The organism is Bacillus sp. N447-1, assembly GCF_022701035.1.
GTDB classification, from domain to species: domain Bacteria; phylum Bacillota; class Bacilli; order Bacillales; family Bacillaceae_G; genus Bacillus_A; species Bacillus_A cereus.
Genome location: NZ_CP065509.1, coordinates 2,935,001 through 2,991,796 on the forward strand (window position 1 = coordinate 2,935,001; position 56,796 = coordinate 2,991,796).

Below are 56,796 nucleotides of genomic sequence, written 5' to 3' on the forward strand. Positions count from 1 at the left end.
GATATTGTAGAGCGAATCATGAAAGATGGACACGAAATCGGTAGTATGGGGTACAATTACACATCCTATACTTCTCTAGAGACAAATGAAATAAGACGAGACCTTTTACGAGCACAAGATGTTTTTACGAAACTTGGTGTAAAACAAGTCAAGCTGTTACGTCCACCTAGTGGCGAATTTAACAAAGCAACCCTTAAAATCGCAGAATCACTTGGATACACCGTCGTACATTGGAGTAATAATTCAAACGATTGGAAAAACCCAGGTGTAAATAACATCGTTTCCACTGTCTCTAATAATTTGAAAGGTGGAGATATCGTGTTATTACACGCATCCGATTCTGCCCTTCAAACAAATAGAGCTTTACCGCTGCTCCTGCAAAAAATAAAAAGTGATGGATATGAGCAAATATCCGTTTCACAACTTATTTCCAACACAAGTACGAAAAGTGAAGATGTGAAGTAGCTTCTTCCCTACTACTCTTCACGCATAAAAAGCTCTACTACCTTTCAAGAAGGTGGTAGAGCTTTTTTAATCATACCATTTACAACATTATAACTGATGTTGTATAAAACCTCTCTATTAAGCTGATTTACTTGTTTTTCCGATTAAACGATGTAATACAAGTAATTGATATGCATTACATAACAATAGCGGTATAACCATTAAATATAACCAATCTGTATCATTAATCCGAAGCGCCGGTACCCATTCAAGGATCGTTACAACAACCATAAAGAACAGAGCTGGCACAAATGCTTTTTTATTTGTTTCTTTACTTTTTACATAAGCAACAATTGCTCCAAACACAAATAACATTCCAGCAACAAGTATATTATTCCCTAACGAGACTTCCCCATTTGCAATAAGTACAGATCTTAAATACACAAAATCAAATAATACGAATGCAATAAAGAAGAGCTGGACTGCATTCCATAAAGAAGATGAGCGAAACATCCCTAGTCCAAAACGGTGAATTGTTAAATATGCAAAGAATCCCATTTGACTTATAACACTAAAAATAAATCCTACACCCATCAGCCAGAAAGATACTGCTAAAATCTCCTTACCGTCGAAATTTTGAAAAAATTCATTGTACTTGTCCCACTCCAAAACAAAACCAATAATAACTGTGCTAATCCCACCAAGAAACAACGTCGTTAAAAATAGTCGTACCCACTTGCGGCTATTCACAACACATCCCCCATTATCCTTATATTTCTAATTAAATTGTATCAATGACAATTTCAAAAAGCTAGCCATGTTCATGTATAAATTCCTTAAAGATATTTATATTAAAAAGAGAGAACTGTGCTGAAAGGAGTTCCAACTTATGAAACGGATGCTATTCATTTTCGTTTCTTCTTTTCTACTTATCGCACTTGCAGCATGCGCACAAGGAAAAGAAACGAAATCCGAACTAGATTACGATCAAACAAAGAAAATGATTGTTGATATTTTAAAAACAGATCAAGGTAAGAAAGCTATTCAAGATGTATTAACTGATGAAAAAATGAAACAAGCACTCATACTAGATGAAACAGTAGTAAAGAAAACGATTGAAGATGCCATGGTATCCGATAAAGGGCAACAATTCTGGGAAAAGCTCTTTAAAGATCCTGAGTTCTCATCAAAATTTGCTAAAAGTATGGGGAAAGAACAAACTCAATTAATGAAAACCTTATTAAAAGACCCTGAATACCAAGCAGGCGTTATAGAAATTATGAAAAATCCTGAAGTAGAAAAAATGATGTTACAAACAATGAAGAGTAAAGAATACCGTCAATATCTACAACAAGTACTAACAGAAACTGCTGAAAGTCCACTCTTCCAAGCCAAGATGATTGATATCATTAGTAAAGGTGTGCAAAAAGCTGAAAAAGGCGGATCTGGTAAGAAAGAAGCAGGCGGTGACGGTGGTTCTCAAGGCGAGAAGAAGGAAGAACAGTAAAAAATAATAACTATAATAACGAGTGGACAATTTATATATTGTCCACTCGTTATTACTTTATCTTGCTATTAACAGACAAAATGGCCCCCTCTAATTAAGCGAAAGGTTTACTAGCAACAAAAGCCTTATTGTTGTCAGTAACAGGTGAACCCCACTGATTAAAGTTTCACTTTATTTTTGTGTAACAGCTGTTTTATCAATTACTGTTTCAGCTATTTTACTATAAATAATGCCCGTTGTATGTGTATCTTCATATACTGAAGGAGCAAAGTCTTCTTTATTCCAATCGGGTTGTTGCAGTGGAATACGACCAAGAACATTCGTTTGTAATTCGGTAGCTAACTTATCTCCCCCGCCTTTTCCAAATACATATTCTTTCTCACCAGTTACCTTACTTTCAAAATATGCCATATTCTCAACAACACCAAGAATACTATGTTCAGTGCGCAATGCCATCGCTCCAGCACGCGCTGCTACAAACGCAGCTGTTGGATGAGGCGTCGTTACAATAATCTCTTTGCAAGATGGCAACATTGAGTGCACATCTAACGCAACATCACCTGTGCCTGGTGGCAAATCTAGTACTAAATAATCTAAATCGCCCCATTCTACTTCTGTGAAGAAGTGGTTTAACATTTTCCCAAGCATAGGTCCTCTCCAAATAACTGGTGCATTATCCTCTACAAAGAAGCCCATTGAGATTACCTTTACACCTAAACGTTCCACCGGAATTATCTTGTCACCTCTTACGATAGGACGTTTTTCTATCCCCATCATGTCTGGCACACTAAAACCGTAAATGTCCGCATCAATAATACCAACTTTTTTTCCTAAACGAGCTAAAGCAACTGCAAGGTTAACGGAAACAGTTGATTTTCCCACGCCACCTTTTCCACTCGCTACTGCTAAGAATGTTGTTTTTGAATTAGGTGACAATAAAGATTCACTTTGCTCTTCTTCTTGTTCCGGTGCAAACTGAGCTAATTCCTCTTCTGTAAATTCTGCAAAACGAAGTCCAACTGTTGCTGCCCCAAGTTCTTTTACTAACTTTACAATTCCAGACTGCAACTGCATTTGTTCCGCTGTACCGGTTTTTACGATTGCAATTTTAACACTCACATGTTCCTTCTCTGGCTTGACTGTTACCTCTTTAATTGCACTTGTTTCTTTTAATGTTTTATGTAAAAACGGATCTACAATCCCTTCTAACGCTTCAACCACTTGCTCTTTCGTTACCATAATTAGCCCAGCCCCCTGTATGAAAAATAACGTAATGTTAATTGAATTTATCTCTGCGTATTCTTGAAATAAATGCGTTTACATTTCCAGTATAACATATTTTCCGAAAACTTCGTTAACGAGAGAAGCTCAAAAAAATCCTCCTTATTCTGGAGGATTTCCTTTTTCCGTGAAATAACGTAATATACCACGGTATATTGCAGCTGCTACCTTTTGCTGATATTTCTCCGAATTTAACATATACCTTTCGTTCACATTCGATAAAAAGCCGGCTTCAATTAAAGCACCTGGTGTTTTAGAATACTTTAATAAATACACATGCGAAATTGTCTTAGCAGAACGATTCGTGTTCTCTAAACTTGTTCTCAATTCAGCCTGTATAAATTTTGCAGCACGTTCATTTTCAATCGAAGAGCGGTAATAGAACGTTTGTGCGCCTTTCGATCCACTACTAGTTAAAGCATTTAAATGAATACTTGCAAAAAAGTCTACATCAGGTTTATTGATGATTTCTACACGTTTTTTTAAATCCTCTGCTTTACGTCTACTATATGACTTTGTATCTTTGTTAGCTAAATCATAATCTCCCTCACGCGTTAAAATAACTAGTGCACCTTGTTCTTGTAAATAGTCTTGTACCTTTTTTGTAATTTCAAGCGTAATATCCTTTTCTATAATATCCTTTCCACCAACAGCCCCTCCATCTGGTCCACCATGCCCAGCATCTAATACAATTACTTTCCCTGATAAGGGTAAATTCCAAGCTCGCCACGATTTTGTAATTTGAAATTCTTGCTTGACTAAAAAAAACAATACAACCGCAGCGAGTGCAAAAGAGATAATTCGAATTCTCTTCATACCTTTCCTCCTCCAGCTAGTCCCTCTAATTACTTATATGGGACAAGAGGAAAGTTTATGCTTGTCTTAATGAAGCTTTAATCGATATCTTCTTTCACCTTTTTCATACCCTTCTTGCCACCACAATCCTATAAACTGCTGACAAGATTCAAAAAGTAATTCCTCATCTTTCAACTTTATTTCTCGCATAGTCATACTCGTTAAAAATTGAAATAGCGTTTCAGTTAATTGTTGTTCTTCTTCTAAAGCTCTATATTTCACATCAAAAAACGATTCACCATAATAACCAAATTTACTGTATCTCGCTCCTAATAAATAAGATTCTATCCCTAATTCAATACAGTAATCTTCATACTGACGATGAAGCTCTTGCATTTGAAAGGCATCACGAATATTTGAACGCAATGTTTTTAATGATAATTCCCGCAACATCTTCCGCTCGTATTTTAACTGCTTTTCTTTTTGTTTTTCTTGTAAGCTGACAATGACATTCATAGTACTTATAAACCTCCCTAATACGTATTAGTCTAAACTTCTAAAGAAGAAGCATACGCGCGGCGGTAGCACTAAAATATTCCAAGCTATAAAAATTGCAAAAGAGGAATGAAACATAAAAAACCCCAACCAAAATGGTTGGGGTTTGTAGTTCGCAAAAATTAACGTTTTGAGAACTGAGGTGCACGACGTGCGCCTTTAAGACCGTATTTTTTACGCTCTTTCATACGTGCGTCACGAGTTAATAGACCTGCACGTTTTAGTGTTAGACGGTATTCTGGATCAGCTTTTAATAAAGCGCGAGAAATACCGTGACGAATAGCACCAGCTTGACCAGTGTATCCACCACCATTTACGTTTACAAGTACATCGTAGTTACCTAAAGTTTCTGTTGCAACTAGAGGTTGTTTCACTACTTCACGTAATGCAGCAAATGGGATATAGTTTTCAAAATCACGACCGTTAATGATAACGCGTCCTTCGCCTGGAACTAGGCGTACGCGCGCTACTGAACTCTTACGACGTCCAGTGCCATAGTATTGAACCTGTGCCAAAGTAAGCCCTCCTTTAATTAATTATCCGCGAAGTTCGTAAACTTCTGGTTTTTGTGCTTGGTGTGGATGCTCTGCTCCAGCATACACGTTAAGTTTCTTAGAAACTTGACGGCCTAAGCGTCCTTTTGGAAGCATGCCTTTAATTGCAAGCTCTAACATTTGTACAGGGTAGTTTGTACGCATTTCAAGAGCTGTTCTTTGCTTAAGTCCACCTGGGTGGTTAGTGTGACGGTAGTAAATTTTATCGTTTAATTTATTACCTGTTAAATGAATTTTCTCAGCGTTAATAATAATTACATGATCACCCGTGTCAACGTGTGGTGTAAATGTAGGTTTGTTTTTACCACGTAAAATGGATGCTACTTCACTAGCAAGGCGACCTAAAGTTTGACCTTCAGCATCAACCACATACCATTTACGCTCAACTTCGTTAGCTTTTGCCATAAAAGTCGTACGCATGTGTTTCCCTCCTCGTTATCTTTTCCATAGAAAAAATCTATTGTTTATCTTAAACACGATTTCCTTCCGGGGCTAATCGTGGTTTTAGAAACAATACCATATGTTATGATATACTTTTGAGTTTCTAATGTCAAGCAAATGTTACACCAGGATTAGTTGTTATAGTTTACCTCCCACAAGTAAAGCCCATGACCTGGAGCCATCTTTCCAGCAAACTGACGATTTTGTTTCGCTAAAATCTCTGGAATGCTATCAGGATCAAGCTTTCCTTGCCCTACGCTAAGTAACGTACCAACAATAATTCTGACCATATTATATAAAAATCCATTACCTACAAAACGAAAAATTATTTCATCATCTTGTTCAATTAACTCGATTTCATAAATTGTTCGCACTTTATCTTTTTTGTCAGTTTTTGCCGAACAAAAAGAAGTAAAATCATGCGTTCCAATAAAATAAGGAATTGCTTTTCTTATAGAGTTGATTTCGAGCGGGTATGGATATTGATATACGTAATTTCTACGGAATACATCCGCAGTCTTTGATAATAATACACGATAACGATATTCTTTTTTCTCAACACCGTAACGTGCATGAAATTCTTCTGTTTTTTTCTCTACTTGCCTAATAACAATATCATCTGGCAACATTGTGTTTAAAGCATTACTCCATTGCCACTCTTCAAGAGACAAAGGAGTATCAAAGTGTATTACTTGTCCTTTTGCATGAACTGTAGAATCTGTTCTACCAGATGCCTGAACACGAACAAGTTCTCCCTTATGCAATTTCTGCAATGCTTTTTCTATCTCCTGTTGAACAGTACGATGGTTCGGCTGAATTTGATAACCACAAAAATGCATGCCATCATATGCAACCGTACATTTTATTCTATCCATTTCTCTATTCTCCATTACGATCGCACCCATGCCAAAATACAAGCTAAACAAAATAAGCTGACAATCGTTACTGTATCGCTTGTTTTCCAGCGTAGTTGCCTAAATTTAGTACGTCCTTCACCACTTTGATATCCACGAGCTTCCATCGCAATGGCTAAGTCCTCTGCACGCTTAAAAGCGCTGATAAACAGAGGAACGAGCAGTGAAATAATAGCTTTCATTCTATCTTTTATCGGTCCCCCGGCAAAATCAATACCACGTGACGCTTGTGCTTTCATTATTTTACTCGTTTCATCCATTAATGTCGGGATAAAACGAAGAGAAATTGACATCATTAATGCGATTTCATGAACAGGAACCTTTATACGCTTCAACGGCTTTAATAACGTCTCCAAACCATCTGTAATTTCAATAGGTGTCGTCGTTAACGTTAATAATGTCGTCATTAAAATAATAACGAAGAATCGTACAGAAATGTATATCCCTTGCTCTAATCCTTTTTCATATATCGAAAACCAACCAAGCTGGAATAGTACATCCCCCTCTTTATTTGTAAAAATATGCAGGAAAAATGTAAAAAGAAAAATCCATAAAATTGGTTTTAAGCCCGAAAGTACATAACGAATCGGCACTTTTGCAAAAAATAAAGCAATGAGTGCATATAAAAATAAAAATCCATATGAAATCGCATTATTTGCTAAGAAAACAACAAATACATATAAAAAGACAATCAGCAGCTTCGTACGTGGATCAAGTTGATGAATAAGTGAATTCCCCGGGATATATCTCCCAATAATCAACTGCTGCATGATTCATGACCACCTTTTCGTAACACCTGCACAACTTCATGAGTAAGATCCTCTAAAGATAAGGTAGCCTTTGGAATTGAAATACCAAACTTCTCTTCAATTGCACGTTTATACTTTAATGACATAGGAAGATCCACACCAATTTTCTCTAGTTCATCAGCATGTGAAAATACTTCCTCTGCACTTCCTTGCAAAAAGACCGTTCCTTTATGCATAACTACAATCTGCTCCGCATACTGAGCAGCATCCTCCATATTATGCGTTACAAGGATGACTGTAAGACCCTTCTCCTTGTGCAGCTTATAAAACATCTCCATAAGTTCGTTCTGCCCTTTTGGATCTAGTCCTGCTGTAGGTTCATCTAATACAAGCACTTCAGGTTCCATTGCCAGTACACCCGCTATAGCAACACGTCTCATTTGTCCACCACTTAATTCGAACGGAGAACGTGTTAACAGTTCTGGTTCTAGCCCTACAAGTTCAATTGCCTTTCTAGCCTTTTGCCTTGCTTCGTCTACAGATACTCCAAAATTAGTAGGGCCGAAACAAATATCTTTCTCCACAGTCTCTTCAAACAACTGATGTTCTGGAAATTGAAAGACAACCCCTACTTTTTTACGTAGTGGCTTTAGCTTTTTTTCTTTCTTTCCTGCCGAAATCAAATGTTCACCAATTTGAACTGTACCATTTGTCGGCTGCAATAAACCATTTAAATGTTGAATCATCGTCGACTTTCCTGAACCAGTATGACCGATAATGGCATAATAGCCCCCACTTGGAAACGACACGTCTACATCATAAAGTGCGCGTCTTTCAAATGGAGTTTTATATTGATAACGATGTTCTACTTTTTGGAATGTAATCTCCAAAGTTCGTTCACCAAGCTTTCCATTGTAAGATGCGTATTTTGCAAGAGAATTTCATTTCTTTTTAATAATTCTGCTATTTTCACCGAAAACGGTACATCTAAGCCAATTTCTTGGAGCATATGAGAGGATTTGAAAATTTTTTCTGGAGTCCCTTCCTCTAATATTTCTCCCTTATTTAAAATAATGACACGATCTGACTGTGCCGCTTCTTCTAAATCGTGCGTAATTGATAACACGGTAATACCTTTTTGAGTAACAAGTTGTCTAACCGTTTCTACTACTTCACGTCTCCCTTGAGGGTCTAACATTGACGTTGCTTCATCTAATATTAAAATAGATGGTTGAAGTGCTAAAACGCCTGCTATTGCCACTCGCTGCTTTTGCCCACCAGATAAGGAATGAGGCTCATCATTAAGAAAATCTTCCATACGGACAAGTTGCAAGGCCTGTTCTAATCTTTCAATCATTTGTTCTCTCGGCATTCCGATATTCTCCAAGCCAAATACAACATCATCTTGCACTGTCGTTCCAACAAATTGATTATCTGGATTTTGAAATACCATTCCAATTTGTTTTCGAACATCCCATACCGTTTCCTCTGATAAAACCATTGTATCATTTACTGTAATAGTCCCTGCTTCTGGCAAAAACAAACCATTCAATAATTTTGCAAGTGTAGACTTTCCTGAACCGTTTTGTCCAATAATAGATACCCATTCTCCCTCATATAAGGAAAATGAAACATCTTTTAATGCATAAGTGGCTGCCCCAGGATATTGAAATGATATATTTTCTATCCGAAGTTTCTCTTTTTTCAATAGAAGGCACCCTTTCCTTCGCCAAGTTAGCCTATTTTTATATTTAAAAAAAAGGGCCATGACCAGTTTCTTGAAAAGAACTGTCCTGCCCTTTTAATTATCATTATACTAACTCGATAATTACCATTGGTGCTGCGTCTCCGCGACGTGGACCAATTTTTGCAATACGAGTGTATCCGCCTTGGCGCTCAGCATAGCGTGGAGCTACATCAGCGAATAGTTTTTGAAGTGCATCTTGACCAGTCTCAGCGTTAGCTACTTCATTGCGAATGAAAGCTGCTGCTTGACGACGAGCATGAAGATCTCCGCGTTTACCTAAAGTGATCATTTTTTCCACTACAGAACGAAGTTCTTTTGCACGAGTTTCTGTCGTTTGGATGCGCTCGTTGATAATTAAATCAGTAGCTAAATCACGTAACATAGCTTTACGTTGCGCACTTGTACGGCCTAATTTTCTGTATGCCATTCGTAGTTCCCTCCTTTGTTGATGGGTTTAAATCCTCAGTCGTCTTTACGTAAACCTAAACCTAATTCCTCAAGTTTATGTTTAACTTCTTCTAAGGATTTACGTCCTAAGTTACGAACTTTCATCATATCTTCTTCTGTTTTGTTCGCAAGCTCTTGTACAGTATTAATTCCTGCACGTTTTAGGCAATTATAAGAACGAACAGAAAGGTCTAGTTCTTCGATAGTCATCTCAAGAACTTTCTCTTTTTGATCTTCTTCCTTCTCGACCATAATCTCAGCATTTTGTGCTTCATCAGTTAAACCAACAAAGATATTTAAATGCTCAGTTAAGATTTTGGCACCTAAAGAGATAGCTTCTTTTGGCCCGATGCTTCCATCCGTCCATACATCAAGCGTAAGCTTATCATAATTAGCCACTTGTCCGACACGTGTCTTTTCCACTTGGTAAGTCACACGTGATACTGGAGTATAAATAGAATCAATAGGAATTACTCCTATTGGTTGATCTTCGCTTTTATTTGCATCAGCTGGCGTATACCCACGGCCACGCTTTGCAGTTAAACGCACGCGGAAATGCGCATCTTTTGCTAACGTTGCAATGTGTAAATCTGGATTTAAGATTTCTACATCACTATCGTGAGTAATATCAGCAGCTGTGACAATACCTTCGCCCTGTACATCAATTTCCAACGTCTTCTCTTCTTCAGAGTAGATTTTAAGAGCTAACTTTTTCAAGTTTAAGATGATCGTCGTAACGTCTTCTACTACGCCCTCAACTGTTGAAAATTCATGTAATACGCCATCGATTTGGATAGCAGTAACAGCGGCACCAGGGAGTGAGGATAAAAGAATACGACGTAAGGAGTTACCCAAAGTAGTACCATATCCACGCTCAAGCGGTTCAATTACGAATTTACCATATTTAGCATCTTCGTTAAGTTCAACCGTTTCGATTTTCGGCTTTTCGATTTCAATCATTAACTAAACCCTCCTTCAAAACGTCGAAACCCCGGTTAAACAAAGGTATAACCCCTGTCTAACCGAAAGTCCCCCTTAGGCAGTTCCCGATTGTGCACAACAAGCGATGTTTCTGTACGAAATTTCTCGATAATGCATCATATCCATTATAGACAAAAGGGAAAATTCTATACAGAAAAATTACACACGACGACGTTTTGGTGGACGACATCCATTATGAGGAACTGGAGTAACATCTCTAATTGCTGTTACTTCTAGACCTGCAGCTTGAAGAGCACGAATTGCAGCTTCACGACCAGCACCAGGACCTTTAACAGTAACCTCTAAAGTTTTTAAACCGTGTTCCATTGCAGCTTTAGCAGCAGTTTCAGCAGCCATTTGCGCAGCGAATGGAGTAGATTTACGAGATCCACGGAAACCAAGTGCACCAGCACTAGACCAAGAAAGTGCGTTACCGTGAGTATCTGTAAGTGTTACGATTGTGTTGTTGAAAGTAGAACGAATATGAGCTATACCAGCTTCAATATTCTTTTTCACACGTTTTTTACGAGTGTTTGTTTTACGTGCCATTGTTAGTTCAACCTCCTTTACTTATTATTTCTTTTTATTTGCTACTGTACGACGTGGACCTTTACGTGTACGAGCATTGTTTTTAGAGTTTTGACCACGAACTGGTAAACCACGACGGTGACGAAGACCACGGTAAGAACCGATCTCCATTAGACGTTTGATGTTAAGAGATACTTCACGACGAAGGTCTCCCTCAACTTTAATACGATCGATGATATCACGGATACGTCCTAATTCGTCTTCCGTTAAATCACGAACTCGTGTTTCTTCAGAAATACCTGCTTCAGCAAGAATTTTTTCAGCAGTTGTGCGACCAATGCCGAATACGTAAGTTAAAGAAATAACAACGCGTTTGTCTCGAGGAATATCTACACCTGCGATACGTGCCATTACGAATGCACCTCCTTCTGATTAACCTTGTTTTTGTTTATGTTTAGGGTTTTCACAAATAACCATTACTTTTCCACGTCTACGAATAACTTTACATTTTTCGCAGATTGGTTTAACTGACGGTCTTACTTTCATGTCTCGAACCTCCTTAAAGATTACGGAGTGCTATATTATTTAAAACGGTACGTAATACGACCACGATTTAAATCGTACGGAGATAATTCTACCGTAACTTTGTCTCCTGGTAAAATACGAATGAAGTTCATACGGATTTTACCAGAAACGTGAGCCAATACGACATGCCCATTCTCTAATTCTACTTTGAACATAGCATTTGGCAACGTTTCAAGAACGGTACCTTCGACTTCAATTACATCATCTTTAGCCATTCAATAGTTCTCCCTTCTTCAAATCAGTAACATTTTACACTGCTCTGAAATCCCGGAGAGCCAGCTACTTATAAAGTGGTAAGGATTTCGTATCCTGCTTCTGTAAGAGCAATCGTGTGCTCAAAATGGGCACACCATTTACCATCTACCGTTACCACTGTCCAGTCATCAGATAGTGTTTTTACATATCGTCTTCCTTGATTCACCATCGGCTCAACACAGATGACCATTCCCGGCTTTAATCTAGGGCCTCTATTTGGTGGACCATAGTGCGGGATTTGAGGGTCCTCATGTAAGTCTTGCCCGATTCCGTGACCAACATACTCCCTAACGATCGAGAATCCATTCTCTTCAGCATGGGTTTGAACCGCATGTGAGATATTTGATAATCTCTCGCCTGGTTTTACTTGTTCTAGACCAAGATACAACGATTTTTCTGTGACATCAAGTAGCTTTTGAACAGATTCAGAAATGTTTCCAACTGGATACGTCCATGCAGAATCTCCATGGTACCCATTGTATTTCGCACCAATATCGATACTGATGATATCGCCCTCTTTGAGCTTGCGCTTCCCTGGAATTCCGTGTACAAGCTCTTCATTTACAGAAGCACATATGCTCCCCGGAAATCCGTTGTATCCTTTAAAAGATGGCGTAGCACCATATTTTTGAATCGTCTTTTCCGCTATTTGATCGAGCTCTTTCGTTGTAATTCCTGGAGTAATGTGCTGTTTCAACTCTTGATGAGTCAAAGCAACGATCCTGCCAGCTTCTCGCATGATTTCTATCTCGCGAGGAGTTTTGCAGATTATCATTACGCTAAGCCTCCGATGAGAACATCGATATCAGCAAATACTTTATTGATATCTTGCTCACCATTAATGCTTTGTAAGTAACCAAGCTCTTCGTAGAAATCAAGCAAAGGTTTTGTTTGCTTAATATTTACATCTAAACGATTTGCTACAGTTTCTTCATTGTCATCAGAGCGTTGATATAATTCGCCACCACATTTATCGCACACATCAGCTTTTGCTGGTGGATTGAATTCTAAGTGGTAAGTCGCACCGCACTCTTTACAAATGCGACGGCCTGTAAGGCGTTTTAATAACAACCCTGAATCCACATTAATGTTTAAAACATAGTCGATTTTTTTGCCAAGATCTTTCATAATTTCTTCAAGAGCTGATGCTTGTGCAACAGTTCGTGGGAAACCGTCTAGTAAGAAACCTCTTACGCAGTCGTCTTGACTTAAACGTTCACGAACGATTCCGATTGTAACTTCATCTGGAACAAGTGCACCTTTATCAATAAAAGATTTTGCTTGTAGACCCATTTCAGTTTCAGCCTTCATAGCTGCACGGAACATGTCTCCTGTTGAAATGTGAGGGATGTTATACTTGGCAACAATCTGTTCGGCTTGTGTACCTTTACCAGCACCAGGAAGCCCCATTAAAATTAAGTTCATCCTTGTTCCCCCTCAGAGTACATGAGCATGTAGGGAAGACAATTCTTCCCACTTACTCACTGCTTGATAAACCCTTTGTAATGGCGTTTTACCAGTTGGCTTTCTAGCTGCTTCATTGTTTCTAAAGCAACGCCGACAACGATTAACATACTCGTTCCACCGATCTGTGCAGATGGAGGAAGATTTCCCAATTTCGTAAAGATAACTGGTAAGATTGCAATCGCTGCTAGGAAAATTGATCCTACAAAGGTCAAACGATACAAGATTTTTGTTAGATATTGTTCCGTATTCTTACCCGGACGAATACCTGGAACATATCCACCTTGCTTGTTTAGATTCTCTGACATTTGCTCTGGATTAACCTGAACAAATGCATAGAAATATGTGAAGGCTACAATGAGCGCAACATATATGATCATTCCCACTGGGTGAGAATAGTTAAAGTTTGCAATAATCCACTGCGATACATCATGTTTCGGGAAGAACTGTGCAATAGTCGGAGGCGTAATTAAGAATGAAACAGCAAAAATTACTGGAATAACACCAGCACTATTTACCTTAAGCGGTAAATGTGTGTTTTGTGCTCCAGCATAACCACCATTTCCTCCTGTTACACGCTTCGCATATTGAATTGGGATCTTTCTAACAGCCTGTTGAATGAAAATAACACCCACAATAACTGCTAGCACAGCTAGTAAAATCAATGCAACTTTAACGATACTCATGAACAATTGATCTCCGATATTTTGAAACTGTTGCTGATACACTTGAGATATAACACTTGGGATCGCTGCGGCAATACCGCCAAAGATAAGGATGGAAATACCATTACCTACACCTTTAGCTGTAATCTGTTCACCTAACCACATTAAAAATGCAGTACCAGCAGTCAGTACCGTAGCAATGTATAAATAAGTGCTCCAACCTGGATTCAAAATTAATTGTCCACCTACCATACCGTTAAAACCGATTGACATACCAAACCCCTGAATAAACGCAAGAACAATTGTAAAGTAACGCGTGAATTGCGTTAATTTACGACGGCCCATTTCACCTTGCTTCGACCATTCCGAAAATTTAGGAACAACATCCATCTGCAATAATTGCACGATGATGGATGCTGTAATATACGGCATGATTCCCATCGCAAAGATGGAGAAGTTTTTCAAGGCTCCACCGCCAAATGTATTTAGAATACCTAAAGCATTTAATTGATCTTGTGCCTTCAGTACGTCTCCATTTGTAAATGGCACGGGGATAAACGTGCCAATCCTGAATACGATTAACATCGCTAAAGTGAATAATATTTTACGTCTTATCTCAGCAACGCGCATAAAGTTGGAGATTGTACGAAACATTAGATCACCTCAACTGATCCGCCAGCTGCTTCAATTGCTTCTTTAGCACTTGAAGAGAACTTGTGCGCTTTAACAGTTAGTTTTTTCTCTACTGCTCCGCTTGCAAGAACTTTAACACCGTCGTTTAACTTGCTGATAACGCCAGTTTCCAGCAATAATTCAGGTGTTACTTCTGTACCATCTTCAAAACGATTTAACGTTGATAAGTTTACAATAGCAAACTCTTTACGGTTAATGTTTGTGAAGCCGCGTTTTGGTAAACGACGGAATAATGGAGTTTGACCACCTTCGAAGCCAAGACGAACACCGCCGCCAGAACGTGCGTTTTGTCCTTTATGACCTTTACCAGCAGTTTTACCGTTACCAGAACCGATACCACGACCGACACGGTTACGTACTTTACGAGAACCTTCTGCAGGTTTTAATTCATGAAGTTTCATTCCCAGGCACCTCCTTATATTAATGAGTTATCCTTAAGCTTCTTTTACAGTTACAAGGTGAGAAACTTTGTTGATCATACCAAGAATAGCAGGAGTTTCTTCCTTAACTACAGTTGAATTCAACTTTTTAAGACCTAAAGCTTCTACCGTCGCACGTTGATCTTGTGGACGACCAATTACACTACGAGTGAGGGTAATTTCTAACTTTTTCGCCATTTGTTTTCCCTCCTTAACCTAGTAGCTCTTCTACAGATTTACCGCGTAATTTTGCAACATCTTCAGCGCGCTTAAGTTCGCTTAATCCGTTCACAGTAGCGCGAATCATGTTGATTGGTGTGTTAGAACCAAGAGATTTCGAAAGAATATCTTGTACACCAGCTAATTCAAGGACCGCACGAACAGGTCCACCAGCAATAACACCAGTACCCTCAGCAGCAGGTTTTAAGAATACTTCACCAGCGCCAAAATGACCGTTGATTGTGTGTGGAATTGTTGTACCAACTAATGGTACAGCGATTAAGTTTTTCTTAGCGTCTTCGATAGCTTTACGGATTGCGTCTGGTACCTCTTGTGCTTTACCAGTACCGAATCCAACATGACCGTTTTTATCGCCAACTACAACTAGTGCAGCAAAGCGGAAACGACGACCACCCTTAACAACTTTCGCGACACGATTTATCGTAACTACACGTTCTTCAAGTTCTAATTTACTTGGGTCAATGCGATGCATCAATTTTCCCTCCTTTGACCATTAAAATTGTAATCCAGCCTCACGAGCAGCTTCAGCTAGAGCTTTAACACGGCCATGGTATAAGTAACCACCGCGATCAAATACTACTTCTTTAACGCCTTTCTCTACAGCACGCTTAGCAACTGATTCTCCAACTTTCGTAGCAGCTTCAATATTGCTAGTACCGTTAAGAGCAAGGTCTTTATCAAGAGTAGATGCACTTACTAACGTTACACCATTCACATCATCAATAACTTGAGCGTAAATATGTTGGTTAGAACGGAACACGTTTAAACGTGGACGCTCTGCAGTACCAGTAAGTTTAGCACGTACACGTGCATGTCTTTTCTTACGAGTCGCATTTTTATCAGCTTTAGTGATCATTCTTGTCACTCCTTTCTCTCACCTAACGGGTTTACTTAGCAGTTTTACCTTCTTTACGACGAACAACTTCGCCTTCGTAACGAATACCTTTACCTTTGTAAGGCTCAGGAGCACGTACAGCACGGATGTTAGCAGCGAATTCGCCAACACGTTGCTTGTCGATACCTTTAATTACGATCTTAGTTGGTGCAGGTACTTCAACTTCAAGACCTGCTTCCGGAGTCATTTCTACTGGATGAGAATAACCTACGCTTAATACAAGTTTATCACCTTGTTTTTGAGCACGGTAACCAACACCGACTAATTCAAGTCCGCGTGCGAAACCTTCAGTTACACCTTCAACCATGTTTCCGATTAAAGCACGAGTTGTACCGTGTAATGCACGGTGTTCCTTCTGTTCAGATGGACGCTCAACTGTTAATGTATTCTCTTCAATTTTGATAAGCATATCAGCATTGAAAGTACGAGTTAATTCACCTTTAGGGCCTTTTACTGTTACAGTATTGTCTTCTGCAACTGTAATAGTAACACCTGCAGGGATTTCAAGAATCTTTTTACCAATACGAGACATGTGGTCACACCTCCGTTCGTTTTAAATATATATTACCAAACGTATGCTACTACTTCTCCACCAGTTTGTAATTGACGAGCGTCTTTGTCTGTCATTACTCCCTTAGATGTAGAAACAAGAGCGATACCTAATCCGTTAAGTACACGTGGTACTTCGTCAGCTTTAGCGTAAACGCGTAAGCCAGGTTTACTGATACGTTTTAATCCAGTGATTACACGTTCATTGTTTGCACCATATTTCAGGAAAATACGAAGGATACCTTGTTTGTTATCCTCGATGTATTCTACATCACGAATGAAACCTTCACGTTTTAAAAGTTCAGCGATCTCTTTTTTGATTTTAGAAGCAGGAACCTCTAATTTCTCATGACGTACCATGTTCGCATTACGGATGCGAGTAAGCATGTCTGCAATTGGATCTGTCATCACCATGTGTTTTACCTCCTTCCCATTTGTGGGTTTTACCAACTAGCTTTTTTAACACCAGGAATTTGACCTTTATATGCAAGTTCACGGAAACAAATACGGCAAAGTTTAAATTTGCGGTATACAGAATGCGGACGACCGCAGCGTTCGCAACGTGTATACTCTTGTACTTTAAACTTAGGAGTACGCTTTTGTTTCGCTATCATAGATTTTTTAGCCACGTTTTCGCCTCCTCTACTTAGCGTTGGCTTCCATTATTTTTGGAATGGCATACCGAATTGTGTTAAAAGTTCACGAGCTTCTTCATCAGTTTTCGCTGTAGTAACGATTACGATGTCCATACCGCGGACTTTGCTTACTTTATCATAATCAATCTCAGGGAAAATAAGTTGCTCTTTAACACCTAATGTATAGTTTCCACGACCATCGAATGATTTCTTAGAAACACCACGGAAATCACGTACACGTGGTAAAGAAACTGATACTAATTTGTCGAAGAACTCATACATTTGCTCGCCGCGTAAAGTTACTTTCGCACCGATTGGCATACCTTCACGAAGACGGAAACCAGCGATTGATTTTTTAGCACGAGTTACAACAGGTTTTTGACCTGTGATTTGTGTTAATTCTTCTACTGCGTTGTCTAACGCTTTTGAGTTAGATACCGCGTCACCAACACCAGTGTTGATTACGATCTTTTCGATTTTTGGTACCTGCATTACAGATTTATAGTTAAACTTGCTCACTAGAGCAGGAGTAATTTCCTTTTGGAACTTCTCTTTAAGGCGATTCAATGAAGTGACCTCCTTTCTTAAGAAAATTATTTATCTAATAATTCACCAGATTTTTTTGCAATACGAACTTTTTTACCATCTTCTACTTTGAAGCCTACGCGAGTAGGTTCACCTGTTTTCGGATCTAAAATCATAACGTTAGAAACGTGAATAGGTGCTTCTTTAGTAATAATTCCACCTTGTGGATTTAATTGAGATGGCTTAGAGTGCTTCTTAACGATATTGACACCCTCAACGATAACACGGTTTTGCTTTGGGAAAGCCACAAGGATAACGCCTTGTTTTCCTTTGTCTTTACCAGTGATTACCTGTACTTTATCACCTTTTTTTACATGCATCTTAATTCTGCACCTCCTTAGCAAGGCAATACCTTAAATTATAGAACTTCTGGAGCTAAAGAAACGATCTTCATGAAGTTGCTATCACGTAATTCACGAGCTACTGGTCCGAAGATACGAGTACCACGTGGGCTCTTATCGTCTTTAATGATAACCGCTGCGTTTTCATCAAATTTGATGTAAGAACCGTCCGGACGACGAGCTCCGCTCTTCGTACGTACTACTACTGCTTTAACAACGTCACCTTTTTTAACAACGCCACCTGGTGTTGCTTGTTTTACCGTAGCAACGATAATGTCACCAATGTTAGCATATTTACGACCAGAGCCGCCTAATACTTTAATTGTTAAAAGTTCACGTGCACCAGAGTTGTCAGCAACTTTCAAACGAGATTCTTGTTGGATCATGTTATGAAACCTCCCTTCGGACTAAAAATTCCGATTCGTCTATTTAGATAATAACCGCTTCTTCAACGATTTCAACTAAACGGAAACGCTTAGTAGCAGAAAGCGGGCGAGTTTCCATGATTTTAACGATATCGCCAAGTTTCGCTTGGTTTTGCTCATCATGGGCTTTGTACTTCTTAGAATACTTAACACGTTTTCCGTACAAGGAATGAGTTTTGTAAGTTTCAACTAAAACTGTAATCGTTTTGTCCATTTTGTCAGACACTACACGACCAGTATAAACTTTGCGTTGGTTACGTTCGCTCACTATGCAAACCTCCCCTCAATTTATCGATTAATTCCGATCTCTCTTTCACGAACTACAGTTTTCATACGAGCAATTGCTTTACGCACTTCACGAATGCGAGTTGGATTCTCTAATTGTCCTGTAGCAAGTTGGAAGCGAAGATTAAACAACTCTTCCTTTAAAGCTTTAACTTTTGTTTCGATTTCGGCAGTGGTTAATTCACGAATATCATTAGTTTTCATTAGATTCACCACCATTTTCTTCACGTTTTACGAATTTACATTTCACAGGTAACTTGTGAGCTGCAAGACGTAATGCTTCGCGTGCTACCTCTTCAGATACACCCGCGATTTCGAACATAATTTTCCCAGGTTTTACTACTGCTACCCAGCCTTCTGGTGCCCCTTTACCGGAACCCATACGTACTTCTAGAGGTTTTGCAGTGTAAGGTTTAGAAGGGAAAATTTTAATCCATACTTTACCGCCACGTTTCATGTAACGAGTCATTGCACGACGAGCAGCTTCGATTTGACGGTTTGTAATCCATGAAGCAGCTTGTGCTTGTAAACCGAATTCACCGAAAGCAATTTCAGTTCCACCTTTAGCACGACCACGCATTTTACCACGATGCTCTCTACGATATTTTACGCGTTTTGGCATTAACATATTATTTTCCTCCTTCCTCAGAAGCTTTCTTTTTTGTAGGAAGGACTTCTCCACGGTAGATCCATACTTTTACGCCTAATTTACCGTATGTTGTATCAGCTTCAACTGCTGCATAGTCAATATCAGCGCGAAGTGTATGAAGTGGAACAGTTCCTTCACTGTAAGATTCTGCACGAGCGATATCAGCTCCGCCAAGACGACCAGAAACCTGTGTTTTAATACCTTTAGCACCTGCACGCATAGCACGTTGAATAACTTGCTTTTGTGCACGACGGAATGATACACGGTTTTCTAATTGACGAGCGATGTTTTCGCCTACTAATTTAGCGTTAAGATCAGCTCTCTTAACTTCTAAAATGTTGATGTGTACACGCTTGCCTGTTAATTGGTTAAGAGCTTTACGAAGTGCTTCAACTTCAGTACCACCTTTACCAATTACCATACCAGGTTTTGCAGTGTGAATTGTAACATTTACACGATTTGCTGCACGTTCGATTTCTACTTTAGCAACAGCAGAATCTTTTAAGCGTACATTAATGTACTCACGGATTTTGATGTCTTCATGTAATAATGTAGCGTAATCTTTCTCAGCGAACCAACGAGATTCCCAGTCACGGATAACGCCGACACGAAGACCAATTGGATTAACCTTTTGACCCATCGATTATCCCTCCTTCTTTTCTGATACCACAACTGTGATGTGGCTTGTGCGTTTGTTAATTTGGCTTGCACGACCCATTGCACGTGGACGGAAACGTTTTAACGTTGGACCTTCGTCAACGAAAACTTTTTCTACAACTAGGTTGTTAATGTCCATCTCATAATTGTGCTCTGCATTTGCGATTGCAGATTTTAAAACTTTTTCTACAACTGGAGAAGCAGTTTTTGGTGTGTGGTTAAGGATAGCAATCGCTTCACCCACTTGCTTACCTCGGATTAAGTCTACTACTAAACGAACTTTACGAGGAGCAATACGAACTGTTCTCGCTACTGCTTTAGCTTGCATTGAAGTGCCTCCTCTCATTATCTTCTAGTTTTCTTATCGTCAGCAAGGTGACCTTTGTACGTACGAGTTGGTGCGAATTCACCTAACTTATGGCCAACCATATCCTCAGTGATGTACACAGGTACGTGTTTACGACCATCATATACAGCGATTGTGTGTCCGATGAACTGAGGGAAGATTGTTGAACGGCGAGACCAAGTTTTAACAACTTGTTTTTGCTCAGATGCAACTAATTTTTCCATTTTGCTCATTAAGTGATCATCGACAAATGGTCCTTTTTTTAAGCTACGAGCCATTTTGGTGCCTCCCTTCGTGATTGGCGTACGGTTCTAGAAATGAACCGTACTACAATCCCATTATTTTTTACGACGACGAACGATAAATTTGTCAGACGCTTTGTTTTTCTTACGAGTCTTGAATCCAAGAGTTGGTTTACCCCATGGAGACATTGGAGACTTACGTCCGATTGGAGAACGTCCTTCACCACCACCGTGTGGGTGATCAACAGGGTTCATTACAGAACCACGAACTGTTGGGCGTTTACCTAACCAGCGAGAGCGACCTGCTTTACCGATTTTGATAAGTTCGTGTTGTTCGTTACCTACTTGACCGATTGAAGCGCGACAAGCAGATAATACAAGACGTACTTCACCAGAAGTTAAACGTACAAGTACGTATTTACCTTCTTTACCAAGTACTTGAGCAGATGTACCAGCAGAACGAACTAATTGTCCGCCACGACCAGGCTTAAGCTCGATGTTATGAACAACAGTACCTACTGGAATGTTGATTAATGGTAATGCGTTACCGATTTTAATGTCAGCTTCTGGGCCAGACATAACTTCCATACCTACTTCTAAAGATTTAGGAGCAAGAATGTAACGTTTTTCACCGTCAACGTAGTTAATTAATGCGATATTCGCAGAGCGGTTTGGATCGTATTCGATCGTAGCAACGCGTCCTGGAATTCCATCTTTGTTACGCTTAAAGTCGATGATACGGTATTGACGCTTATGTCCGCCACCTTGATGACGTACAGTGATTTTACCTTGGTTATTACGACCAGCCTTCTTGCTTAAAGGAGCAAGTAATGACTTTTCGGGTCTATCAGTCGTGATTTCAGCGAAATCATTCGTAGTCATATTACGACGACCGTTAGTAGTTGGATTATACTTTTTGATTCCCATCTCAATTTCCCTCCTTCTTTAGTAAGAATTAAACGCCTTGGAAGATTTCGATTTCTTTGCTGTCAGCAGTTAGCTTAACGATTGCTTTACGACGACGGCTAGTAAAACCAGCGTGACGACCAACGCGTTTTGCTTTCGGCTTGTAGTTCATGATGTTCACTTTTTCTACTTTAACACCAAAGATCGCTTCAAGAGCATCTTTAACTTCTGTTTTATTAGATTTAACGTCCACATCGAACGTGTATTTTTTTTCAGCCATCATTTCCATAGAACGTTCAGTGATAACTGGGCGCTTAATGATATCACGAGGATCTCTCATTATGCAAGCACCTCCTCTACTTTTTCCACTGCCGCTTTTGTCATGATTAGCTTATCATGATGAAGCACGTCTAAAACGTTTACGCCATCAGCAGTGATTACTGTTACTCCAGGGATATTGCGAGCAGATAACTCTACAGATTCGTTTGCATCAGCAGTTACGATAAGAGCTTTCTTCTCAACAGTTAATCCTTTAAGTACTGCTAGCATGTCTTTTGTTTTTGGTGCATTTAACACTAGGTCTTCAAGAACTACAATGTTGTTCTCAACTACTTTAGTAGCTAATGCAGATTTGATTGCTAAACGACGAACTTTCTTAGGAAGTTTGTACGCATAGCTTCTTGGTGTAGGTCCGAATACCGTACCACCACCACGCCATTGAGGAGAGCGGATAGACCCTTGACGAGCACGTCCAGTTCCTTTTTGACGCCATGGTTTACGACCACCACCGCGAACTTCAGAGCGAGTTTTTACTTTGTGTGTACCTTGACGTAAAGATGCACGTTGCATCATTACAGCTTCGAAAAGTACAGCTTCATTTGGTTCGATACCGAAAATAGCTTCAGCTAATTCGATTTCACCAACCTGTGAACCAGTTTGGTTATATACAGTAACTTTTGGCATTGGAATTCCTCCTTCCTATTGTGAATTATTTGCTAACCTTCACAGCGCCTTGAACAACTACAAGAGATTTCTTAGCACCTGGAACGTTACCTTTTACTAGTAATAAGTTGCGCTCAGTGTCAACTTGAACGATTTCTAAGTTTTGGATAGTAACTTGGTCTCCACCCATACGTCCAGCAAGTTTTTTGCCTTTGAATACACGGTTCGGAGCAACTGGGCCCATTGAACCTGGACGACGGTGATAGCGAGAACCATGAGACATAGGTCCGCGAGATTGTCCGTGGCGTTTGATAACACCTTGGAAACCTTTACCTTTAGAAATTCCTGTTACATCAACGATTTCACCTGTAGCGAATACGTCAACTTTTACCTCTTGACCAACCTCTAATCCGTCCACGTCTGCATCGCGGATTTCGCGAATGAAGCGCTTAGGAGTTGTAGATGCTTTAGCAGTGTGGCCTTGTTCAGGTTTGTTAGTTAACTTTTCACGTTTATCTTCAAATCCTAACTGGATTGCATTGTAGCCATCAGTTTCAGTTGTTTTCTTTTGAAGAACAACGTTTGGATTAGCAGCGATAACTGTTACTGGGATTAACTCACCGTTCTCAGCAAATACTTGAGTCATACCGATCTTTCTTCCTAAGATTCCTTTGGTCATGAGTTACACCTCCTACATTTTTAAGTTATATAAATTATAGTTTGATTTCGATATCTACACCAGATGGTAAGTCTAAACGCATTAATGAATCTACTGTTTGTGGAGTAGGACTCACGATGTCGATTAGACGTTTGTGCGTGCGCATTTCGAATTGCTCACGAGAATCTTTGTACTTATGAACAGCACGAAGAATTGTGTAAACAGTTTTTTCAGTTGGTAATGGGATCGGACCAGAAACTGTTGCCCCAGAACGCTTAGCTGTTTCTACAATTTTCTCAGCTGACTGATCAAGAATACGGTGATCGTAAGCTTTTAAACGGATACGAATTTTTTCTTTTGCCATTATTTTCCCTCCTTCGTTCGCCTATTTCTAAAATAGACCTTCTCCATGGAAATTTCCCCACACCATGCCATGGCAAAGCGGCCGGGTGTGTCAGCAACCTTCCACTTCATCGCAGTCAAAGACCAACATTGTCTATTATACAATGTTATTCGTCTAGATGCAAGCATCTTTTTGTTTGCATCTGCTTTTCTCTACTTTTGCTATTATACATGGCACTTTAAAGAATTTCAAGTTTTCATCTAACAGAATTCATTTTACAGTTTCTGGATTATCTTTTGTCGTTTTTATAATACTATAGAAGAAACTCGTCAAAACAAAAAACACCCTCTTCTTCCTTATATAAACGCAAATAAAAAACCTAAGGGAAAATCCCTTAGGTTTTTTTATATCAGTTAAGATTACTCAACGATAGTAGCAACTACACCGTAACCTACTGTACGTCCACCTTCACGAATAGAGAATTTAGTTCCCTCTTCGATAGCGATTGGAGCGATAAGTTCGATAGTCATTTCGATGTTGTCACCAGGCATTACCATTTCAGTACCTTCTGGTAATTGGATGATACCAGTTACGTCAGTTGTACGGAAGTAGAACTGAGGACGGTAGTTAGCGAAGAATGGAGTGTGACGTCCACCTTCTTCTTTAGATAATACGAAAACTTCAGCTTTGAATTTAGCGTGAGCTTTTACAGAACCGCTTTTTGCAAGTACTTGTCCACGTTGGATGTCTTCACGAGCAACCCCACGAAGTAAAGCACCGATGTTGTCTCCAGCTTGAGCTTGGTCAAGAAGTTTACGGAACATCTCTACACCAGTTACAGTTGTAGAAGCATTTTCTTCAGCAAGACCGATGATTTCTACTACGTCACCAACTTTAACGATACCGCGCTCAACACGACCAGTAGCAACTGTACCACGACCTGTGATAGAGAATACGTCCTCTACAGGCATTAAGAATGGTTTGTCAGTTTCACGTTCTGGAGTTGGGATGTAAGCATCAACTTCAGCCATTAATTCAATGATTTTTGCTTCCCAATCAGCTTCTCCTTGAAGAGCTTTAAGAGCAGAACCTTTGATTACAGGAATGTCGTCGCCTGGGAATCCGTATTCAGATAATAGGTCGCGAACTTCCATTTCTACTAATTCTAATAATTCTTCGTCATCTACCATGTCGCATTTGTTTAAGAATACAACGATGTAAGGAACACCTACTTGACGAGAAAGAAGGATGTGCTCACGTGTTTGAGGCATTGGGCCATCAGCAGCAGATACTACTAAGATACCGCCGTCCATTTGAGCAGCACCAGTGATCATGTTTTTAACATAGTCAGCGTGACCTGGGCAGTCAACGTGTGCATAGTGACGAGTTTCAGTTTCGTACTCAACGTGTGCAGTTGAGATTGTGATACCGCGCTCTCTTTCTTCTGGAGCAGCATCGATTTGATCGTATCCGCGTGCTTCAGCACCACCAGCTTTTGCAAGAACTGTAGTGATCGCAGCAGTTAATGTAGTTTTACCATGGTCAACGTGGCCGATTGTACCGATGTTAACATGGGGTTTAGAACGTTCGAATTTAGCTTTAGCCATTCTAAATTCCTCCTTAGTTTATATAGGTTATTTTATATTTAGACTAGAAAGTGAAACTTACGTCCCACTTTCTAAGCTTACATAAGTAGTTATACTTGAACAATCGATAAAAATCAATTATTCACCTTTATTTTTTTTGATAATTTCTTCAGAAACAGACTTTGGTACTTCTTCATAGTGGTCAAACACCATAGAGAATGTTCCGCGTCCTTGAGTGTTAGAACGTAATGACGTTGCATAACCGAACATTTCAGAAAGTGGAACCATAGCGCGAACAACTTGTGCGTTACCGCGAGCTTCCATACCTTCTACACGTCCACGACGAGATGTTACGTCACCCATAATGTCACCCATGTACTCTTCAGGAATTACAACTTCAACTTTCATCATTGGCTCAAGAATTACTGGGCTACATTTAGAAACCGCAGCTTTAAGTGCCATAGATGCAGCGATTTTGAACGCCATCTCAGATGAATCGACATCATGGTAAGATCCGTCAACTAATGCAGCTTTAATGTCAACTAGTGGATAACCAGCTAGTACACCATTTTTAAGTGCATCTTCAAGACCTGCTCCAACAGCTGGGATGTATTCACGAGGAACTACACCACCGACGATCTTGTTTTCGAATTCGAATCCTTTACCTTCTTCGTTAGGTTCAAACTCAATCCAAACGTGACCGAATTGTCCACGACCACCAGATTGACGAGCGAACTTACCTTCAACTTTCGCAGCAGCGCGGAAAGTCTCACGGTATGCTACCTGAGGAGCACCAACGTTTGCTTCCACTTTGAATTCACGGCGCATACGGTCAACGATGATATCAAGGTGAAGTTCACCCATACCAGCGATGATAGTTTGGCCAGTTTCTTGGTCAGTGTGAGCACGGAATGTTGGATCTTCTTCAGAAAGCTTAGATAATGCTGTACCCATTTTATCTTGGTCAGCTTTAGATTTTGGTTCGATAGCTACAGAGATAACTGGCTCTGGGAATTCCATAGACTCAAGGATAACAAGGCTCTTCTCGTCACAAAGAGTATCACCAGTAGTAGTATCTTTTAAACCTACAGCAGCAGCGATATCACCAGCGTAAACTGTTGAAATCTCTTCACGGCTGTTAGCGTGCATTTGTAGGATACGACCTACACGCTCACGCTTACCTTTAGTTGAGTTTTTCACGTATGATCCAGAGTTTAACACACCAGAGTACACACGGAAGAACGTTAACTTACCAACATAAGGGTCAGTCATGATTTTGAATGCTAAAGCTGCGAATGGTTCTTCATCGCTAGACTTACGTTCTACTTCTTCATCTGTATCCGGTAGAGTACCTTTAATAGCAGGTACATCTAGTGGAGATGGAAGGTAGTCGATAACTGCGTCTAACAGAATTTGAACACCTTTGTTTTTGAATGCAGAACCACAGATTACTGGGAAGAATTCTACAGAAGTTGTAGCCTTACGGATACCAGCTTTAAGCTCTTCTACAGTGATTTCTTCACCTTCTAGGTACTTCATCATCATTTCTTCATCAAGCTCAGCTACCGCTTCAATAAGTTTTCCACGGTATTCTTCAGCTAATTCTTTGTGCTCTTCAGGAATTTCAACACGTTGAATGTCTGTTCCTAAATCGTTACCGTACATGTAAGCACACTCTTCAACAAGGTCAATGATACCATTGAACTCATCTTCAGCACCGATTGGTAACTGAATTGGATGTGCGTTTGCTTGTAAACGATCGTGGATTGTTCCTACAGAGTATAAGAAATCTGCACCGATCTTATCCATTTTGTTAACGAATACGATACGAGGTACGCCGTAAGTAGTAGCCTGACGCCAAACAGTTTCTGTTTGTGGTTCTACACCAGATTGCGCATCAAGTACTGCTACAGCGCCATCAAGTACGCGTAAAGAACGTTCTACTTCTACTGTGAAATCTACGTGTCCTGGAGTATCAATGATGTTTACACGATGACCTTTCCATTGTGCTGTAGTTGCAGCAGAAGTAATTGTGATACCACGCTCTTGCTCTTGCTCCATCCAGTCCATCTGAGATGCACCTTCGTGAGTTTCACCGATTTTATGAATACGTCCTGTGTAGTACAGAATACGCTCAGTTGCTGTTGTTTTACCAGCATCGATGTGAGCCATGATACCAATATTACGAGTGTTTTCTAAAGAGAACTCTCTTGCCATTTGGTGTCTTGCTCCTTCCATATATGGATTGGATTTTTTTATTTTAAGTAGCAAAAAAGCCACTTTATATTGTTACACATGTCAGTATGTCCAGTACTCTCATTATGTAAAACGAGCGCCCGATGAAAGGGAGAGGCATTCTCCCTCTCCACACTTCCATAAGCGACAAATAAAGCGGTTTATGCTTACATTTATTTTACGTTGAATCCTACCAACGGTAATGAGCAAATGCTTTGTTAGCTTCTGCCATTTTATGAGTGTCTTCACGTTTCTTAACAGATGCACCAGCGTTGTTAGCTGCATCTAAGATTTCGTTAGCAAGACGCTCTTCCATAGTTTTTTCACCACGAAGACGAGCGTAGTTTACTAACCAACGAAGACCTAAAGTTGTACGGCGTTCTGGACGAACCTCAACTGGAACTTGGTAGTTAGCACCACCAACACGACGAGCGCGTACTTCAAGAACAGGCATGATGTTCTTAAGAGCTTGCTCGAATACTTCCATTGGCTCTTTACCAGTACGTTCGTTTACGATATCGAACGCATTATAAAGAATTGTTTGAGATTTACCTTTTTTACCGTCAACCATCATTTTGTTGATAAGGCGTGTTACTAGCTTCGAATTGTACATTGGATCTGGTAACACGTCACGTTTCGCAACAGGTCCTTTACGAGGCATATTGAGTTCCTCCTTTCATTTTAAAGTTATTATTTTTTAGCAGGTTTTGGTCTCTTAGTACCATATTTAGAACGTCCTTGCATACGTTTGTCAACACCAGCTGTGTCAAGCGCACCACGAACGATGTGGTAACGTACCCCCGGTAAATCCTTTACACGACCACCGCGAATTAATACTACGCTATGCTCTTGTAGGTTATGACCGATACCTGGGATGTAAGCTGTAACCTCGATACCGTTTGTTAAACGTACACGAGCGTATTTACGTAACGCTGAGTTAGGTTTCTTTGGAGTCATTGTACCAACACGAGTACATACACCACGTTTTTGAGGTGCAGAGATATCAGTTGATTTTTTCTTTAAAGAGTTAAAACCTTTGTTTAACGCAGGTGATTTAGATTTCCATACTTTATCAGTACGACCATTTCTCACTAATTGGTTAATAGTAGGCATTTGATTATCCTCCCTTCGCATGTTTGTATGACCACATATCCAGGTGGTTCATTATTAGTTGAAAACAAAGTTTTTGCAAGGAAGAGCAAATGCTCTCTCCTCACAAAAACAGTTTTAACTTATTATTCCTATTGCTGAAGCTCCCACTTGAATCCCCGAAGCTTTACCAAGCTTACGAACTGATTCAACTTTTGTTATGGGCACGTTATATTGCATTGCAATACGAATGATAGCATGGGTTAACCGCATGTCAGCATCCTCTGCGATGACAACTTCTTTAACTGTACCATTTTTGATTGCTTCCAATGTGCGTTTATGACCAACGACTACATTTTCAGCAGTTGATACTTTTTGATAAGACATATAAATATCCTCCAAAGCATCGTTCAGGAGCAACCTTGATTATAGTAACATTTTGACTCATACAATGTCAACTAAGATTAATTGTTTTTATACAAAATTTATGACGGAAAATTTTACTGTTCCACATAAACCTCATCGTTTTCTACGTTCATGTCATCTTGTGTTGTTTTTACAAGATCCACTTTGCGATAACGATTCATACCTGTTCCAGCAGGAACAAGTTTACCGATAATAACATTTTCTTTTAATCCTAGAAGTTCATCGCGTTTACCCTTAATTGCTGCATCAGTTAAGACACGAGTTGTTTCTTGGAACGATGCTGCAGATAAGAATGAATCTGTTTCAAGTGAAGCTTTTGTAATACCAAGTAGAACAGGTCTAGCTGTTGCTGGTTGCTTACCTTGCAGTAAGACCTTAGCATTCGCATCAGTAAACTGATGGATATCTAGTAATGTTCCTGGTAATACATCTGTTTCACCTGCATCACTTACACGAACTTTACGTAACATTTGACGTACCATTACCTCTACGTGTTTGTCACCAATTTCTACCCCTTGCATACGGTATACTTTTTGAACTTCACGTAATAAGTATTCTTGAACCGCCGTAATGTCCGTTACTTTTAGTAATTCTTTCGGATCAATAGAACCTTCTGTTAACTCTTTACCGTGGCTAATTGGCTGTCCTGGAGTTACTTTCAGACGAGCACCGTAAGGAATAGCATACGTACGAGCTTCAACTTCACCCTGTACAACTACTTCTTGGCGATCTTTAACGTCGTTGATCGCTGCGATAACACCGTCGATTTCACTGATAACTGCCTGACCTTTCGGATTACGAGCTTCGAAGATCTCTTGGATACGAGGTAAACCTTGAGTAATATCATCTCCGGCAACCCCACCTGTATGGAATGTACGCATCGTTAACTGTGTACCTGGCTCACCGATAGATTGAGCTGCGATAATACCTACCGCTTCTCCTACTTCTACGTCTGTTCCAGTTGCTAAGTTACGACCGTAACACTTCTTACATACACCGTGGCGAGTGTTACACGTAAACGCTGAACGAATGTTTACAGTTTCAACACCCGAATTTTCAACGATATGAGCGATATCTTCAGTAATTAATTGATTTTCAGCAACTAATACTTCACCTGTTTCAGGATGTTTTACAGTTTTTCTTGCAAAACGTCCAACAAGACGATCATATAATGACTCGATAACTTCATTACCCTCTTTAATCGCACCAATTAATAAACCGCGATCTGTTCCACAATCATCTTCACGAACGATTACATCTTGTGCAACGTCAACAAGACGACGTGTTAAGTAACCAGAATCGGCAGTTTTAAGTGCTGTATCGGCAAGACCTTTACGCGCACCATGCGTAGAGATGAAGTACTCAAGTACTGTTAAACCTTCACGGAAACTCGATTTGATTGGAAGTTCGATGATACGACCAGATGGATTGGCCATAAGACCACGCATACCAGCAAGCTGAGTAAAGTTAGATGCGTTACCACGGGCACCTGAGTCACTCATCATGAAGATTGGGTTGCGTTTATTCAAGGATTTCATCAGTTTTCCTTGGATAACATCTTTTGCATTACTCCAAATAGAGATAACGCGATCGTAACGTTCTTCTTCCGTGATTAAACCGCGACGGAATTGTTTAATTACATTATCTACTTTTGCTTGTGCTTCATGGAGAATTTCATCTTTTTCGCCTAATACAAGAATGTCAGATACCCCAACTGTAATACCAGCTTTTGTAGAGTACTTGAATCCTAAGTTTTTCATACGGTCAAGCATGCGAGACGTTTCTGTAATTTGGAAACGTTTGAACACTTCCGCAATGATGTTACCAAGGATCTTCTTGCTAAATGGCGCCACTTCTTCGCGACTAGCAATAATTTCTTTAATGTTCGCACCTTTTTCAACGAAATATTTCGCTGGTGTTTCTTTTTCAAGGTTTGAATTTGTTGGTTCATTAATATAAGGGAACGACTCTGGTAAGATTTCGTTAAATATTAATTTACCAACTGTTGTTAATAGAAGCATACTCTTTTGCTCTTCAGTAAATGTTGCGTTGTTTACTGCACTTGCAGCTACTGCAACACGTGTATGAAGATGAACATATCCATTTTGATATGCAAGCAATGCTTCATTTGCATCTTTGAAGACCATACCTTCACCGATTGCACCTTCACGCTCAAGTGTTAAGTAATAGTTACCTAATACCATATCCTGAGATGGAGTAACAACTGGTTTACCGTCTTTCGGGTTCAAGATGTTTTGTGCCGCTAACATAAGAAGACGAGCTTCAGCTTGAGCTTCTGATGATAAAGGTACGTGAACGGCCATTTGGTCACCGTCAAAGTCCGCGTTGTATGCAGTACATACAAGTGGGTGAAGACGGATTGCGCGACCTTCTACTAATGTAGGTTCAAACGCCTGGATACCAAGACGGTGAAGTGTTGGTGCGCGGTTTAGAAGTACTGGATGTTCTTTAATCACAGACTCTAAAACGTCCCAAACTTCAGGTTGTACACGCTCGATTTTACGTTTCGCACTCTTAATGTTATGTGCTAATCCTTTTTCAACTAACTCTTTCATTACGAAAGGTTTGAACAGTTCAAGCGCCATTTCTTTTGGTAATCCACATTGATACATCTTTAAGTTCGGTCCTACAACGATTACAGAACGACCAGAGTAGTCAACACGTTTACCTAATAAGTTTTGACGGAAACGTCCTTGTTTACCTTTAAGCATGTGAGATAGTGATTTTAATGGACGGTTACCTGGCCCAGTAACTGGACGGCCACGACGACCATTATCGATTAATGCGTCTACAGCTTCTTGTAACATACGTTTTTCGTTTTGAACGATGATGCTTGGTGCACCTAAGTCCAATAGACGTTTTAAACGGTTGTTACGGTTAATTACACGACGGTATAAGTCGTTTAAGTCAGAAGTAGCAAAACGTCCACCGTCTAACTGTACCATTGGGCGTAGTTCTGGTGGGATTACTGGTAGAACATCTAAGATCATCCAAGACGGTTCATTTCCAGAGTTACGGAATGCTTCTAATACTTCTAGACGTTTAATAGCACGAGTACGGCGTTGTCCTTGTGCTGTTTTTAATTCTTCTTTTAAGAAGTCTACTTCTTTATCTAAATCGATGTCTTGTAGTAGCTTTTTAATTGCTTCTGCACCCATAGCAGCTTGGAATGTGCTACCATATCGATCACGATATGCACGGTATTCTTTTTCAGAAAGTAATTGCTTCTTATCAAGTGGTGTATCTCCACTTTCTGTTACAACATAAGAAGCGAAATAAATTACTTCTTCAAGCGCGCGAGGGGACATGTCTAAGACAAGTCCCATGCGGCTCGGGATACCTTTGAAATACCAAATATGAGATACAGGAGCAGCTAATTCGATATGACCCATACGTTCACGACGTACTTTTGCACGCGTTACTTCAACGCCACATCGATCACAAACTACACCTTTATAACGTACACGTTTGTATTTTCCGCAATGACATTCCCAGTCCTTTTGTGGTCCGAAAATACGCTCACAGAATAAGCCATCTTTTTCAGGCTTTAACGTACGATAGTTAATAGTTTCTGGTTTCTTAACTTCACCGTATGACCAAGAACGAATCTTGTCAGGTGAAGCAAGTCCAATCTTCATATATTCAAAGTTATTTACATCTATCAAGGGGCCTACCTCCCTTTTAGTCTACAGGTTATCCCAATTATTCCTTAGTTGTCTCAACTTCGACATTCAATTTATCTGCTGATTGATGATCATCGTCATCTTCTGTATCACGCATTTCAATTTCTGTATCGTCGCTAGACATCATTTTAACGTCCATACCTAAACTTTGCAGCTCTTTAATCAATACTTTGAATGATTCAGGAACGCCTGGTTCTGGAACATTTTCGCCTTTAACAATTGCTTCATAAGTCTTAACACGTCCAACAACATCATCAGACTTCACTGTTAAGATTTCTTGAAGAGTATAAGCAGCACCGTAAGCTTCAAGTGCCCAAACCTCCATCTCACCGAAACGCTGTCCACCGAACTGAGCTTTACCTCCAAGAGGTTGCTGCGTTACAAGTGAGTATGGTCCAGTAGAACGAGCATGAAGTTTATCGTCAACCATGTGCGCAAGTTTGATCATATACATGACACCAACAGATACGCGGTTATCGAATGGTTCACCAGTACGTCCGTCATACAGGATTGTTTTCGCGTCATTTGCCATACCAGCTTCTTCAATTGTGCCCCAAACATCTTCCTCACGAGCACCATCGAATACTGGTGTTGCAATGTGAATGCCAAGGTATCTTGCTGCCATACCAAGATGAAGCTCTAATACCTGACCGATATTCATACGAGATGGTACCCCTAATGGGTTTAACATGATATCGATTGGCGTACCGTCTGGTAGGTAAGGCATATCTTCTTCTGGTAAAATACGAGAAATAACACCTTTGTTACCGTGACGTCCGGCCATCTTGTCACCTTCAGAAATTTTACGTTTTTGAACGATATATGCACGTACAAGTTGATTCACGCCTGGTGGCAATTCATCGCCATCTTCACGGTTGAATACTTTTACGTCTAAGATAATACCGCCACCACCGTGTGGTACACGTAGTGATGTATCACGTACTTCACGCGCTTTTTCTCCAAAGATAGCATGTAATAGACGTTCTTCAGCTGTTAATTCTGTTACACCTTTAGGTGTTACTTTACCAACAAGTAAATCTCCATCTTTTACTTCAGCACCAACGCGAATGATACCGCGCTCGTCAAGGTTACGTAATGCGTCTTCCCCAACGTTTGGAATGTCACGTGTAATTTCTTCTGGTCCAAGCTTCGTATCACGAGCTTCTGATTCATATTCTTCAATATGAATAGAAGTGTACACATCATCTTTTACAAGGCGCTCACTCATGATGATCGCATCCTCGTAGTTATAACCGTCCCAAGTCATGAAGCCAACAAGCACGTTACGTCCAAGTGCTAGTTCACCTAATTCCATAGAAGGACCATCCGCAAGGATTTCACCTTTTACAACTTCATTTCCAACACTTACGATTGGACGTTGGTTGTAACAAGTTCCTTGGTTAGAACGAATGAATTTTTGCATTTTGTAGCGATCTAAGTCGCCTTTTACTATTTGACCGTCAACTTCTACATAGCGACGTACCCAAACTTCACGTGCTTCTACGCGCTCAACAACACCAGGATGTTTACAGATTACTGCAGCACCTGAGTCTTTTGCTGATACGTACTCCATACCTGTACCTACAATCGGAGATTCCGGATTCATTAACGGAACCGCCTGACGTTGCATGTTCGCTCCCATAAGTGCGCGGTTAGAGTCATCGTTTTCTAAGAACGGAATACAAGCTGTCGCTGCCGACACTACTTGTTTTGGAGATACATCCATGTAGTCGATGCGTTCTCTATTTGTGACAATGTTTTCACCACGGAAACGAGCTACGATATCTTCACTTAGGAATTCACCTTCGTCAGATAATTTCATATTCGCTTGGGCTACAACATAGTTATCTTCTTCATCTGCTGTTAAGTAATCAACATGCCCTGTTACAAGACCAGTTTCTGGGTCAACACGACGGTATGGTGTTTCAATGAAACCAAACTCATTTACTTTCGCGAACGAAGATAATGAGTTAATCAAACCGATGTTTGGTCCCTCTGGTGTTTCAATCGGACACATACGACCGTAGTGAGAGTAATGAACGTCACGCACTTCAAAGCCTGCGCGCTCACGCGTTAAACCACCAGGTCCTAATGCAGATAGTCTTCGTTTGTGAGTTAACTCTGCTAATGGGTTTGTTTGGTCCATAAACTGAGATAACTGAGAACTTCCGAAGAACTCTTTAATAGATGCAATAACAGGACGAATATTAATTAGTGCCTGTGGTGTAATTGCATTTGTATCTTGGATCGACATTCTCTCACGAACAACACGTTCCATACGAGAAAGACCGATACGGAATTGATTTTGTAACAGTTCTCCAACAGAACGCAGACGACGGTTTCCTAAATGGTCAATATCATCTGTATCCCCTACTTTGTATAGTAGGTTGAAGAAGTAACTGATAGAAGCAAGGATATCACCTGGTGTGATGTGTTTCACATCACGAGTAATGTTTGCATTACCAATTACATTAATTACGCGTTCGCCTTCCGACTCAGGAGCATAAATCTTAATAGATTGCAGCTCAACATCGCCTTCTACCACTCCACCCATTGGTTTCGCTGTTTTGAATCCAATGTTTTTCTCTAAGTAAGGTAAAATGCGATCAAGTGTACGACGATCTAAGATTGTTCCTTCTGCCGCTAAAATTTCACCAGTTTCTGGATCCACTAATGTTTCAGCTAAACGTTGATTAAACAATCTGTTTTTAATGTGTAACTTCTTGTTGATCTTATAGCGACCTACATTTGCTAAATCGTAGCGCTTTGGATCAAAGAAACGAGACACAAGTAAGCTCTTAGCATTTTCTACTGTTGGTGGTTCACCAGGACGTAGACGCTCATAAATTTCAAGCAATGCTTTTTCTGTGCTATCTGTGTTGTCTTTTTCTAATGTGTTGCTTAAGTATTCGTTATCACCTAAAAGCTCGGTGATTTCTTGATCAGAGCCAAACCCTAATGCGCGTAACAAAACAGTTACAGGAAGTTTACGCGTACGGTCAATACGCACATATACAACATCCTTAGCATCTGTCTCATACTCTAACCAAGCTCCGCGGTTTGGAATTACAGTAGCAGTAAAACCACGTTTTCCGTTTTTATCCACTTTGCCACTATAGTATACGCTTGGAGAGCGAACTAACTGGGAAACGATAACACGTTCTGCACCGTTAATTACGAATGTTCCAGTCTCTGTCATGAGTGGGAAATCTCCCATGAACACATCTTGTTCTTTTACTTCACCAGTTTCCTTGTTGATTAGACGCACTTTTACACGAAGTGGTGCTGCATACGTCACATCACGCTCTTTGCATTCGTCTACAGAGTATTTAGGTTCACCTAAGCTGTAGTCGATAAATTCAAGCGATAGATTTCCCGTAAAGTCTTCAATCGGAGAAATGTCTTGGAACATTTCTCGCAAACCCTCATCAAGAAACCACTGATAAGAAGAGGTTTGAATTTCGATAAGATTTGGTAACTCTAATACTTCACTAATACGGGCATAACTTCTTCGTTGGCGGTGGCGTCCGTATTGAACTAGTTGACCTGTCAACTGCTTCACCCCTCAAATCATGAGTATTATAAATGCACAAAAAAATTTGTGCAAAATCACAAATAAATACAACTACTGCTATTAGCGTAGTCTCTTTCTCTTAAAGATAAATACGTTGAGTCTTTCTACCTGCTCAAAAAAGAAAAATGGCTTCTATAAGAAAACCATCATTCTGTTTCATAATCTGCTGATTTTACTATCTTTTCCAAGAGAAACAAAAATATACATCTTTCTCAACGCAGAAAATCATATATTGGCATTGTATAATGTTAACATAGCCAAAAATAACCGTCAACGTTTTTTTGATTTTATGATATAATATCCTTTTTTCTTTTCTACAACCTCAACCTCAGAAAATACTTCTTCTAGTTTTTTTAGCGCAGACGGTGCACCTTGTTTCTTTTGAATAACAATCCAAAGTTCTCCACCTGGAACTAAATACTCCACAGCTTTTTCTAAAATCTCATGTACGATATCTTTACCCGCACGAATTGGAGGGTTAGATAGAATAGCAGCATACTTACCATCTACATTTTCATAGACGCTACTTTGAAAAATACGTATATTCTCGATTTTGTTATTAGCGGCGTTTTCTTTCGCAAGCCCAAGTGCCCTCTCATTCACATCCACCATGTGAACTTCACGACCTTGAAACTCTTTCGCTAACGACAAACCAATAGGACCGTATCCGCAACCTACGTCTAATATATTACCTTTAATATCTGGCATTTGAAACGCTTCAATTAAAAGACGGGAACCAAAGTCCACTTCGTTTTTCGAGAACACCCCATGGTCAGATAAGAAAGTAAATCGAGATCCACGAAGGTCAAACTCCCATCGCTTACGATCACTTTTACTAGAAGGGTCGTTAGAAAAATAATGGTCTGCCATATGGCCACCTCTTTTCTTTACAGTTAAAAAAAAAGCTCGCATGAGAGCGAGCTTTTTTTAAAGCATCAAAAGTTAATTACTTAACTTCTACAGCAGCGCCAACTTCTTCAAGTTTAGCTTTGATTTCTTCAGCTTCTTCTTTAGCAGCAGCTTCTTTGATTACTTTTGGAGTGTTGTCAACTAATTCTTTAGCTTCTTTTAAGCCAAGACCAGTGATTTCACGAACAACTTTGATAACTTTGATTTTTTGTGCACCAGCGCTAGTTAGTTCCACATCAAATTCAGTTTTCTCAGCAGCAGCTTCTCCAGCGCCACCAGCAACAGCTACAGGAGCAGCAGCAGTTACGCCGAATTCTTCCTCGATAGCTTTTACTAAGTCGTTAAGTTCTAATACAGTCATAGATTTAACTGCTTCAATGATTTGTTCTTTAGTCATTGTAAATATCCTCCCTTAAATAGGTTTGTATTGTTTTATCGATAATACGTAATTATCTTTTAAAAAATTAAGCGCCTTGCTCTTCCTTTTGGTCTGCAACTGCTTTAGTAGCAAGTGCAAGGTTACGGATTGGAGCTTGAAGAACGCTAAGAAGCATAGAAAGTAAGCCTTCACGTGATGGAAGAGTAGCGATTGCTTTAACCTCATCAAGTGTTACAAGTTTACCTTCGATTACGCCCGCTTTAATTTCTAAAGCTTCATGATCTTTAGCGAAGTCGTTTAATACTTTCGCAGGAGCAACTACATCCTCGTTACTGAACGCGATTGCGTTTGGTCCTGTTAAGAATTCATTTAACTCAGCCATTTCAGCAGATTCTGCAGCACGACGAGTTAGAGAGTTTTTGTAAACTTTGAACTCAACGCCAGCTTCACGTAATTGCTTACGTAATTCTGTTGCTTCAGAAACTGTTAAACCACGGTAGTCAACAACGATTGTAGATTTACTAGCGCGAAGTTTGTCCGCGATTTCAGTTACAACTTGTTGTTTAGTTTCGATTACTTTGCTCATGTTATTACACCTCCTGTAGATTATATAGAAGATGTACCGAAAGTGCACTAAAAACCTCCATGCCCAACTTGTAGACATGGAGGCATATAGTCACAGAAAAAAGATTCCGCTTCGTATATTAACACCTAGGTAGGAAATTAAGTCTATTGACACCTACTGTCTACGGTACACTAATTAAATTCACAACATAAATGATTATATTAAAACTTCTTTATGAAGTCAACTTCCAAAATTTACGCTAATGTAGAAACGTCTACACGTACGCCAGGTCCCATTGTAGAAGCAACTGTTACGTTCTTCATGTAAGTACCTTTTGCAGCAGCTGGCTTAACTTTTTGTAAAGTGTCAGCAATTGTTTTGAAGTTTTCTACTAATTTAGCATCTTCGAAAGATACTTTACCGATTGGAACGTGGATGTTACCAGCTTTATCAACGCGGTATTCAACTTTACCAGCTTTGATTTCGTTAACAGCTTTAGTTACATCGAAAGTAACTGTTCCAGTTTTAGGGTTTGGCATTAAACCTTTAGGTCCTAATACGCGACCAAGTTTACCAACTTCACCCATCATGTCAGGAGTTGCTACTACTACATCGAAATCGAACCAACCTTGTTGGATTTTACCGATGTAATCAGTATCGCCTACGAAGTCAGCTCCAGCAGCTTCAGCTTCTTTAGCTTTTTCACCTTTAGCAAATACTAATACACGTTGTACTTTACCAGTACCGTGTGGAAGAACAACTGCGCCACGGATTTGTTGGTCAGCTTTCTTAGGGTCAACACCTAAACGGAATGCAGCTTCTACAGTTGCATCAAATTTAGCTGTGTTTGTTTTCTTTACTAATTCTACTGCTTCTGTTGCAGAGTAAGCAGCTGCACGATCAACAAGCTTTGCAGCTTCTACGTACTTTTTACCTCTTTTAGCCATTTTTATTTCCTCCTCGAATGTGGTTTTAGCGGAATAACCTCCCACGTTTACGCCTGTTTTCAGGTATAACCTGAGGATGAGCGCCATCCATTTATTTAAAAACGATAATCATTTACGATAATAAAGGTTGCGAATTGGAATTCCAGACCCGCAACCTTTTTTAAAACAAATCGAATTAGTCTTCGATAACGATGCCCATACTGCGTGCAGTACCTTCAACCATACGCATTGCAGCTTCTACGCTAGCAGCGTTTAGGTCAGGCATTTTAGTTTCAGCGATTTCGCGTACTTTATCACGCTTAACAGTTGCCACTTTATTACGGTTTGGTTCACCAGAACCAGACTCAATACCAGCTACTTTCTTAAGAAGAACAGCAGCAGGAGGAGTTTTAGTAATGAAAGTGAATGAACGGTCCTCAAATACCGTAATTTCAACAGGGATGATAAGACCAGCTTGATCTGCTGTACGAGCGTTAAACTCTTTACAGAAGCCCATGATGTTAACACCTGCTTGTCCTAATGCTGGACCAACTGGTGGAGCTGGGTTAGCTTTACCTGCAGGAATTTGAAGCTTTACCATTTTAATTACCTTTTTAGCCACGAGACACACCTCCTTAAGTCCGTGATGTGGTCAATTGGACAGTGATTTGCCCTCCCACGTCATATTTTATCTGTAAGGATAAAATCTTTCAAAAAACGTCTCCGATAACGAAGACGTACTGACTTAAAAGATATTATCACTTTTTACAATTCATTTCAAGTTTCATTTTATAATTTTTCAATTTGATGGAAGTCAAGTTCAACTGGAGTCTCGCGACCAAACATGTCCACAAGCACGCTAACCTTTTTCTTCTCCACATCAATTTCTTCAATAGCACCTGTATAATCTGCGAATGGCCCCTCATTTACACGTACTGTCTCATGAAGTTCAAAGTCGAAATCAACCACTTCGTTGTCCATTCCCATATGTTTCATAATGGTAACAACTTCCTCTTCTAATAGAGGTGATGGTTTAGATCCAGAACCAGAAGAACCAACGAACCCAGTTACACCCGGCGTGTTACGTACAACATACCAAGAGTCATCAGTCATGATTAATTCTACTAATACATAACCTGGGAACACTTTTCTTTTCATTAATTTTTCTTTTCCGTTTTTCATTTCTACTTCTACTTCTTCCGGGACAACAACACGGAAAATTTTATCTTGCATACCCATTGATTCTACACGTTTCTCTAGGTTTGCTTTTACTTTATTTTCATATCCAGAATAAGTATGGACAACATACCAACTTTTTTCCATTCATTTAGGACGAGCGTCCTTCCCTCCCTGACGTACATTTTTTTGCGCAAATGAAAAAACCCGTTCACCGGGCTTTTACACAGTTCTTATAAATAACATTATATCATGGATAAGTGCTTCTTATTCAAGAATTAACCAAGAATTAACCGAATTAAAGAAGAAATGCCCATATCAACTACTGCGAAGAAAATCGCAAAGAACACAACTGTAGCAACAACAGTCGCTGTTGAGCGGAGTAATTCATCTTTTTTAGGCCAACTTACTTTTTTCATTTCGCGACCTACATCGCCGAAAAAGTTCGTTAAACGCATCTGCGGGACCTCCAGTGTATTATTTCAATTATTTATTTTGTTTCCTTGTGAACTGTATGCTGATTGCATGTTTTACAAAACTTTTTTATTTCAAGTCGCTCTATTGAGCTCGTATCTTTCATAGTAGAGTAGTTTCGATTTTTACACTCTTCACATGAGAGTACAACTTTTTTCCTCATTAGTTACACCAACCTTGTAACATTATGTCCCTAAAAATGTATCATACAATAAAAGACAATGTCAATGACATGCATTTTGTACTCTCTACAAAAGAAAACAGGTGATTTATTTTACACCTGTAGCACTTGTTACTTCTTATGAATTTAAAGTTGTACTTTCTCTCATTTCCATATATCGTTCCAATTTTCTCTTTACTCTTTGTAAAGCGTTATCAATAGATTTCACATGCCTGTTTAACTGTTCTGAAATCTCTTGATAAGAACGACCATCTAAATATAAAGAAAGCACTTTCCTTTCTAAATCGCTTAATAATTCAGATATTTTTGATTCTATGTCTGTATATTCTTCCTGGCTAATGATCATCTCTTCAGGATCAGTCACCTTCGCTTCAGAAATAACATCCAATAACGTTCGATCAGATTCCTCATCGTAAATCGGCTTATCTAAAGACACATACGAATTTAAAGGAATATGTTTTTGTCTTGTTGCCGTTTTAATAGCGGTAATAATTTGTCGAGTGATACATAGTTCAGCAAATGCTTTGAATGAAGACAGCTTGTCCTCTTTATAATCACGAATTGCTTTAAACAACCCTATCATACCTTCTTGAACAATGTCTTCTCGATCGGCACCCACTAAAAAGTAAGATCTTGATTTCGCACGAACAAAGTTCTTATACTTGTGAATTAAATATTCTAGAGCGTCAGTATTACCTTTTCGAACTAACTCAACGATTGCCTCATCCTCTAAATCACGAAATGTAACGTCGCCTATACTTACGAAGCCTGCTTCCACCTTGATCCCTCCGACCGCTATTTATTTAGCAATATTATACAGTAAAAAGATAAAGAGCGTCAATGCTTCAACGCTCTCCTCTTCTTAATTTTTCTAATTTTTCTGTAATATCTTTACTAAATATCTTTCGCATGGCGGGCTGCTGTTCTTTCGTGTCTTTTGTGCGCCTTCTTACTTGTTGTTCCATCGCTTGTACTTCCAACTCTAATTCACGCGCAGATTTTCGAAGGGCACCTTGCCCAAATATAACCCATTGTTCTGTATAATCCGAAGTCGCAACATATATTTGTGTATTTATATTTCTAAGCTCTATCGCAAGTTGCTCTATCTTTTCGTCTGCAGTTTGATTCTTTCGTGTGAATATTACTTCTACACGAGATTGTTTCATCTTTTTTTCAATACCATGGACTGTATAGGCATCAAAGACTATCATCACTTTTGTACCTGTATAACCTTGATAATCCGCCATCTTATCAATAAGCGCATCTCTTGATGATTGTAAATCTACATCCCGCAGTTTCTTCAAATCTCCCCAAGCTCCGATAATGTTGTAACCGTCAACGATTAAAATATCGTTCATTTTTTATTTACCAATTTCGTGACGTTTACGATATACCTCATACATTAACAAACTTGCGGCTACTGAAGCATTTAAGGATGTAACTTTACCAACCATCGGTAAAGTGATTAAGAAATCACACTTTTCACCAATAATACGACTCATACCTTTTCCTTCACTACCAATTACTAACCCAATCGGCATTGTACCATCTAAATTACGGTAATCCGTTTTCCCTTTAGCATCTGTACCAGCAATCCAAAGTCCACGCTCTTTTAATTCATCAATTGTACGAGATAAGTTTGTTACGCGCGCAACAGGAATGTATTCAATCGCTCCTGTTGATGCTTTCGCAACTGATGCTGTAAGTCCCACAGCTCTTCTCTTCGGAATAATAATTCCATGAGCTCCTGTTGCATCAGCAGTACGCATAATAGAACCTAGGTTATGCGGATCTTCAATCTCATCTAAAATCAAGAAGAATGGATCTTCATTACGTTTTTCTGCCACTTTGAATAAATCTTCTAACTCTGCATACTGATATGCAGCTACTTGAGCAATTACACCTTGATGATTACCCTCAACTAATTGATCTAACTTTTTCTTTGGTGCATGTTGTAAAATAATCTTATTTTCTTTCGCTAACGCTAGTACAATTTGTACTTGTCCTTTGGCAGCACCTTCTGCGATCCAAATTTTATTAATATCTCTCCCTGATCTTAACGCTTCAATTACAGGGTTACGTCCGATAATATATTCACTAGTCATGATGATGTGCCCCCTTCCTTTTCTTCTAAAACTGCAATTGCCTTATATACAATTTCGTCTAATCTTTCACGATTATTTAATAAATGATGATAACCAATTAGCGCTTCAAAGGCTGTACTATGTCGATATGTTTGTACATCCGTATTTTTCGGAACTGTACCTGAATTTGCATTACGCCCTCTTCTTAATACCGCCTCTTCTTCCTCTGTCAAAAATGCCGTCTCTAATAAATGATAAACAACTTTCGCCTGTGCTTTTGCTGAAACAAAGCTCGTCCCTAAGCGGTGTAATTGATTAGGGCGAACTTTTCCTTTTTGAAGGAGGTGATAGCGGATATATTGTTCATATACCGCATCACCCATATACGCTAACGCCAAGCTGTTTAATTGCTTTGCATCGATCATCCTTATCCTCTTTTCCATCTTGTACCTTGAGCGGTATCTTCTAAAATAATATTACGTTCTTTTAAATCGTCACGAATTTGATCAGACAATGCAAAATCACGATTTTTACGAGCTTCAATGCGCTTTTGGATAAGCTCTTCAATTTCTTCATCCAGTAATTCTTCTTTTGATAATTCTAATCCTAAAATATCAAATAACGTTTCCAGTTGTTTTACGTATGCTTCAATCACAACTTTAGATGTATGCTCTTCAAGTAAATATTGATTTGCATGATTTGCTACGTTGTATAATTCGGTAATTGCATTTGCAGTGTTAAAGTCATCATTCATTGCCTCTTCAAATGCAGTCTGGAATTTCTCTATTTCAGCTAACCATTTCTCATTATGATCCGTTAAATCCGTACTACTCTCCATACGATGCTTTAAGTTTCCATAAGCTGTTTTAATTCTTTCCAGTCCATTATTCGTACTTTGTAATAACTCTTCACTAAAGTTAATCGGGTGACGATAGTGTACTGATAACATAAAGAATCTAATTAACTGCGGGTCGTATTGCTTAATAATATCGTGAACTAAAATAAAGTTACCAAGCGATTTAGACATCTTCTCATTATTAATATTAATATATCCATTATGCATCCAGTAACGTGCAAACGTTTTTCCAGTCAATGCCTCTGACTGCGCAATTTCATTTTCATGATGTGGGAAAGCCAAGTCTTGACCACCAGCATGAATGTCAATTGTATCCCCTAAGTACTTACGCGCCATTGCTGAGCATTCAATATGCCATCCTGGACGTCCTTGCCCCCAAGGGCTTTCCCAGAAGATTTCTCCTTCTTTCGCAGCTTTCCATAAAGCAAAATCAAGAGGGTCTTGTTTCTTTTCCCCTACCTCAATACGAGCACCGTGACGTAAATCTGCGATTGGTTGATGTGATAATTTACCGTAACCTTCGAATTCCTTCGTCTTAAAGTACACATCACCCTCTGATTCATATGCATACCCTTTATTCACAAGTTCTTGAATAAATTCAATAATGATATCCATATTTTCTGTTACACGAGGATGAACTGTTGCGTGTTTGCAACCTAGTGCTGTTACATCTTCAAAGTACGCTTCAACAAAACGATCAGCAATTGTCGGTACATCTTCACCTAATTCATTTGCCGCTTTAATTAATTTATCATCTACATCCGTAAAGTTAGATACATATTGCACATCGTATCCTTTGTATTCTAAATAACGACGCACTGTATCGAATACCATAGGAGGCCTTGCATTCCCAATATGAATGTAGTTATAAACTGTAGGTCCGCATACATACATCTTTACCTTATTTTCTTCTAATGGAACAAACTCTTCTTTTTGACGTGTTAACGTATTATAAATGTGAATAGTCATTTTTATCCTTCCTTTCTACCTTTAATTCCAATTGTTTCTTCAATTTATCAAGTTCTACTTCCATAGCCTTTAATTTATCAAAAATCGGATCCGGAAGGTCAGAGTGATTTAATTCTTGACCAATCTTTACTCCATTTTGAATAACGACACGGCCAGGTATACCTACAACTGTAGAATGTGCAGGAACTTCTTTTAATACGACAGACCCTGCTCCGATTTTAGAATTCTCTCCCACAGTAATAGAACCAAGAACTTTAGCACCCGTCGCAATTAATACATTATCCTGAATTGTTGGATGCCTCTTTCCTTTTTCTTTTCCTGTACCACCTAATGTAACCCCTTGATAAATCGTTACATTATCACCAATTTCACAAGTTTCTCCGATTACAACTCCCATTCCATGATCTATGAAAAAACGTCGACCAATTGTTGCTCCTGGATGGATCTCAATGCCAGTAAAAAAGCGGCTCACTTGTGAAACAAAACGTGCAAGAAAGAAAAAATTTCTTTTATAAAAAGCATGTGCAATTCGATGGGCCCAAACTGCATGTAATCCAGAGTAAGTTAAAATGACTTCGAAATAACCTCTTGCCGCTGGATCCTGTTCAAAAACGACTTCAATATCTTCCCGAAGCCTCTTAAACATCGGTGTTCCCTCCCCTTTATGGGCTGCTTTTTTGTCGAGCGAACTAACTCCCCTAACTCATCACTTCTCCCCTAATTCTTTATATAAGGAGATAAATTCTATATTCATACCTATTTACACGGTATAAAAAAAAGGCGTCTCTGTCATATTGACAGAGACGCCTTTTAAGCGCGGTTCCACTCTGTTTAGGCTTAAAAAAGCCTCAAACTCATCCATGATAACGGTGTAAACCGCTTCTGCTTACTTTGCGGCCTAAGACATCCCACGAAGCAATTCGCTGTTCAGCAGAAGACTCGAAGGGGCATTTCAAAAATCCGCTTATAAACCACTCCCAGCCTAAAGGTGGTTCTCTCTGTAAAAAGCCTGATTTTCTACTTCTCCTTCTCGTCGCTTTTCCTTATTAGGTTTTAGGTATACTTATTATATTTCTAAACCTAGAAAATGTTAACCAATTACTTTTTGAAGACGATTTAAAACTTTTTCTTTTCCAAGAAGTGCAATAGCATTCGGAAGCTCTGGACCATGCGTTTGTCCTGTAGTTGCAACACGGATTGGCATAAATAAATTTTTACCTTTATGTCCTGTTTCCTTTTGAACTGCTTTAATCGCTGCCTTAATTGCTGCTGGCTCCATTGCTTCTAGAGCTTCTATTTGACCAGCAAATGCACGAAGTACTTCAGGTACTTGTTCACCATTTAATACTTCTTGTCCTTCTTCTTCATAATCAACATGATCTTTAAAGAACATTTCAGAAAGCTCTACAATTTCAGCTCCAAAACTCATTTGTTCATGGTATAAAGCAATTACATCACGAATCCAAGCTTGGTCTTGTTCGCTTAAAGTTTCTCCCACACGTCCAGCTTTCACTAAATGCGGTAAGCTTAACTCTACAACCGTATCTAAATCTTGCTTTTTCATATACTGGTTGTTCATCCATTTTAGTTTTTGAGAATCAAATAATGCAGGTGATTTTGATAAACGAGCTGCATCGAACATTTTGATAAACTCATCTTTAGAGAAGATTTCTTCTTCTCCTACCGGAGACCAACCTAGTAGTGCAATAAAGTTAAAGATTGCTTCTGGAAGATACCCAAGCTCTTTATATTGCTCAATAAATTGAATAATAGATTCATCACGCTTACTTAACTTTTTACGACTTTCATTAACAATTAGAGTCATATGACCGAATTGTGGAATATCCCAGCCGAAAGCTTCATAAATCATCATTTGTTTCGGTGTATTTGAAATATGATCATCACCACGAAGTACATGTGTAATTTCCATTAGATGATCATCTACTGCTACTGCAAAGTTATAAGTTGGAATTCCATCCTTTTTCACAATAACAAAATCACCGAAATCATTTGAATGAAACGCAACTTCATCTTTTACAATATCTTTGAATGTGTAGTCACGATCAGCTGGTACACGGAAACGAATACTTGGAATACGTCCCTCAGCTTCAAATTCTTTCACTTGTTCTTCAGTTAATTCACGGTGGTTACCTGCGTAACGAGGTGTTTCACCGCGAGCGATTTGTCCTTCACGCTCTGCTTCTAGCTCTTCTTCTGTCATATAACATTTATAAGCTAGACCACGCTCTAATAAATCTTCATATAATTTTTTATAAATATCTAAACGCTCTGTTTGGCGATATGGTCCAAATTCACCACCAACATCAACACCTTCATCCCAGTCCATACCGAGCCATTTCAAGTATTTTAATTGGCTTTCTTCTCCACCAGCCACGTTACGTTTTACATCAGTATCTTCAATACGAATAATAAATTTGCCATCTAAATGACGAGCAAATAAATAATTAAATAATGCCGTACGCGCATTTCCGATATGTAAGTGTCCTGTTGGACTTGGCGCGTAGCGCACTCTCACTTGCTTTTCCATAATTGGTACACCTTCCATTCTTAATGTCAACACATTCTATAATTGTACACCAAAAAAATGTGATTATCCATCTTACGAATTAAAAACCATTATTTTTTCTGTAATAAAACAACCGCTTGAGAAGCAATCCCTTCTTCTCTACCTGTAAATCCTAATTTTTCTGTTGTTGTTGCCTTTACATTAATGTTATCGATAGACGTTTCTAACAGTTCACTAATGCGCTTACGCATACTCTCAATATGTGGTGCCATTTTTGGTTTTTGAGCAATAATTGTACAATCTAAATTTCCTAACTCGTAACCTTGTTCACGCACAAATTCCCAAACTTTTTGTAACAATACAGCTGAATCTGCATCTTTAAAAGCTGGGTCTGTATCAGGAAAATGCTTTCCGATATCTCCTGCTGCAATCGCACCTAAACATGCATCAGCAATCGTATGTAACAATACATCTGCATCTGAATGGCCGATTAATCCTTTCTCGTGTGGAATTGTAATTCCACCGATAATCAACGGTCGCCCTTCCGCAAATTCATGTACATCAAAACCTTGTCCAATTCGAAACATCCTTACTTCCTCCTTAAGCTAAACTACTGAGCTTTATGACTCTATATTATATCGCTATCCTTATAAAGAAAAGCCCGGCTGTTGCCGAGCTTTTCTTTATTAACACGTCATCAATGTTATTTCTTTTGAACACGTAGGAAACTTTCAGCAATTAATAGATCTTCCGGAGTCGTCACTTTAATATTATAGTAACTCCCCTCTACTACACCTACTTGCTTCCCAACACGTTCTACAAGACTTGCATCATCTGTGCCAAGAAAACAACTTTGCTTTGCGCTTCTATGAGCTTCTAGCAAAAGAGAAACAGAGAATCCTTGTGGTGTTTGTACAGCGTTAAGTTGAGATCGCTCTACCGTTTCTACAACAACACCCTGCTCTACTTTCTTAACAGTATCTTTTACTGGCACTGCACAAATGGAAGCTCCATATTTTTCTGCTGCAGTTAATACATCGCGAATCACTTTATTCGTTACGAACGGGCGCGCCCCGTCATGCACAAGAACATATTCGACACCACTCGCATACTGAAGTGCGTTATAGACGCTATCTTGTCTTTCGGCTCCACCCTGAATGAATTGTACGTGCTTTTCAATCTGGTACTTCTGCATTAACTCTTCAAAATACGGGCGTTCTTCTTCGTTAATTGCCATAATAATACTTTTGCACGCTTTATCTTTTTCAAAAGCACGCAATGTGTGCACAATAATTGGTACTTCATCTATAAGTAAAAATAACTTATTTTTACCAGCACCCATTCGTTTTCCTTGGCCCGCTGCCGGAATAATTAATGTATACATATTAATAATCCTCTACTTATAATGCTTTTTCTAGCAATTTACGTTTTGCGAAAATCATACGACCAGCCGATGTTTGTAATACGCTAGTAACAAGTACGTCAAGTTGTGAACCCACATACTCTCTACCATCTTCTACTACAATCATCGTACCATCATCTAAGTATGCAACACCTTGATTTTGTTCTTTACCATCTTTCACAACATAAACACTTAATTCTTCACCAGGGAGTACGACTGGTTTAATCGCATTAGCTAAATCATTAATGTTTAACACCGTAACCCCTTGTAATTCAGAAACTTTGTTTAAATTGAAATCGTTTGTTACTACAGTTCCACCAGTGATTTTTGCCAACTTTACAAGCTTGCTATCTACTTCTTGGATATCATCGAAATCGCCTTCATAAATTTCTACCGGAATTGGCATCTCCTTTTGAATACGATTTAAAATGTCTAGCCCTCTGCGGCCACGATTACGCTTTAAAGCATCTGAAGAATCGGCAATATGCTGAAGCTCTTCTAATACGAATTGCGGAATGACAATTGTTCCTTCTAAAAACTTTGTTTGGCAAATATCTGCAATACGTCCGTCAATAATTACACTCGTATCGAGAATTTTCCAATGAGTCGTAGATTTTTCTGCTTCGACCTCTACCTCTTCATTCTCACTATTGTTTTTCTTCTTACCTCCGCGTTGGGGTAATGTAAATAATCCTAGCAATTCATTCCTCTTTTTAAATCCTACTTGGAATCCTAAATATCCAAGTAAAAGGGTGAAGAACACTTGCAACACCGTACTAATAACTGGAATTGTAAATTCACGAATTGGTATCAAAATTAAATATGCAACAATAAGACCAGAGATTAATCCTAATGTACCAAATAAAACATCTGCTACAGGCGCCTTTACCAGAGCCTCTTCAATATGCTTAATAAGTTGAACAATATAATCTACAAGCCAAAATGTTGTTAAAAATAAAATAATTGCACCAATAATTGCACGAACATACGATCCTTCCAACAAAGGAACCGCACCGATATCTAATACATTAATAATTTTTGGGATTAAGTAAATCCCTAACGCTCCCCCGATCACTAAAAAGAAGAGCTGTACAATCCGTTTTAACATCCAACCACCTCCTACTCATTATTAACCATTGTTTCGCTAATCAAAACGCCGAATGCAAAAGCGGACGTGTTTTTTTGTAAATAGTTTTATTTACAAATATATCATATCATATACCAAAAATGTTCTAGTGTCGTTATATTATAGAATCAATGTAATATTCTTAATTGTGTCTACTCATATAGAGATGCTCTTGAATTCTTTTTAGACCTTCTCGTATTTTCTTCGCTCTCACTTCTCCAATTCCTTCCACATCATCCAATTCATTAATAGTTGCTCGGCAAACACCTTGCAATGTTTTAAATCGATTAATTAAATTCTCGATAATAAGTGGCGGAACACGAGAAATCTTGCTTGTGATTCGGTACCCTCTAGGTGTCACACTTTCTTCTAAACTTGTTTGTCCTGGATAGCCAAGCAATTTAACTAAATCACTATCCTCTAAAAGTTGTGTATTTGCAAGATCTTGTAACTTTTTCAAGATTTGATGATGGTCTTGTGTTTTCTCCTGGTGATAATCTTTAATTAACAATGCTGCCTCTGCCTCTAAATCAGCTAGTAATTCTGTAAGCTGTAAACGAATTAACCTACCTTCTGTTCCTAACTCATGAATATAGCTCAATATTTCATTTTTAATACGCAGCACCATTTCAACACTATGTAAAACGTGAACCACCTCGGACATTGTAACGACCTCTTCAAATTCTAGAATACCCAAATTCGTAATGCCGTCATTCCATACAGCCTTATATTTTTCTAGCGTTTGAATTGCTTGATTTGCCTTCGTTAAAATGACACCTATATCTTTTAATGTATAACGTAAGTTCCCTTGATATAGCGTAATTACATTACGTCTTTGTGAAATGGCCACAACAAGGCTGCCCGTCTGCTTTGCTACACGCTCTGCTGTTCGGTGACGCATACCTGTTTCAATAGAATCAATAGATGAATCTGGAACTAACTGTGCGTTTGCAATTAAAATTTTACTTCCAGTTTCATTTAAAATAAGTGCTCCATCCATTTTTGCTAATTCATATAAACTAGCAGGAGAGAATGCGCAATTAATATGAAAACCACCATCAACAATGCTTTTAATCTGCTCATTATACCCAAGAACAATTAGTCCCCCCGTTTGTGCGCGAAGTACATTATCTATCCCTTCGCGCAGTGGTGTTCCTGGGGCCACGAGCTGTAAAATGTTAATCATACTTTTGACACGTTGCTTATTTTCTTCCATAGCCTAGCCTCCTAATGTCAAACGAAGCGCTTCTCCCAAATTAGAAACACCTACAACCTCAATCCCCTCTGGAATTGTCCATCCCCCTAAATTTTTTCTAGGAATGATAGCACGTTGAAATCCTAATTTAGCTGCTTCTTGTACACGTTGTTCAATTCTTGATACTCTTCTTATTTCTCCAGTTAATCCAACTTCTCCTATTACCGCATCAGTTGGTGCCGTAGATTTATCTCTAAAACTTGAAGCTATACTTAAGGCGACAGCTAAATCAATTGCCGGTTCGTCTAATTTCAAACCACCAGCTACTTTTAAATACGCATCTTGATTTTGTAATAGTAAACCTGTTCTTTTCTCTAGTACCGCCATAATAAGCGAGACACGATTATGATCAATTCCTGTCGCCATTCTTCGAGGATTTCCAAAACTAGTAGGGGAAATTAATGCCTGTATTTCTACTAAAACTGGTCTTGTTCCTTCCATTGAGGCAACTACTGTTGAACCTGCAACTCCAACTGGTCTTTCCTCAAGGAAAATTTCAGAAGGATTTAAGACTTCTGCAAGGCCAAGTTCTTTCATTTCAAAGATACCCATTTCATTCGTAGAACCAAAACGATTCTTTACAGCTCGTAAAATACGATATGTATGGTGTCGATCTCCTTCAAAGTAAAGAACTGCATCGACCATATGTTCTAGCATACGCGGTCCCGCAATTGCACCTTCTTTTGTCACATGTCCTACGATGAAAATTGGGATTCCCTTTGTTTTTGCAAGTTTCATTAATTCTGCTGTACATTCACGTACTTGCGCCACACTACCAGGAGCTGATGTCACCTCAGGTAAATGTATCGTTTGAATAGAATCAATAACAACAAAAGCAGGATTCATCTCTTCAATATGTGCTGCAATACGCTGTAAATCTGTCTCTGATACAACAAATAGATTACTACCATTTACATGTAAACGATCTGCACGAAGTTTAATCTGCTTTGCTGACTCCTCACCTGATATATACAATACATCATATGAAGCATCTGCTAATTGCGAGGAAATCTGTAATAATAACGTTGATTTTCCAATCCCAGGGTCCCCACCAATAAGTACTAAAGATCCATCTACAATTCCGCCACCTAGTACACGGTTAAACTCTTGAAATTTTGTTTCAATACGTGCCTCAGACTTTGTTTCTACTTCTGTAAGACGTCTTGGTTTTGTTACTTCTGTTTGAATTGCATTTGCATAATTTAGGCGTCTGGATGATACAACGGGTTCCATCTCTTCAACAAGCGAATTCCATTGACCACACCCTGGACATTTACCCATATATTTTGGTGATTGATAACCACACTCTTGACATGTGAATTTTGTTTTCTTTTTAGCCATATCTTTTTATATTTCACTTCGCTTTCATCTATAAACATTTGACCTTCTCGTACAAGAAAGAGGGCTATCTCGTAGCCCTCTTAGTTTGTCTATACTTATTTTACCTTTTCAGCACTATGAATGACAAATGTTTCCCCTTCTACATCAAAGATAACTTTTTGACCTTTCTCAATAGCACCTTTTAAAAGTTCTTCCGATAGTCTATCTTCTACATGCTTCTGAATTGCTCTACGTAGTGGACGAGCACCATATTCACGATCAAACCCTTTATCAGCAATAGCTGCAATCGCTCCTTCTGTTAAGTGCAATTCAATTTCTTGTTCTTTTAAGCGATTCACTAACTGATTTACCATAAGAGTCACAATTTCTTGAATATGTTTTTTCTCAAGCATATGGAATACGATAATTTCATCAATACGGTTTAAGAATTCTGGACGAAATGCCTTTTTCAGCTCATCCATTACTTTACCTTTCATATCCGAATAATCACGGCTTTCATCTTGTACGTTAAATCCAAGATGTTTGTTACGTTTTAACGCCTCAGCACCAACGTTAGACGTCATAATAACAATCGTATTACGGAAATCAACTGTACGTCCTTTAGAATCAGTTAAACGACCATCTTCCAATACCTGTAGTAGAATATTAAATACATCAGGATGTGCCTTCTCTACTTCATCTAATAGGACAACTGAATAAGGCTTACGACGAACCTTCTCTGTTAATTGTCCGCCTTCTTCATACCCAACATATCCTGGAGGAGAACCAACTAAGCGAGAAGTTGAATGTTTCTCCATATACTCAGACATATCAATGCGAATCATTGCATCCTCATCACCGAACATAGATTCTGCCAATGCTCTTGCTAATTCTGTTTTACCTACACCTGTTGGCCCTAAGAAAATAAATGAACCAATTGGACGTTTCGGATCTTTCAATCCTGCTCTTGCACGACGAACAGCTTTCGCTACAGCCACTACAGCTTCATCCTGACCGATGACACGATCATGAAGAATGGATTCTAAGTTTAATAATTTATCAGTCTCTGTTTGTGCAAGTTTAGAAACAGGGATACGTGTCCATGTAGAAACGACATTTGCAATATCTTCTACCGTAACCTCTGAATTTTCTTTTCCTTGTTGCTCTTTCCACTGACGTTTTGTATCTTCCAATTTCTCACGTAAGCGTTGTTCCATATCACGTAAGGAAGCAGCCTTTTCAAACTCTTGACTTTGTACAGCCGCATCTTTTTCTTTTCGAATTTCCTCAAGCTTCACTTCAAGCTCTTTTAAGTTTGGTGGTGTTGTATAAGAACGCAAGCGAACTTTTGAAGCAGCTTCATCAATTAAATCAATTGCTTTATCCGGTAAGAAACGATCCGTAATATAACGATCAGAAAGTTTTACAGCTGCATCAATTGCATCATCTGTAATAGACACACGGTGATGCGCCTCATAACGATCGCGTAACCCTTTCAAGATTTGAGTTGATTCTTCTAGACTCGGCTCATCAACATGAATTGGCTGGAAACGTCTCTCTAAAGCTGCATCCTTTTCAATATATTTACGATACTCATCTAAAGTTGTCGCACCAATACATTGTAATTCTCCGCGTGCTAAAGATGGTTTTAAAATATTCGATGCATCGATTGCACCTTCTGCTCCACCTGCACCGATTAATGTATGAAGTTCATCAATAAATAGAATAATATTCCCTGCTTGACGTATTTCATCCATTACTTTCTTTAAACGATCTTCAAACTCACCACGATATTTCGTCCCAGCTACCACTGTCCCCATATCTAGTGTCATAACACGCTTATCTCTTAACGTTTCAGGAACTTCATTATTTACGATTTGCTGTGCTAACCCTTCAGCAATTGCTGTTTTACCTACACCAGGCTCTCCAATTAACACTGGATTGTTTTTTGTTCTACGGCTTAACACTTCAATTACACGTTGAATTTCTTTACTACGTCCAATAACAGGATCCAAACGATTCTCACGTGCAACAACTGTTAAGTCGCGCGCTAAACTGTCTAGTGTCGGTGTATTTGCATTTGTCGATGAACCACCTTGGTGACCTGAACTTGCTTCGTTACTTCCAAGAAGTTGTAACACTTGTTGTCTTGCTTTGTTGAGGCTTACACCTAAATTATTTAATACACGTGCCGCTACACCTTCACCTTCACGGATTAAGCCAAGTAAAATATGTTCTGTTCCAACGTAAGAATGTCCTAGCTTACGCGCTTCATCCATAGACAATTCAATAACTTTTTTAGCACGAGGTGTATAATGTACAGTTTGAGAAGCTTCTGTTCCACGTCCAATTAACGCTTCTACCTCTTTTTGCACTTTCTCCGGGCTCAATCCAAGAGCAATTAACGCTTTTGCTGCAATTCCTTCACCTTCGCGTACAAGCCCAAGTAAAATATGTTCTGTTCCAATGTTATTATGCCCAATGCGAATTGCTTCCTCTTGAGATAAAGCTAATACTTTCTGTGCTCTTTCTGTAAATCTTCCAAACATCATAGAAATCGCCTCCTACTTGCGCTTAGTTTTTTTCAATACGTAATCGCTCACGGATTAAGGTTGCTCTTCGATAATCTCTTTCTTCTGGTCCTAAAGGTCCTCCTGCATATTGTTGTAAAATACCAGGTTGCGTAAGAACCATTAGCTCAGTCAAAATATTTCTCGATATACCTTTTATATATCCTAGATCAATACCGAGTCGTACATCCGATAAGCAAGTTGCCGCTTCTGCAGATTGAATTAAACGACTGTTTGCTAGTATACCGTAAGAACGATAAACCTTATCTTCAAGCTCAATGCTCGAATTTTGTACAATTAATTCTCTGGCCAATTTTTCTTGTTGTATAATTTGCTGCATGACACTCTTTAAATCTGCAATAATATCTTCTTCGGATTTCCCTAACGTCATTTGATTTGATACTTGAAATATATTACCTAACGCTTCGCTACCTTCACCGTATATTCCTCTTACTACTAAACCTAATTTTTGAATTACTTGTATAATACGGCTAATTCTTTTTGTTAAAACCAGCCCTGGTAAATGAATCATTACAGAAGCTCTTAATCCTGTACCAACGTTAGTAGGACAACTCGTAATATATCCAAGTGATTCATCAAAAGCATATTCAACCTCTTTCTCAATCCAATTATCTATTTGATTGGCGCTTTGAAGAGCCTTTGATAACTGTAGTCCTGGAAATAGGCACTGAATCCTAATGTGGTCTTCCTCATTAAGCATCACACTAATGTGTTCGCTTTCTGATAACAGACATGCTCCATATTCGGTCCCTGCTAGATTTGGACTAATTAAATGCTTTTCGACTAAAACTCTCCTTTGAAGAGGAGTTAGTTCATTCATTTTTAATAGTCCAAACTTCCCAAAGGGCTCTACCGCTTTATTTATAAATTTCTTTTTAAATAATTCTTGAACCTTTTGAGCTTCCTCTTCGTTTTGCATAGTAGAAAATTGATATTGCTTAAAATTACGAGCCAAACGAATTCGACTACTTAAAACAATATCAGAATCAGGGCCATCCCCCTTCATCCATGGACTAATCGCTTCATTCATAATTTTGTCCAGTGACATAGAACTACTCCCCCTCTCTATGCTCACTAAGCTGAGTTTCAAGCCCTCGAATTTCATCTCTTACCTCAGCAGCTTTCTCAAACTCCTCATTCTGTACATATTGTTTCAGAATAAGTTTTAGTTCATCTAATTCTTTCTTTAAGTGGATATTTCCTTCCATTCGTTCCGGAATTTTTCCACAATGTTCTGTATGTCCACCATGAAGTCGCTTTAACAATGGGTTTAAGTGTCCTTTAAATGTATCGTAACAAGAAGCACAACCAAAGCGTCCCACTTTTGTAAAATGTTCATATGTCATCTTACAATCTGGACATCTTACTGTATTTGTATTTGAAAACCCGTTTTTTCCTTCTCCAAACATTGTTGATTCACCGTGTAATAAACCAGCAAATACATCATGAAATGAAAAGTTAGACTGTGATGATTGAAAGAAAGACGTATAGCCACTTTGCTCCGCACATTGCTCACAAAGATGAACTTCCGCCTTCTTCTCGTTGATTACTTTTGTATAATGTAAAGTTGCTGGTCTTATATTACAGTTTTGACAAGTCATCAATATCCCCACCTTTACAACAGGAACGATCTACCTCATGATACTTTTCATACATTACTAGATTGTCCTCTTTCCTTAATCCACTCAGATAAAAGTACATGCTCTTTTTCAAAACTTCT

General features: G+C 39.0%; 72 protein-coding genes and 2 other annotated features (1 of these 74 running past the window's edge). Of the genes, 2 read left to right on the plus strand and 70 right to left on the minus strand.

What is annotated here, in order from left to right; translation table 11 throughout:
- Positions 1 to 465, plus strand: the 3' portion of a protein-coding gene (gene pdaB / locus IQ781_RS14760) for a polysaccharide deacetylase family sporulation protein PdaB (protein ID WP_000464703.1). It extends 300 nt beyond the left edge of the window; the window shows 465 of its 765 coding nt (coding positions 301-765); the start codon falls outside the window, past its left edge; its stop codon occupies positions 463 to 465.
- 117 nt (positions 466 to 582) lie between these two features.
- Here pdaB and kbaA read toward each other — a convergent pair whose 3' ends face one another.
- A complete protein-coding gene (gene kbaA, locus IQ781_RS14765) occupies positions 583 to 1,194 on the minus strand; it encodes a KinB signaling pathway activation protein KbaA (protein ID WP_001088524.1) in 612 nt (203 codons plus the stop codon).
- Positions 1,195 to 1,333: 139 nt separating this feature from the next.
- Here kbaA and gerD point away from each other — a divergent pair, with 139 nt between their 5' ends.
- Positions 1,334 to 1,951: a spore germination lipoprotein GerD gene (gene gerD, locus IQ781_RS14770; protein ID WP_000827295.1), complete on the plus strand. Its 618-nt coding sequence runs from the start codon at positions 1,334 to 1,336 to the stop codon at positions 1,949 to 1,951.
- A 171-nt stretch (positions 1,952 to 2,122) separates the two neighbouring features.
- On the opposite strand, the gene IQ781_RS14775 is transcribed toward gerD, so the two are convergent.
- The 69 genes from IQ781_RS14775 to mcsA all read right to left on the minus strand — a co-directional run bounded on the left by IQ781_RS14775 (position 2,123) and on the right by mcsA (position 56,677).
- A complete protein-coding gene (locus IQ781_RS14775) occupies positions 2,123 to 3,190 on the minus strand; it encodes an Mrp/NBP35 family ATP-binding protein (RefSeq protein ID WP_000256628.1) in 1,068 nt (355 codons plus the stop codon).
- A 144-nt stretch (positions 3,191 to 3,334) separates the two neighbouring features.
- On the minus strand, positions 3,335 to 4,048 hold the full coding sequence (gene cwlD / locus IQ781_RS14780; protein ID WP_000822439.1) for an N-acetylmuramoyl-L-alanine amidase CwlD: 714 nt from the start codon (positions 4,046 to 4,048) through the stop codon (positions 3,335 to 3,337).
- A gap of 66 nt (positions 4,049 to 4,114) precedes the next feature.
- Positions 4,115 to 4,543: a DUF2521 family protein gene (locus IQ781_RS14785; RefSeq protein WP_001101005.1), complete on the minus strand. Its 429-nt coding sequence runs from the start codon at positions 4,541 to 4,543 to the stop codon at positions 4,115 to 4,117.
- Between the two features lie 161 nt (positions 4,544 to 4,704).
- Positions 4,705 to 5,097 (minus strand): 30S ribosomal protein S9, encoded by a 393-nt coding sequence (rpsI, locus tag IQ781_RS14790; protein WP_000079986.1) that lies wholly within the window; start codon positions 5,095 to 5,097, stop codon positions 4,705 to 4,707.
- Positions 5,098 to 5,118: 21 nt separating this feature from the next.
- Positions 5,119 to 5,556 carry a 50S ribosomal protein L13 gene (gene rplM, locus IQ781_RS14795; RefSeq protein WP_001260793.1) on the minus strand — a complete coding sequence of 146 codons (438 nt, stop codon included), beginning with the start codon at positions 5,554 to 5,556 and terminating at the stop codon, positions 5,119 to 5,121.
- A 152-nt stretch (positions 5,557 to 5,708) separates the two neighbouring features.
- The gene (gene truA / locus IQ781_RS14800) at positions 5,709 to 6,452 is read right to left on the minus strand and encodes a tRNA pseudouridine(38-40) synthase TruA (protein ID WP_002164804.1); all 744 of its coding nucleotides are present in this window, start codon (positions 6,450 to 6,452) and stop codon (positions 5,709 to 5,711) included.
- Between the two features lie 14 nt (positions 6,453 to 6,466).
- Entirely contained in the window at positions 6,467 to 7,261 is a 795-nt protein-coding gene (locus tag IQ781_RS14805; RefSeq protein ID WP_001186526.1) for an energy-coupling factor transporter transmembrane component T family protein, read from the minus strand.
- Complete coding sequence (locus IQ781_RS14810) at positions 7,249 to 8,130, minus strand: energy-coupling factor ABC transporter ATP-binding protein (protein ID WP_000406535.1); 882 nt, start codon at positions 8,128 to 8,130, stop codon at positions 7,249 to 7,251. Before IQ781_RS14810 ends, IQ781_RS14805 begins: the two co-directional genes overlap by 13 nt.
- A complete protein-coding gene (locus IQ781_RS14815) occupies positions 8,106 to 8,948 on the minus strand; it encodes an energy-coupling factor ABC transporter ATP-binding protein (protein ID WP_000711757.1) in 843 nt (280 codons plus the stop codon). Before IQ781_RS14815 ends, IQ781_RS14810 begins: the two co-directional genes overlap by 25 nt.
- 103 nt (positions 8,949 to 9,051) lie before the next feature.
- Entirely contained in the window at positions 9,052 to 9,414 is a 363-nt protein-coding gene (gene rplQ / locus IQ781_RS14820) for a 50S ribosomal protein L17 (RefSeq protein ID WP_000331490.1), read from the minus strand.
- A gap of 35 nt (positions 9,415 to 9,449) precedes the next feature.
- Entirely contained in the window at positions 9,450 to 10,394 is a 945-nt protein-coding gene (locus tag IQ781_RS14825; protein WP_000569643.1) for a DNA-directed RNA polymerase subunit alpha, read from the minus strand.
- Positions 10,395 to 10,574: 180 nt separating this feature from the next.
- Positions 10,575 to 10,964 carry a 30S ribosomal protein S11 gene (rpsK, locus tag IQ781_RS14830; RefSeq protein WP_000101798.1) on the minus strand — a complete coding sequence of 130 codons (390 nt, stop codon included), beginning with the start codon at positions 10,962 to 10,964 and terminating at the stop codon, positions 10,575 to 10,577.
- Positions 10,965 to 10,988: 24 nt separating this feature from the next.
- A complete protein-coding gene (rpsM, locus tag IQ781_RS14835; RefSeq protein ID WP_000090788.1) occupies positions 10,989 to 11,354 on the minus strand; it encodes a 30S ribosomal protein S13 in 366 nt (121 codons plus the stop codon).
- 21 nt (positions 11,355 to 11,375) lie between these two features.
- Positions 11,376 to 11,489 (minus strand): 50S ribosomal protein L36, encoded by a 114-nt coding sequence (rpmJ, locus tag IQ781_RS14840; RefSeq protein WP_000868344.1) that lies wholly within the window; start codon positions 11,487 to 11,489, stop codon positions 11,376 to 11,378.
- A gap of 35 nt (positions 11,490 to 11,524) precedes the next feature.
- Positions 11,525 to 11,743: a translation initiation factor IF-1 gene (gene infA, locus IQ781_RS14845; RefSeq protein WP_001029884.1), complete on the minus strand. Its 219-nt coding sequence runs from the start codon at positions 11,741 to 11,743 to the stop codon at positions 11,525 to 11,527.
- Between the two features lie 68 nt (positions 11,744 to 11,811).
- Positions 11,812 to 12,558 carry a type I methionyl aminopeptidase gene (gene map, locus IQ781_RS14850; RefSeq protein WP_000582539.1) on the minus strand — a complete coding sequence of 249 codons (747 nt, stop codon included), beginning with the start codon at positions 12,556 to 12,558 and terminating at the stop codon, positions 11,812 to 11,814.
- Positions 12,558 to 13,208 carry an adenylate kinase gene (locus IQ781_RS14855; protein ID WP_001048989.1) on the minus strand — a complete coding sequence of 217 codons (651 nt, stop codon included), beginning with the start codon at positions 13,206 to 13,208 and terminating at the stop codon, positions 12,558 to 12,560. Before IQ781_RS14855 ends, map begins: the two co-directional genes overlap by 1 nt.
- Before the next feature lie 56 nt (positions 13,209 to 13,264).
- Positions 13,265 to 14,566 (minus strand): preprotein translocase subunit SecY, encoded by a 1,302-nt coding sequence (secY, locus tag IQ781_RS14860; protein WP_000490117.1) that lies wholly within the window; start codon positions 14,564 to 14,566, stop codon positions 13,265 to 13,267.
- Positions 14,566 to 15,006: a 50S ribosomal protein L15 gene (rplO, locus tag IQ781_RS14865; protein WP_000766081.1), complete on the minus strand. Its 441-nt coding sequence runs from the start codon at positions 15,004 to 15,006 to the stop codon at positions 14,566 to 14,568. The genes secY and rplO overlap by 1 nt, the downstream gene beginning before the upstream one ends.
- Before the next feature lie 33 nt (positions 15,007 to 15,039).
- Entirely contained in the window at positions 15,040 to 15,222 is a 183-nt protein-coding gene (rpmD, locus tag IQ781_RS14870) for a 50S ribosomal protein L30 (protein ID WP_001085234.1), read from the minus strand.
- Between the two features lie 13 nt (positions 15,223 to 15,235).
- Positions 15,236 to 15,736, minus strand: a complete 501-nt coding sequence (gene rpsE / locus IQ781_RS14875) for a 30S ribosomal protein S5 (protein ID WP_000554646.1) — start codon at positions 15,734 to 15,736, stop codon at positions 15,236 to 15,238.
- Positions 15,737 to 15,757: 21 nt separating this feature from the next.
- Complete coding sequence (gene rplR, locus IQ781_RS14880) at positions 15,758 to 16,120, minus strand: 50S ribosomal protein L18 (RefSeq protein WP_000628816.1); 363 nt, start codon at positions 16,118 to 16,120, stop codon at positions 15,758 to 15,760.
- Positions 16,121 to 16,151: 31 nt separating this feature from the next.
- A complete protein-coding gene (rplF, locus tag IQ781_RS14885) occupies positions 16,152 to 16,691 on the minus strand; it encodes a 50S ribosomal protein L6 (protein WP_000086558.1) in 540 nt (179 codons plus the stop codon).
- A 32-nt stretch (positions 16,692 to 16,723) separates the two neighbouring features.
- The gene (rpsH, locus tag IQ781_RS14890) at positions 16,724 to 17,122 is read right to left on the minus strand and encodes a 30S ribosomal protein S8 (protein WP_000245511.1); all 399 of its coding nucleotides are present in this window, start codon (positions 17,120 to 17,122) and stop codon (positions 16,724 to 16,726) included.
- A gap of 29 nt (positions 17,123 to 17,151) precedes the next feature.
- Positions 17,152 to 17,337: a 30S ribosomal protein S14 gene (rpsN, locus tag IQ781_RS14895; RefSeq protein WP_001085700.1), complete on the minus strand. Its 186-nt coding sequence runs from the start codon at positions 17,335 to 17,337 to the stop codon at positions 17,152 to 17,154.
- A gap of 33 nt (positions 17,338 to 17,370) precedes the next feature.
- Positions 17,371 to 17,910 carry a 50S ribosomal protein L5 gene (rplE, locus tag IQ781_RS14900; protein ID WP_001080831.1) on the minus strand — a complete coding sequence of 180 codons (540 nt, stop codon included), beginning with the start codon at positions 17,908 to 17,910 and terminating at the stop codon, positions 17,371 to 17,373.
- Between the two features lie 26 nt (positions 17,911 to 17,936).
- Positions 17,937 to 18,248 carry a 50S ribosomal protein L24 gene (gene rplX, locus IQ781_RS14905; protein ID WP_000558200.1) on the minus strand — a complete coding sequence of 104 codons (312 nt, stop codon included), beginning with the start codon at positions 18,246 to 18,248 and terminating at the stop codon, positions 17,937 to 17,939.
- 38 nt (positions 18,249 to 18,286) lie between these two features.
- Positions 18,287 to 18,655 (minus strand): 50S ribosomal protein L14, encoded by a 369-nt coding sequence (gene rplN / locus IQ781_RS14910; protein WP_000615912.1) that lies wholly within the window; start codon positions 18,653 to 18,655, stop codon positions 18,287 to 18,289.
- A 43-nt stretch (positions 18,656 to 18,698) separates the two neighbouring features.
- Positions 18,699 to 18,962 carry a 30S ribosomal protein S17 gene (gene rpsQ / locus IQ781_RS14915; protein WP_000004106.1) on the minus strand — a complete coding sequence of 88 codons (264 nt, stop codon included), beginning with the start codon at positions 18,960 to 18,962 and terminating at the stop codon, positions 18,699 to 18,701.
- Positions 18,963 to 18,982: 20 nt separating this feature from the next.
- Positions 18,983 to 19,183 carry a 50S ribosomal protein L29 gene (gene rpmC / locus IQ781_RS14920; RefSeq protein ID WP_000855718.1) on the minus strand — a complete coding sequence of 67 codons (201 nt, stop codon included), beginning with the start codon at positions 19,181 to 19,183 and terminating at the stop codon, positions 18,983 to 18,985.
- Complete coding sequence (rplP, locus tag IQ781_RS14925; protein ID WP_000928969.1) at positions 19,173 to 19,607, minus strand: 50S ribosomal protein L16; 435 nt, start codon at positions 19,605 to 19,607, stop codon at positions 19,173 to 19,175. Before rplP ends, rpmC begins: the two co-directional genes overlap by 11 nt.
- A 1-nt stretch (position 19,608) precedes the next feature.
- Positions 19,609 to 20,268, minus strand: coding sequence for a 30S ribosomal protein S3 (gene rpsC, locus IQ781_RS14930; RefSeq protein WP_000529956.1), 660 nt, complete (start codon positions 20,266 to 20,268; stop codon positions 19,609 to 19,611).
- Positions 20,269 to 20,271: 3 nt separating this feature from the next.
- Entirely contained in the window at positions 20,272 to 20,613 is a 342-nt protein-coding gene (gene rplV, locus IQ781_RS14935; protein WP_001148024.1) for a 50S ribosomal protein L22, read from the minus strand.
- 17 nt (positions 20,614 to 20,630) lie between these two features.
- Positions 20,631 to 20,909, minus strand: coding sequence for a 30S ribosomal protein S19 (gene rpsS, locus IQ781_RS14940; protein ID WP_000124454.1), 279 nt, complete (start codon positions 20,907 to 20,909; stop codon positions 20,631 to 20,633).
- 60 nt (positions 20,910 to 20,969) lie between these two features.
- Entirely contained in the window at positions 20,970 to 21,800 is an 831-nt protein-coding gene (gene rplB / locus IQ781_RS14945; RefSeq protein WP_000511583.1) for a 50S ribosomal protein L2, read from the minus strand.
- A 28-nt stretch (positions 21,801 to 21,828) separates the two neighbouring features.
- Positions 21,829 to 22,119: a 50S ribosomal protein L23 gene (gene rplW, locus IQ781_RS14950; protein WP_001205558.1), complete on the minus strand. Its 291-nt coding sequence runs from the start codon at positions 22,117 to 22,119 to the stop codon at positions 21,829 to 21,831.
- A complete protein-coding gene (gene rplD / locus IQ781_RS14955) occupies positions 22,119 to 22,742 on the minus strand; it encodes a 50S ribosomal protein L4 (protein ID WP_001127258.1) in 624 nt (207 codons plus the stop codon). Before rplD ends, rplW begins: the two co-directional genes overlap by 1 nt.
- A gap of 25 nt (positions 22,743 to 22,767) precedes the next feature.
- The gene (gene rplC, locus IQ781_RS14960) at positions 22,768 to 23,400 is read right to left on the minus strand and encodes a 50S ribosomal protein L3 (RefSeq protein ID WP_000160207.1); all 633 of its coding nucleotides are present in this window, start codon (positions 23,398 to 23,400) and stop codon (positions 22,768 to 22,770) included.
- Between the two features lie 34 nt (positions 23,401 to 23,434).
- Positions 23,435 to 23,743, minus strand: coding sequence for a 30S ribosomal protein S10 (gene rpsJ / locus IQ781_RS14965; protein ID WP_001040596.1), 309 nt, complete (start codon positions 23,741 to 23,743; stop codon positions 23,435 to 23,437).
- 398 nt (positions 23,744 to 24,141) lie between these two features.
- A complete protein-coding gene (gene tuf, locus IQ781_RS14970) occupies positions 24,142 to 25,329 on the minus strand; it encodes an elongation factor Tu (RefSeq protein ID WP_001029614.1) in 1,188 nt (395 codons plus the stop codon).
- Between the two features lie 117 nt (positions 25,330 to 25,446).
- Complete coding sequence (fusA, locus tag IQ781_RS14975; RefSeq protein ID WP_000090370.1) at positions 25,447 to 27,525, minus strand: elongation factor G; 2,079 nt, start codon at positions 27,523 to 27,525, stop codon at positions 25,447 to 25,449.
- 208 nt (positions 27,526 to 27,733) lie between these two features.
- Positions 27,734 to 28,204, minus strand: coding sequence for a 30S ribosomal protein S7 (gene rpsG, locus IQ781_RS14980; RefSeq protein ID WP_001137491.1), 471 nt, complete (start codon positions 28,202 to 28,204; stop codon positions 27,734 to 27,736).
- Between the two features lie 29 nt (positions 28,205 to 28,233).
- Positions 28,234 to 28,656 carry a 30S ribosomal protein S12 gene (gene rpsL, locus IQ781_RS14985; protein ID WP_001142341.1) on the minus strand — a complete coding sequence of 141 codons (423 nt, stop codon included), beginning with the start codon at positions 28,654 to 28,656 and terminating at the stop codon, positions 28,234 to 28,236.
- Between the two features lie 114 nt (positions 28,657 to 28,770).
- Entirely contained in the window at positions 28,771 to 29,019 is a 249-nt protein-coding gene (locus IQ781_RS14990; RefSeq protein ID WP_000121836.1) for a 50S ribosomal protein L7ae-like protein, read from the minus strand.
- Between the two features lie 113 nt (positions 29,020 to 29,132).
- Complete coding sequence (gene rpoC / locus IQ781_RS14995; RefSeq protein WP_000567939.1) at positions 29,133 to 32,744, minus strand: DNA-directed RNA polymerase subunit beta'; 3,612 nt, start codon at positions 32,742 to 32,744, stop codon at positions 29,133 to 29,135.
- Positions 32,745 to 32,781: 37 nt separating this feature from the next.
- A complete protein-coding gene (gene rpoB / locus IQ781_RS15000; protein WP_000147552.1) occupies positions 32,782 to 36,315 on the minus strand; it encodes a DNA-directed RNA polymerase subunit beta in 3,534 nt (1,177 codons plus the stop codon).
- A gap of 291 nt (positions 36,316 to 36,606) precedes the next feature.
- On the minus strand, positions 36,607 to 37,206 hold the full coding sequence (locus IQ781_RS15005; protein WP_000763268.1) for a class I SAM-dependent methyltransferase: 600 nt from the start codon (positions 37,204 to 37,206) through the stop codon (positions 36,607 to 36,609).
- Positions 37,207 to 37,282: 76 nt separating this feature from the next.
- Positions 37,283 to 37,642 carry a 50S ribosomal protein L7/L12 gene (rplL, locus tag IQ781_RS15010; protein ID WP_000159736.1) on the minus strand — a complete coding sequence of 120 codons (360 nt, stop codon included), beginning with the start codon at positions 37,640 to 37,642 and terminating at the stop codon, positions 37,283 to 37,285.
- 67 nt (positions 37,643 to 37,709) lie between these two features.
- On the minus strand, positions 37,710 to 38,210 hold the full coding sequence (rplJ, locus tag IQ781_RS15015) for a 50S ribosomal protein L10 (protein ID WP_000048716.1): 501 nt from the start codon (positions 38,208 to 38,210) through the stop codon (positions 37,710 to 37,712).
- Positions 38,211 to 38,249: 39 nt separating this feature from the next.
- Positions 38,250 to 38,394, minus strand: a sequence feature (ribosomal protein L10 leader region).
- 49 nt (positions 38,395 to 38,443) lie between these two features.
- Positions 38,444 to 39,136, minus strand: a complete 693-nt coding sequence (gene rplA, locus IQ781_RS15020) for a 50S ribosomal protein L1 (protein WP_001987630.1) — start codon at positions 39,134 to 39,136, stop codon at positions 38,444 to 38,446.
- Positions 39,137 to 39,311: 175 nt separating this feature from the next.
- Positions 39,312 to 39,737 carry a 50S ribosomal protein L11 gene (gene rplK, locus IQ781_RS15025; RefSeq protein ID WP_001085872.1) on the minus strand — a complete coding sequence of 142 codons (426 nt, stop codon included), beginning with the start codon at positions 39,735 to 39,737 and terminating at the stop codon, positions 39,312 to 39,314.
- A 167-nt stretch (positions 39,738 to 39,904) separates the two neighbouring features.
- On the minus strand, positions 39,905 to 40,438 hold the full coding sequence (nusG, locus tag IQ781_RS15030) for a transcription termination/antitermination protein NusG (RefSeq protein WP_000415794.1): 534 nt from the start codon (positions 40,436 to 40,438) through the stop codon (positions 39,905 to 39,907).
- A gap of 131 nt (positions 40,439 to 40,569) precedes the next feature.
- Complete coding sequence (secE, locus tag IQ781_RS15035) at positions 40,570 to 40,749, minus strand: preprotein translocase subunit SecE (RefSeq protein ID WP_001241323.1); 180 nt, start codon at positions 40,747 to 40,749, stop codon at positions 40,570 to 40,572.
- A gap of 32 nt (positions 40,750 to 40,781) precedes the next feature.
- Entirely contained in the window at positions 40,782 to 40,928 is a 147-nt protein-coding gene (gene rpmG / locus IQ781_RS15040) for a 50S ribosomal protein L33 (RefSeq protein ID WP_014481927.1), read from the minus strand.
- 136 nt (positions 40,929 to 41,064) lie between these two features.
- Entirely contained in the window at positions 41,065 to 41,724 is a 660-nt protein-coding gene (locus IQ781_RS15045; protein WP_000387193.1) for an RNA polymerase factor sigma-70, read from the minus strand.
- 67 nt (positions 41,725 to 41,791) lie between these two features.
- Entirely contained in the window at positions 41,792 to 42,304 is a 513-nt protein-coding gene (locus tag IQ781_RS15050) for an NYN domain-containing protein (RefSeq protein ID WP_000997886.1), read from the minus strand.
- A gap of 3 nt (positions 42,305 to 42,307) precedes the next feature.
- Entirely contained in the window at positions 42,308 to 43,051 is a 744-nt protein-coding gene (gene rlmB, locus IQ781_RS15055; protein WP_000200237.1) for a 23S rRNA (guanosine(2251)-2'-O)-methyltransferase RlmB, read from the minus strand.
- The gene (locus IQ781_RS15060; RefSeq protein ID WP_000564261.1) at positions 43,048 to 43,455 is read right to left on the minus strand and encodes a Mini-ribonuclease 3; all 408 of its coding nucleotides are present in this window, start codon (positions 43,453 to 43,455) and stop codon (positions 43,048 to 43,050) included. Before IQ781_RS15060 ends, rlmB begins: the two co-directional genes overlap by 4 nt.
- A 2-nt stretch (positions 43,456 to 43,457) precedes the next feature.
- On the minus strand, positions 43,458 to 44,855 hold the full coding sequence (gene cysS / locus IQ781_RS15065) for a cysteine--tRNA ligase (protein ID WP_000152276.1): 1,398 nt from the start codon (positions 44,853 to 44,855) through the stop codon (positions 43,458 to 43,460).
- A complete protein-coding gene (gene cysE / locus IQ781_RS15070) occupies positions 44,836 to 45,501 on the minus strand; it encodes a serine O-acetyltransferase (RefSeq protein WP_000476497.1) in 666 nt (221 codons plus the stop codon). Before cysE ends, cysS begins: the two co-directional genes overlap by 20 nt.
- A gap of 150 nt (positions 45,502 to 45,651) precedes the next feature.
- Positions 45,652 to 45,898, minus strand: a binding site (T-box leader).
- Positions 45,899 to 45,945: 47 nt separating this feature from the next.
- The gene (gene gltX / locus IQ781_RS15075) at positions 45,946 to 47,403 is read right to left on the minus strand and encodes a glutamate--tRNA ligase (RefSeq protein WP_000415143.1); all 1,458 of its coding nucleotides are present in this window, start codon (positions 47,401 to 47,403) and stop codon (positions 45,946 to 45,948) included.
- A gap of 89 nt (positions 47,404 to 47,492) precedes the next feature.
- Positions 47,493 to 47,969 carry a 2-C-methyl-D-erythritol 2,4-cyclodiphosphate synthase gene (ispF, locus tag IQ781_RS15080; protein WP_000488386.1) on the minus strand — a complete coding sequence of 159 codons (477 nt, stop codon included), beginning with the start codon at positions 47,967 to 47,969 and terminating at the stop codon, positions 47,493 to 47,495.
- Between the two features lie 116 nt (positions 47,970 to 48,085).
- Positions 48,086 to 48,766, minus strand: coding sequence for a 2-C-methyl-D-erythritol 4-phosphate cytidylyltransferase (gene ispD, locus IQ781_RS15085; protein ID WP_000288284.1), 681 nt, complete (start codon positions 48,764 to 48,766; stop codon positions 48,086 to 48,088).
- A gap of 16 nt (positions 48,767 to 48,782) precedes the next feature.
- Positions 48,783 to 49,892, minus strand: coding sequence for a PIN/TRAM domain-containing protein (locus tag IQ781_RS15090; RefSeq protein WP_000919677.1), 1,110 nt, complete (start codon positions 49,890 to 49,892; stop codon positions 48,783 to 48,785).
- Positions 49,893 to 50,052: 160 nt separating this feature from the next.
- Positions 50,053 to 51,126, minus strand: a complete 1,074-nt coding sequence (gene disA, locus IQ781_RS15095; protein ID WP_000392163.1) for a DNA integrity scanning diadenylate cyclase DisA — start codon at positions 51,124 to 51,126, stop codon at positions 50,053 to 50,055.
- Positions 51,127 to 51,129: 3 nt separating this feature from the next.
- Positions 51,130 to 52,506, minus strand: a complete 1,377-nt coding sequence (radA, locus tag IQ781_RS15100; protein ID WP_001085202.1) for a DNA repair protein RadA — start codon at positions 52,504 to 52,506, stop codon at positions 51,130 to 51,132.
- 95 nt (positions 52,507 to 52,601) lie between these two features.
- Positions 52,602 to 55,037 (minus strand): ATP-dependent protease ATP-binding subunit ClpC, encoded by a 2,436-nt coding sequence (clpC, locus tag IQ781_RS15105; RefSeq protein WP_000971183.1) that lies wholly within the window; start codon positions 55,035 to 55,037, stop codon positions 52,602 to 52,604.
- 22 nt (positions 55,038 to 55,059) lie between these two features.
- Positions 55,060 to 56,124 carry a protein-arginine kinase McsB gene (mcsB, locus tag IQ781_RS15110; RefSeq protein ID WP_000050842.1) on the minus strand — a complete coding sequence of 355 codons (1,065 nt, stop codon included), beginning with the start codon at positions 56,122 to 56,124 and terminating at the stop codon, positions 55,060 to 55,062.
- A gap of 4 nt (positions 56,125 to 56,128) precedes the next feature.
- Positions 56,129 to 56,677 carry a protein-arginine kinase activator protein McsA gene (mcsA, locus tag IQ781_RS15115; protein WP_000128399.1) on the minus strand — a complete coding sequence of 183 codons (549 nt, stop codon included), beginning with the start codon at positions 56,675 to 56,677 and terminating at the stop codon, positions 56,129 to 56,131.
- Positions 56,678 to 56,796: the final 119 nt, after the last annotated feature.

Coding starts and splice junctions, on each gene's coding strand:
- gerD (WP_000827295.1), top strand. CDS start 1,334: ATGAAACGGATGCTATTCATTTTCGTTTCTTCTTTTCTACTTATCGCA.
- IQ781_RS14775 (WP_000256628.1), bottom strand. CDS start 3,190: ATGGTAACGAAAGAGCAAGTGGTTGAAGCGTTAGAAGGGATTGTAGAT.
- cwlD (WP_000822439.1), bottom strand. CDS start 4,048: ATGAAGAGAATTCGAATTATCTCTTTTGCACTCGCTGCGGTTGTATTG.
- IQ781_RS14785 (WP_001101005.1), bottom strand. CDS start 4,543: ATGAATGTCATTGTCAGCTTACAAGAAAAACAAAAAGAAAAGCAGTTA.
- rplM (WP_001260793.1), bottom strand. CDS start 5,556: ATGCGTACGACTTTTATGGCAAAAGCTAACGAAGTTGAGCGTAAATGG.
- truA (WP_002164804.1), bottom strand. CDS start 6,452: ATGGATAGAATAAAATGTACGGTTGCATATGATGGCATGCATTTTTGT.
- IQ781_RS14805 (WP_001186526.1), bottom strand. CDS start 7,261: ATGCAGCAGTTGATTATTGGGAGATATATCCCGGGGAATTCACTTATT.
- rplQ (WP_000331490.1), bottom strand. CDS start 9,414: ATGGCATACAGAAAATTAGGCCGTACAAGTGCGCAACGTAAAGCTATG.
- IQ781_RS14825 (WP_000569643.1), bottom strand. CDS start 10,394: ATGATTGAAATCGAAAAGCCGAAAATCGAAACGGTTGAACTTAACGAA.
- rpsK (WP_000101798.1), bottom strand. CDS start 10,964: ATGGCACGTAAAACAAACACTCGTAAAAAACGTGTGAAAAAGAATATT.
- rpsM (WP_000090788.1), bottom strand. CDS start 11,354: ATGGCACGTATCGCAGGTGTAGATATTCCTCGAGACAAACGCGTTGTT.
- rpmJ (WP_000868344.1), bottom strand. CDS start 11,489: ATGAAAGTAAGACCGTCAGTTAAACCAATCTGCGAAAAATGTAAAGTT.
- infA (WP_001029884.1), bottom strand. CDS start 11,743: ATGGCTAAAGATGATGTAATTGAAGTCGAAGGTACCGTTCTTGAAACG.
- map (WP_000582539.1), bottom strand. CDS start 12,558: ATGATAATCTGCAAAACTCCTCGCGAGATAGAAATCATGCGAGAAGCT.
- IQ781_RS14855 (WP_001048989.1), bottom strand. CDS start 13,208: ATGAACTTAATTTTAATGGGGCTTCCTGGTGCTGGTAAAGGTACACAA.
- secY (WP_000490117.1), bottom strand. CDS start 14,566: ATGTTTCGTACAATCTCCAACTTTATGCGCGTTGCTGAGATAAGACGT.
- rplO (WP_000766081.1), bottom strand. CDS start 15,006: ATGAAACTTCATGAATTAAAACCTGCAGAAGGTTCTCGTAAAGTACGT.
- rpmD (WP_001085234.1), bottom strand. CDS start 15,222: ATGGCGAAAAAGTTAGAAATTACCCTCACTCGTAGTGTAATTGGTCGT.
- rpsE (WP_000554646.1), bottom strand. CDS start 15,736: ATGCATCGCATTGACCCAAGTAAATTAGAACTTGAAGAACGTGTAGTT.
- rplR (WP_000628816.1), bottom strand. CDS start 16,120: ATGATCACTAAAGCTGATAAAAATGCGACTCGTAAGAAAAGACATGCA.
- rplF (WP_000086558.1), bottom strand. CDS start 16,691: ATGTCTCGTATTGGTAAAAAGATTCTTGAAATCCCTGCAGGTGTTACT.
- rpsH (WP_000245511.1), bottom strand. CDS start 17,122: ATGGTGATGACAGATCCAATTGCAGACATGCTTACTCGCATCCGTAAT.
- rplX (WP_000558200.1), bottom strand. CDS start 18,248: ATGCATGTAAAAAAAGGTGATAAAGTACAGGTAATCACTGGTAAAGAC.
- rplN (WP_000615912.1), bottom strand. CDS start 18,655: ATGATCCAACAAGAATCTCGTTTGAAAGTTGCTGACAACTCTGGTGCA.
- rpmC (WP_000855718.1), bottom strand. CDS start 19,183: ATGAAAACTAATGATATTCGTGAATTAACCACTGCCGAAATCGAAACA.
- rplP (WP_000928969.1), bottom strand. CDS start 19,607: ATGTTAATGCCAAAACGCGTAAAATATCGTAGAGAGCATCGTGGTAAA.
- rpsC (WP_000529956.1), bottom strand. CDS start 20,268: ATGGGTCAAAAGGTTAATCCAATTGGTCTTCGTGTCGGCGTTATCCGT.
- rplV (WP_001148024.1), bottom strand. CDS start 20,613: ATGCAAGCTAAAGCAGTAGCGAGAACAGTTCGTATTGCTCCTCGTAAA.
- rpsS (WP_000124454.1), bottom strand. CDS start 20,909: ATGGCTCGTAGCTTAAAAAAAGGACCATTTGTCGATGATCACTTAATG.
- rplB (WP_000511583.1), bottom strand. CDS start 21,800: ATGGGAATCAAAAAGTATAATCCAACTACTAACGGTCGTCGTAATATG.
- rplW (WP_001205558.1), bottom strand. CDS start 22,119: ATGAGAGATCCTCGTGATATCATTAAGCGCCCAGTTATCACTGAACGT.
- rplD (WP_001127258.1), bottom strand. CDS start 22,742: ATGCCAAAAGTTACTGTATATAACCAAACTGGTTCACAGGTTGGTGAA.
- rplC (WP_000160207.1), bottom strand. CDS start 23,400: ATGACCAAAGGAATCTTAGGAAGAAAGATCGGTATGACTCAAGTATTT.
- rpsJ (WP_001040596.1), bottom strand. CDS start 23,743: ATGGCAAAAGAAAAAATTCGTATCCGTTTAAAAGCTTACGATCACCGT.
- tuf (WP_001029614.1), bottom strand. CDS start 25,329: ATGGCTAAAGCTAAATTCGAACGTTCTAAACCCCATGTTAACATCGGT.
- fusA (WP_000090370.1), bottom strand. CDS start 27,525: ATGGCAAGAGAGTTCTCTTTAGAAAACACTCGTAATATTGGTATCATG.
- rpsG (WP_001137491.1), bottom strand. CDS start 28,204: ATGCCTCGTAAAGGACCTGTTGCGAAACGTGACGTGTTACCAGATCCA.
- rpsL (WP_001142341.1), bottom strand. CDS start 28,656: ATGCCTACTATTAACCAATTAGTGAGAAATGGTCGTACTGATAAAGTA.
- IQ781_RS14990 (WP_000121836.1), bottom strand. CDS start 29,019: ATGTCTTATCAAAAAGTATCAACTGCTGAAAATGTAGTCGTTGGTCAT.
- IQ781_RS15005 (WP_000763268.1), bottom strand. CDS start 37,206: ATGGCAGACCATTATTTTTCTAACGACCCTTCTAGTAAAAGTGATCGT.
- rplL (WP_000159736.1), bottom strand. CDS start 37,642: ATGACTAAAGAACAAATCATTGAAGCAGTTAAATCTATGACTGTATTA.
- rplJ (WP_000048716.1), bottom strand. CDS start 38,210: ATGAGCAAAGTAATCGAAACTAAACAACAAGTTGTAACTGAAATCGCG.
- rplA (WP_001987630.1), bottom strand. CDS start 39,136: ATGGCTAAAAGAGGTAAAAAGTACGTAGAAGCTGCAAAGCTTGTTGAT.
- nusG (WP_000415794.1), bottom strand. CDS start 40,438: ATGGAAAAAAGTTGGTATGTTGTCCATACTTATTCTGGATATGAAAAT.
- secE (WP_001241323.1), bottom strand. CDS start 40,749: ATGCGTTTAACGAACTTTTTCGGCGATGTAGGTCGCGAAATGAAAAAA.
- rpmG (WP_014481927.1), bottom strand. CDS start 40,928: ATGAGGAAAAAAGTTGTACTCTCATGTGAAGAGTGTAAAAATCGAAAC.
- IQ781_RS15050 (WP_000997886.1), bottom strand. CDS start 42,304: ATGAACGATATTTTAATCGTTGACGGTTACAACATTATCGGAGCTTGG.
- rlmB (WP_000200237.1), bottom strand. CDS start 43,051: ATGACTAGTGAATATATTATCGGACGTAACCCTGTAATTGAAGCGTTA.
- IQ781_RS15060 (WP_000564261.1), bottom strand. CDS start 43,455: ATGATCGATGCAAAGCAATTAAACAGCTTGGCGTTAGCGTATATGGGT.
- cysS (WP_000152276.1), bottom strand. CDS start 44,855: ATGACTATTCACATTTATAATACGTTAACACGTCAAAAAGAAGAGTTT.
- cysE (WP_000476497.1), bottom strand. CDS start 45,501: ATGTTTAAGAGGCTTCGGGAAGATATTGAAGTCGTTTTTGAACAGGAT.
- gltX (WP_000415143.1), bottom strand. CDS start 47,403: ATGGAAAAGCAAGTGAGAGTGCGCTACGCGCCAAGTCCAACAGGACAC.
- ispF (WP_000488386.1), bottom strand. CDS start 47,969: ATGTTTCGAATTGGACAAGGTTTTGATGTACATGAATTTGCGGAAGGG.
- ispD (WP_000288284.1), bottom strand. CDS start 48,766: ATGTATACATTAATTATTCCGGCAGCGGGCCAAGGAAAACGAATGGGT.
- IQ781_RS15090 (WP_000919677.1), bottom strand. CDS start 49,892: ATGTTAAAACGGATTGTACAGCTCTTCTTTTTAGTGATCGGGGGAGCG.
- disA (WP_000392163.1), bottom strand. CDS start 51,126: ATGGAAGAAAATAAGCAACGTGTCAAAAGTATGATTAACATTTTACAG.
- radA (WP_001085202.1), bottom strand. CDS start 52,506: ATGGCTAAAAAGAAAACAAAATTCACATGTCAAGAGTGTGGTTATCAA.
- clpC (WP_000971183.1), bottom strand. CDS start 55,037: ATGATGTTTGGAAGATTTACAGAAAGAGCACAGAAAGTATTAGCTTTA.
- mcsB (WP_000050842.1), bottom strand. CDS start 56,124: ATGTCACTGGACAAAATTATGAATGAAGCGATTAGTCCATGGATGAAG.
- mcsA (WP_000128399.1), bottom strand. CDS start 56,677: ATGACTTGTCAAAACTGTAATATAAGACCAGCAACTTTACATTATACA.